The organism is Actinoplanes sp. NPDC089786, assembly GCF_040684855.1.
Classification (GTDB): Bacteria; Actinomycetota; Actinomycetes; order Mycobacteriales; family Micromonosporaceae; genus Actinoplanes.
The window spans coordinates 61,381-118,392 of the sequence record NZ_JBFBGU010000021.1 but is presented as its reverse complement, the minus strand read 5'-3'; the positions used below and the strand labels follow the sequence as shown (position 1 = coordinate 118,392).

The window sequence follows — 57,012 nt, the reverse complement described above, 5'->3', positions numbered from 1 at the left end:
CTCGACATCACCGAGGAAGAGGTGCTCGAGGGCCTGGAGGGTGCTCGTGCCTACTCCGCGACCAGCCTCAACGCCCCGATCGCGGGCGGGGACGGCACGGTCTCGCTGGGCGACACGCTGGGTGAGACCGAGCACGAGTACGAGCTGACCGAGCTCCGGATGACCCTGGGCCGCGCGATGACCCACCTGAACGAGCGCGAGCAGCGCATCCTGGCGCTCCGGTTCTACGGCAACATGACCCAGTCGGAGATCGCCGCCAAGGTCGGTCTGTCGCAGATGCACGTGTCCCGGCTGATCGCCCGCGCGCTGGAGAGGCTGCGCCGCGACTTGCGCAACTGATGAAAGAAGTCGGCAACTTCACGGAAATCATCGACTGTCCCTTGTGAAGCCGATCACAGGGTCGATACCGTGCGGCCATGCTCCCCTCAGCATTGGTCACCGTCCTGACCGCCGCCCTCGCCTCCGTCCCCGCCCCCACCACCACGCCGGTCACCCGGGCCGGTCTTGATCCGGCCCTGACCGCGGGCCGCGGCGCGACCGTGCCGTTCCTCGAGCAGGAGGCCGAGAACGCGCGCACCACCGGCGCCGTGATCGGGCCCGACCGCTCGCCGTACACGTTGCCCGCCGAGGCCTCCGGCCGGAAGGCGGTGAAGCTCTTACCCGGACAGTGGGTGGAGTTCACGCTGCCCCGGGCCGCGAACGCGATCACCGTCCGCTACAGCATCCCCGACGCCGCCACCGGCGGAGGGATCCGGGCGCCGCTCGACGTCACGGTCAACGGCAAGGACCGCAAGACCCTGACCATGACCTCCGAGTACGCCTACCTCCACAACCAATATCCGTTCACCAACGACCCCACGGCCGGCCTGCTGCACCCGGACTGGTGGATCGCCGAATGCTCGTGCGTGCCCGCCGCGACCACGCCGGCGCCGGTCATCACCAAGCCGTTCCGGCCGATGAAGTTCTACGACGAGCAGCGCCTGAAGCTGGCCCGCACCTATCGCACGGGCGACAAGATCCGGCTCACCGCAACAGCAGGGGCCGCCTGGACCGTCATCGACCTGCTCGACTCGGAGCAGGTCGCCCCGCCCCGCCTGGTCAAGAAGGCGGTGTGGCTGGTCGCCGACCCGACCGGCCGGCGGGACGCCGCGCCCGCCTTGGACCGGGCCATCGCGCTCGCCCGCAGGCTGCGGCTGCCGGTCTACCTGCCGCCGGGCACCTACCAGGTCAACCGGCACATCGTCGTCGACGACGTCACGATCACCGGCGCCGGCAACTGGCACACGATCATCAAGGGCCATCAGGTCACGCTGCCGGCACCGGCTCCGGACGGATCCGTGCACACCGGGGTCGGCTTCTACGGGAAACCGGCCGAGGAGGGCGGCAGCCGCAACGTCCACCTGAGCGGGTTCGCCATCGAGGGTGACGTGCGCGAGCGGATCGACACCGACCAGGTCAACGGCGTCGGTGGCGCGCTCAGCGACTCGACCGTCCGCGACCTGCACATCCGGCACACCAAGGTCGGGCTGTGGTTCGACGGGCCGATGCGTGGCACCACCATCAGCGACACCATGGTCGTCGACCAGATCGCCGACGCGCTCAACTTCCACACCGGCGTGACCGGTTCGGCCGTACGCAACAGCTTCATCCGCAACACCGGCGACGACGGCCTGGCCATGTGGTCGGAGAAGACCACGAACGCGGGCAACGTGTTCGAGCGCAACACCGTGCAGACGCCCACCCTGGCCAACGGCATCGCGATCTACGGCGGCCGGGACATCACGGTGCGGGGCAACCTGGTCGGCGACCCGTTGCGCGAGGGCAGCGGGCTGCACGCCGGGTCGCGGTTCGGCGCCGAGCCCTTCGCCGGCAAGCTCACCTTCGCCGGCAACACCACGGTGCGGGCCGGCACGCTCGACCTGAACTGGAACATCGGCCTCGGCGCGATCTGGTTCTACGCCCTCGACCGCTCCATCGCCGCCGACGTCACGGTGACCGGCGACCACTACCTCGACAGCACCTACAACGCGATCATGCTGGTCAGCGAGTTCGGCGTGAAGGATCTCTACTCGATCGAGGGTGTGACGTTCAAGGACGTCCGTGTCGACGGTACGGGCACCAGCGTGCTTTCCGCGCGTACCGCGGGATCGGCGTCCTTCGAGAATGTCGACGCGCGCAACGTGGGGGCGCAGGGGGTCAACAACTGTGGCTCCTTCCACTTCACCCCGGCCGGTTCCGAGTTCGGGCTGACCGACCTGGGCGGCAACGACGGCCGGTGGCTCCAGCCGTACCTGCCGAACGTGATCAGCTGCCAGGACCGCCCGGCCGTGGTCCCGCCGCCCGCACCCTCGCCGTGGAGGGGTTTTTGATGGATTCACCGCGCCGAAGATCAGCTTCGCGCTGACATAGTCGAGCGTATGGAGACCTTCGGCGTGGCGGTGGCCGGCTTCGGCTGGATGGGACGGGTGCACACCCAGGCGTACCTGCGGGTGCCCCACCACTATCCGGCGCTGAGCCTGCGCCCGGTCCTCGTCGCGGTGGCCGACGAGGTGCCGGGCCGGGCCGCCGAGGCGGCCGCGCGGTACGGCTTCGCCTCGTCGACCGAGGACTGGCGAACGCTGGCTCTGGACCCCCGGGTTCAGGCGGTCAGCATCACCGCGCCCAACTTCCTCCATCGCGAGATGGGCGTCGAGCTGGCCCGGGCCGGCAAGCACATCTGGATCGAGAAGCCGGTCGGCCTCACCTCGGACGACGCGATCGCGGTGGCCGGCGCGGTCCGAGACGCCGGCGTGCACGGCGCGGTCGGCTTCAACTACCGCAACGCTCCCGCGGTCGAAGCGGCCCGCGACCTGATCGCCGCCGGCGAGATCGGCCCGGTCACGCATGCTCGGTGCCGGTTCTTCAGCGACTACGCGGCCCACCCCGAGGGCGCGCTGAGCTGGCGGTTCGAGCGGGCCCGAGGCGGCAGCGGGGTGCTCGGCGACCTGGCCGCGCATGCCGCCGACCTGATCCGCTTCCTGCTCGGCGAGATCGAGTCGCTGGTCGCCGACACGGCCATCTTCGTCCCGTCGCGCGCCCGGCCGACCGGCGCCACCGCGGGCCATGTGCGGGCGACGGGCGGCGAGATGGGTCCCGTGGAGAACGAGGACTACGTCTCGGCCCAGCTGCGGATGGCGTCCGGGGCGCGGGCGATCCTGGAGGCGAGCCGGGTCGCGGTCGGCGAGCAGAACGCCTACGGCTTCGAGGTGCACGGCACCAAGGGCGCGGTGTTCTGGGACTTCCGCCGGATGGGCGACCTGGCCGTGAGCACCGGCACGGCCTACCAGGACCAGGCGGTGAGCACCATCCAGATCGGACCGTCCCATGGCGACTACGCCGCCTTCCAGCCCGGCTCGGCCAACGGCATGGGCCTCGACGACCTCAAGGTGATCGAGGCACACCGGTTCATCCGCTCGATATCCGACGGAAAACCGCACGGAACAACCCTGGACGACGCCGTCGCCAGCGCCCGCATCCTCGACGCCCTGTCCGAGTCGGCACAGCGCCGGACATGGGTTGACCTAGATATTTACATGTAGCAACGTGTCGGCATGACACGGAAAGTTGCGCTCATCACAGCGCTGATCGCCGCGGTGGTGGGTGCGTCGGCGACACCGGCGAACGCCGCGGCGCCCGCTCCGACGTTCACCCATCTGACGCCCGGCGGCCGGCCCAAGCTGACCGAGACGGTGCCGGTGAACATCGTGTTCCTGGGGTACGACACGAACGACGTCGACCAGGCCGAGTTCCGGTCCGGCCTGGCGAAGACATACGAGCCCGAGGTGCGCTCCCGGCAGTGGTACGGCGAGCAGGAGAAGCTCGGCATCACCTACACCTACGACTACAAGGTCCAGTACGCCGACCAGGCGTACCAGGACAAGTTCTTCAAGCGGCTCAAGCAGCTGTCCACACCGGCGCCGCTGACCGTGTACCAGGAGGAGTACAACGCCCAGACGAAGAATGTTCTGGACGTCACCTCGAACAACTACATCGACGCGCCGACGGTCGAGAAGTGGCTGGCCTACAACCCGCCGCGCGGGGTCGACACCGAGCGCAACACGATCTTCCTGATCAACTGGCACGGCCGGGCCGACTTCAAGTTCCACGTCTACACCAAGACCGGTGAGGCCGACCCGGACACCGGCTACGACTTCGGCAAGGAGCGCGACAGCCGCAAGATGATGGCGTGGGGCGGCACCACCCGGGACGACGAGGAGACCGGTCTGGGCAGCACCCGTCGCGTCTGGTTCGCCGACCTGTCCGCCGGCCCCGAGGCGAACATGGCCAACTACATCGTCGACGAGCTGGATGTGGACGGCGACGGGCAGCCGGACTACCGGATGCCGAACACCTGGGAGTACACCGACGGCGGGTTCCGCTCGCCGGACGCGCTCTCCGGCGACCTCGCCAAGATTGTCCGGTACGTGGGTCTCGACCTGCTGATGACCACGTCCCCGCTCTACCCGGTGGAGCTGCCCACCGGCACCGGCCTGCCCAAGTCGATCAACCTCGACAGCAACACGTACGAGGACTGGCCGGGCGTGGACGCCTCCGCGGCGTACATCAAACCCGATCTTGTCGTTGAGGAACTGGCCGACCTGCGCTGGCGCAACCGGCTCGACTTCGACAACCAGGACTTCGCGGTCGACGCCAAGAACCGCGCCTGCTTCGAGGGCTGGTACATCACCTACGAGCCCTGCTACGACGGCCAGGAGCTGCCGCCGGACGCCAACCTGTTCCTCTACAACGACGAGAACATCGCCCGGACCAAGGACGACGACGGCCGGGTGGACTACGAGCTGCCGCTGATCAACTACGCGACCGGCGGCGACTTCACGACGCCGCTGGGCTACGCCGACGACAACTGGGTCGACGGCACGCAGAGCTACGTCTTCTCGTTCATCTCGCCCGGGATCATCGAGCGGGGGTACGGCCTGAGCACCACCCAGATCCACGAGGCCGGCCACCACCTGGGCATGTCGCACCCGCACGACGGCTGGGACAGCGAGGCCGGCGCCGACATCGGGGCGAGCGGCGACTTCTACTTCTCGTGGCTCGGCGACGAGAACAACTCGATGATGTCGTACATCGACCTGAACTGGGACTTCAGCCAGTTCGACCGGGACAACAGTGATCGGTTCCTGACCGCCGCGTACTTCGAGGCGGCCAACAAGCTGGCCGCGAACGTGCTGGCGGCCAAGGACGCCGGCCGGGTCACCGCCAACCTGCGGTCGGCCGACACCGTCCTCGGCCAGGCCAAGCGGGCCTTCGCCAAGCACGAGTACCGCACCGCGTACGCGCTGGCCGAGAAGGCGTACAACATCGTGGCCCGCGCGGCCGACCGGGTCGGCGCCGACCCGGCCGCCGCCGCCAAGGCCCTGCACGCCCGGGCCGAGCAGGCCCGCGTCTCCGGCAAGGTGCACGACCCGCACGAGTTCATCGACACCCTGGAGCCGGGCCACAGCCCGCGTTCCCTCCCATAACCACCCGTTTGGTCGGGGCCAGGGCTTTCATGCCCTGGCCCCGACTTTTTTGTAACGCGATTCAGGTCGGCGTGCGTCTTAGTGGCGTGGATGACAGAGAGACGGAGTTCCGAGCTTTCGTCGGCGCGCAGATGGAGCCGCTGCGCGGCCTGGCCTACCTCACGTGCGGTGACTGGCAGGTCGCCGAGGACGCGGTGCTGACCGTGCTCGCGCGGCTCTACGCCCGCTGGCCCAAGGTCGAGACGCCCGCTGCCTACGCCCGCGCGGCGGTCGTCCGCGCGGCCATCGACGAGACGCGCCGGCCGTGGTGGCGGCGGGAGAAGTCACACAGCCACGCCATGCCGGAACCGGCGACGCCGGACCGCACCGGTGCGGTCGACGACCGGATCCAGGTGCGTCAGGCGCTGCGGCACCTGTCGCCGAAGCTGCGCGCCGTCCTGGTGCTGCGGTTCCTCGAGGGACGCAGCGTGCAGGAGACGGCCGAGGCGCTGGGCTGGCCCGAAGGCACGGTCAAGTCGTACACCTCACGCGCCCTTGATCGGCTGCGCGAGGTCCTGACCAGGGAGGGACATCATGCGGGAGCTTTCTGAGATGTTGGAGGACGCCAAGGCGAACCCGCCGGCGCCGCGTTACACCGTCGACGACGTGGTGGTCGCCGGTCGCCGCCTGCGCGCCCGCCGGCGGGCGACGTGGAGCGGGTTGGCCGCGGCCGCGGCCGCGGCGGTGGTCGCGGTGGCGGGGGTGATCACGGTCCCGCGGCTGGTCGGGGCCACGCCGTCGGCCGGGCCGCCCGAGGTGACGGCCGCGGCGCCGGTCACCGCCGGAAAGACCGATCCGCTGCGCTATCCGAAGAGCCCCTGGGAGTACGCGTTCCGCGGCTACCGGGCCGGCGAGTTCACGGTCAACGACCCCTATCTGGTGACCGCGGACTTTCAGCAGGCGACGGTCCGGATCGGCGACGACGTCGACGAGATCTACACCGACGACACGAAGAAGACCGTCGCCCGCAGCGAGCCGGCCCGGAACCTGCTGCTGACCGTCTACCGCCCCGGCCGCTACGACCCGAAGCAGTTCGCCGGCGGCGAGCCGGTCAGCGTCGGCGGCAAGCCCGGCCTGTTCCAGGCGGACACCCAGATCGAGGGCGACCGGTCCCCGATCGGCGGCCACCGGGGCCTCGCCTGGCAGTACGCCACCAACGGCTGGGCGGTGCTGAACACCCTCATCCCGGACGAGGCGGGCCGGGCCGGCAAGGCGAACCTGGTGGCCGTGGCGGCCGGGCTGAGCGGCTCGGCGGCCTATCCGGCGACCGTCGCGATGAAGCTGCGGGAGGTTCCGCCCGGCTACCGGCTGGACGCCGGCGGCCGGGGCCCCGACCCCTGGAACGGTGGCAACGCCGAGGGGTACAGGTCGAGCATCCGCCTGGTCAAGGGTGCGGCGAGCGCGGGCCGGCTGATCAGCTCGATGACCGACAAGGACGACGGCTACGTCAAGGACATCAGGATCAACCTTTCGACGTACGAGCCGAAGCGGCTGCCGCCGGACGGCGCCGATCCGGCCGCGCCGTACTGCAACACCGGCAACGCCGCGCTGTGCTACCGCAACCTCCCCGGCGGCAAGTACACGGTCGAGATCATCGGCAGCGGCGACACCTCGCCGGAGGAGTTGACACAGATCCTGGCCGCCATCCAGGTCGCCGACGTCGACAAGCCGGCGACCTGGTTCCCGCTGGCGACCGCGACACCCTGAGCGCCGGCCGCGGGTCAGGCGGGCACCGGCTGGTCGAACTGGGTTCGATACAGCTCGGCGTACCGCCCGCCCGCGGCCAGCAGGTCGGGGTGCCGGCCGCGCTCGACGATCCGGCCGTTCTCGAGGACCAGGATCTGGTCGGCCGAGCGGATCGTGGACAGGCGGTGCGCGATCACCACGCTGGTCCGCCCGGCCAGCGCCTCGCCCAGCGCGGCCTGCACCGCCGCCTCCGAGGTCGAGTCGAGGTGGGCGGTCGCCTCGTCGAGGATCACCACCCGGGGGCGGGCCAGCAGCAGGCGGGCGATCGTCAGACGCTGGCGCTCGCCACCACTGAGCCGGTAGCCGCGCTCGCCGACCATCGTGTCCAGGCCGTCCGGCAGGGATTCGATCAGGTCGGCGATGCGGCCCCGGCGCAGCGCGTCCCAGAGTTCGTCCTCGGTCGCGCCGGGACGGGCGAAGAGCAGGTTGTTGCGGATCGTGTCGTGCAGCAGGTGCCCGTCCTGGGTGACCACGCCCAGCGCGCCGCGGATCGAGTCGGCGGTCAGGTCACGGACGTCGGTGCCGGCCAGGCGTACCGCGCCCTCGCCGACGTCGTAGAGCCGCGGCAGGAGCTGGGCGATGGTCGACTTGCCGGCCCCGGACGAGCCGACCAGCGCGACCAGTTGTCCGGGTTCGGCCCGGAACGACACCCCGTGCAGCACCGTCTCGCCGCCGCGGCTGTCGAGCTTGGCCACGTCCTCCAGCGAGGCGAGGGACACCTCGTCGGCCGCCGGGTAGCCGAACGTCACGTCGTCCACCTCGACCGCGACCGGTCCGTCGGGCAGCTCACGGGCGTCCGGCCGGTCGACGATCATCGGCTTCAGGTCGAGGATCTCGAAGACCCGGTCGAAGCTGACCAGCGCGCTCATGATCTCGACCCGGGCGCTGGCCAGCGAGGTGAGCGGGGCGTAGAGCCGGGAGAGCAGCAGCGCGAGCGCCACCACGGCGCCGGCGTCGAGCCGGCCGGTGACGGCGTAGAAGCCGCCCAGGCCGTACACCAGAGCCAGCGCGAGCGAACCGACCAGGGTGAGAGCGGTGATGAAGATCCACTGCAACATCGCGGTGCGTACGCCGATGTCGCGTACGCGCTGGGCCCGCGCCGCGAACTCGGCCGACTCCTCGGCCGGCCGCCCGTAGAGCTTGACCAGCGTGGCGCCGGGCGCGGAGAACTTTTCGGTCATCCGGGTGCTCATCGCCGCGTTGTGGTCGGCGGCCTCCCGCTCGAGGCGGGCCAGCCGGGTGCCCATCCGCCGGGCCGGCAACACGAAGATCGGCAGCAGGACCAGCGCCAGCAGGGTGATCTGCCACGAGAAGCTGAGCATCACGGCCAGCGTGAGCAGCAGGGTCACGCTGTTGGCGACGATCCCGGACAACGTGTCGCTGAACGCCTGCTGCGCCCCGACCACGTCGTTGTTGAGGCGTGAGACCAGAGCGCCGGTCCGGGTACGCATGAAGAACGCGACCGGCATCCGCTGGACATGGTCGAACACCGCCGTACGCATGTCGACGATCAGCCCCTCGCCGATCCGGGCCGACAGATAGCGGGTGATCAGCCCGAGCCCCGCCTCGGCGATCGCGATCGCCCCGATGGCCACGGCCAGGCCCACGATCAGGTCGGCCGGTCGCCGGTCGACGATGCCGTCCACCACCCGCCCGGCCAGCACCGGCGACGCCACCGTGAGGACCGCGGACAGCACGCTGCCGGCCAGGAACCACCCGAGCAGCCGGCGGTGCGGCCGCGCGAACCGGCCGATCCGCTTCAGCGTCCGCTTCGAGAACGGCCGTTGATCGCGCTGGTTCATCGCGTGGTGCAGGGACATCCAGGCGGTGACTTCCATGCTCATGGGCGGACTTTAGAACCTCGACCGAGATTGAGGTCAACGCATTTCCTCACCCGGGTGGCCGGTCGGAAGAGATGTCGCCTTGACAGCGCCGAAACATGCGCGCCGCAGGAGTGTCACCAAGAGCGCACAGCATGGGTCCGGTGACGCAGGGACCGGGAGACGAGGTCGGCGCGCTGGCCGGGTTCACCGTCGCGGTGACCGCCGAGCGGCGCCGCGACGAGATGGCCGCGCTGCTGACCCGGCGTGGCGCCCGGGTGGTCACCGCGTCCACGATCTCGATCGTCCCGCTGGCCGACGACGAGGCGTTGCGCGCGGCCACCGCCGCCTGCATCGGGCTCGCCCCCGACCTGGTCGTGGCCACCACCGGGTTCGGCTTCCGGGGCTGGCTGGAGACGGCCGAGGGCTGGGGGATGGGCGACGACCTGCGCGCGGCGCTGCGGCGGGCGCGGATCCTGGCCCGCGGGCCCAAGCCGTGCGGGGCGATCCGGGCGGCCGGGCTGACCGAGGAGTGGGCGGCCGCCACCGAGGGCTCCGAGGAGATCCTGGACCGGTTGCTCGCCGAAGGTGTCGCCGGGATGCGCATCGCGGTGCAGCAGCACGGCGAGCCGCAGGCCGCGTTCATCGGGGCGCTGCGTGCGGCCGGCGCGGCCGTGGTCGAGGTGCCGGTCTACCGCTGGACGCTGCCGCCCGACCTCACCCCGGTCCGCCGGCTGGTCGACCAGGTGCTCCAGGGCCAGGTCGACGCGGTCACGTTCACCAGCGCCCCGGCGGTGCGGGCGTTCCTCTCCATCGCCGGGCCGTCCGAGGAGCGGCTGCTCGAGCGGCTGCGCACCGACGTGATGGCCGCCTGCGTGGGGCCGGTGACCGCGGCGCCGCTGATCGAGCGGGACGTGCCGGTGGTGTCGCCGCAGCGGTTCCGCCTCGGCGCCCTGATCAAGACGATCACCGACGAGTTGCCGCGACGAGCCCTGACCCTCCGGGTCGCCGGGTCCGACCTCGAACTACGCGGCCACGCCGTGCTGATCGACGGCCGATTGCACGCGCTCGCCCCCGCCTCGATGACGATCCTGTCGGCGCTGGCCGCCCGCCCCGGCGCGGTCGTCTCCAAGGACCGGCTGGCGGCGACGCTGCCCCGGGCCAGCGATGGCCACGCGGTCGACGTGGCGGTGGCCCGGCTCCGTACCGCGCTGGGCTCGGGCCGGCACATCGAGACGGTGATCAAACGCGGCTACCGGCTCCGGATCGACGAGGCGGCATGAACCCGCTGATCGCCGTGGCCCACGGCACCCGGTCGGCGGTCGGGCAGGCCCAGATCCGGGCGCTGGTCGACGCGGTCGCGATGTGCCGCCCCGAGCTCGATGTCCGGCTGGCCTACGTCGACGTCCAGCACCCCCGGATCGGCGAGGTGTTGCCTTTACGCGCTCAGAGCGGTGGGGTGTTGCCTTTACGCGCTCAGAGCGGTGGGGTGTTGCCTTTACGCGCTCAGAGCGGTGACATGTTGCCTATACGCGCTCAGAGCAAAGGGGCGGCGCCGGTCATCGTGCCGCTGCTGTTGAGCACGGGCCACCACGTGCGCGTGGACATCGCCGAGGCGGCCGGCGACTGTGTCGTCACCCCGCCACTGGGACCCGATCCGCTGCTGACCGAGATCCTGGCCGGGAGCGCCGGCCGCGACCACGACGCCCTGGTGCTCGCGGCGGCCGGCTCGTCCGACCCGGGCTGGCTGGCCGAGATCGCCGGCGTGGCGGCCGACCTGAACGCCCACGTCGCCTACGCGAGCCGGGACGAGACCAAGGACGTCGTCGCCGGCCTGCGGGAACAGGGCGCCGAGCGGATCACCGTGGCGGCCTACCTGCTGGCCGAGGGCCTCTTCTACCGCTCACTGCACCGGGCCGGCGCCGACCACGTGACACCCCCGCTGTGCCACGACCCGAGGGTGGCCGGCCTCGTCGCACGCCGATATGACCAGGCCACAGTTCCTGTACGAGCGTGAACGGGCCAGCCCGGACGGGTTCAGGCCGCACCGGCGGAAGGCGCCGAACGGACGTCGGCCAGTTGCGCGTCAAGCGTCTTCCATGACGCTTCGCCGCTCTCCGCCTCGACTTCGACGTCAGTGATGATCGTTTCACCGCGCAGATTGCTGTTCCACTCGCGCACGGCCCCGAAGGCTTCGCCGGCGATCCCCTTGGCCGCGAACTCGCCGTATCCCTCCTCAGCCAGGCGAGCCAACTCGTTCACCAGCGGTGCCGACGCCTTCAGCCCTTCGGCGGCTCGCAGCTCGACGGTCGCGAGGTCGGACCCCGACTCGGCGATCGAGGCGACGAGCCCGCTCTCCGTTGTTCCTGGACCTGGCCTGGTCAAACGAAGACGTACTCGGGTCACCAGATCGATGTGGTCGCGCCACTCGGTGAAGGACACTTCGCCGGTGAGCGGTGTGACACGCCACCCGGTCTCCCCGGTCTCCCCGGTCTGAGTGCGGATCATCGCTTGCAGAGCCCCGATGAAGGAGTCGATCCGGAGGTCGGGCTTGGGTTGAAAGACGACGGTGAGGTCGGAGAGCCGGATCATGAACGGCGCGGCGGCGCCGTTGGGTACGGAGGCCTTGGTGAAGTCCTGTTTGGTCAGATCCCACAGGGTGGCGTTCTTCTCGCGCTCGTACCCGAGGTGTCCGCGGAGGCAACCATCTACCTCGTGGGTCTGGCCGAACCGCCACAGGCGCCGATAACGCTCCAGCGGAACGCCTGCGTTGAGGGCTGATCGCAACCTGTCCGCCGGCTCGATGGCGAGGTTCGCCGACCCGTCAGGCCGGCCGAAGAGCGGTGGCCCCGGTGGCTCGGCGATGCCGGCACGAGCGACACGGCCCACCGATGCAATCGACATTCTTCGAGATTAGGAATGTCAGAGAGGTGTCTCAACACTTGGAGTGACATCTTAAACACTCTGTGTTTTCTGGCCTCTGTCGGCGGCTCAACCTCACATCAGCCGCGCACCGGATGTAAGACCTTCTGTACGCCCGCGTGACCAAGGGGCCACCAAGAAGGTAACGGGCGGCCGGAAGCATCGGCCCATGACCGCGACCCACTGCCCCTACTGCGCTCTGCAGTGCGGCATCACGCTGACGCCCGAGCGTCGCGGGCTGCGGCTGGAGCCGTCCGACTTCCCGGTCAACCAGGGCGGGCTCTGCGCCAAGGGCTGGACCGCCGCGGAACTGCTCGATCACCCGGACCGCCTGCTCACGCCGCTGGTGCGCAAGACGCCGGGGGACCGGCGCAGCCCGCTGCGGGAGGCCGGCTGGGACGAGGCGCTCGACCTGATCAGCGGGCAGATCAAGACCGCGCAGCAGCGGTACGGACGGGACAGCGTCGGCGCCTTCGGCGGCGGTGGCCTGACCAACGAGAAGGCGTACACGCTCGGCAAGTTCGTGCGGGTGGCGCTGGGCTCGTCGGCGATCGACTACAACGGAAGGTTCTGCATGTCGTCGGCGGCCACCGCGGCCAACCGGGCGCTGGGTGTCGACCGCGGGCTGCCGTTCCCGGTGGCCGACATCGCCCGGGCCCGGACCGTGCTGCTGGTCGGCGCGAACCCGGCCGACGCGATGCCGCCGGCCATGCAGTACCTCGACGCCGGGCGGGCCACCGGTGCCCGGCACATCGTGGTGGACCCGCGGCGGACGGCGACGGCGGCCGGCTCGTACCGCCACCTGCAACCCCTGCCCGGCACGGACCTGGCGCTGGCCAACGGTCTGCTGCACATCGCGGTCCGGGAGGGTCTGCTCGACGATGAGTTCATCCGCGAGCGGACCACCGGGTTCGACGGGGTGCGCGCGGCCACCGCGTCCTACTGGCCGGACCGGGTCGAGCGGATGACCGGGGTGTCCGCCGCCGACCTGCGGGAGACCGTGCGGATGCTGGCGACCGAGCGGCCGGCGATGATCCTGACGGCCAGGGGCGCCGAGCAGCACAGCAACGGCACCGACACCGCGCAGGCCTGGCTCAACCTGGCGCTGGCGCTCGGGCTGGTCGGCCGGGACGCGTCCGGCTACGGGACGATCACCGGACAGGGCAACGGGCAGGGCGGCCGCGAGCACGGGCAGAAGGCCGACCAGCTGCCCGGATACCGCAAACTCACCGACCCCGCGGCCCGGGCCCATGTCGCCGCGGTGTGGGGGATCGACCCCGCTGAGCTGCCCCAACCCGGGCTTTCCGCGTACGAGATGCTGGATCGCCTCGGCACCGACGGCGGTGTCCGGGTGCTGCTGGTGCTGGCCTCGAACATGGTGGTCTCGGCGCCGAACGCCAACCACGTGACGAACCGCCTGAACGCCCTGGACCTGCTGGTCGTCTCGGACATCTTCCTCTCCGAGACCGCGGCCCTCGCCGACGTCGTGCTGCCCACGACGCAATGGGCCGAGGAGGACGGCACGATGACCAACCTGGAGGGTCGCGTGCTGCGCCGCCGCCGTGCGGTCGAGGCGCCGCCTGAGGTGCGCACCGATCTCCAGGTGTTGAAGGCGCTGGCCGACCGCCTGGGCCGCGGCCGGTTCTTCAGCGACGAGCCGCGCGCGGTCTTCGACGAGCTGCGACGGGCCTCGGCCGGCGGCATCGCCGACTACGCGGGCATCAGCTATGAGCGCATCGAACAGGAGGACGGCGTGTTCTGGCCGTGCCCGGCCGACGACCATCCGGGCACCCCGCGGCTGTTCGCCGACGGTTTCCCGACGCCGGACGGCCGGGCGAGCTTCATCCGGGTCGAGCACCGCGACCCGGCCGAGATGCCCGACCGTGACTACCCGTACGTGCTGACCACCGGCCGCAACATGCAGCAGTACCAGAGCGGCAACCAGACCCGGAGGGTGCCCGCGCTGACCATGGCCGTGCCCGAGCCGCGCGCCGAACTGCACCCGGACCTGGCCCGCCGGCACGGCATCGCCGACAGCGACCTGGTCGAACTGCGCAGCCGCCGCGGCCGGGCGGTCTTCCGGGCCCGGCTCAACCCGGGCATCCGCCCGGACACGATCTTCGCGCCCTTCCACTGGGTGGGCGCCAACCTGCTGACCGATCCCACGCTGGATCCGCACTCCCGGATGCCGGCGTTCAAGGCCTGCGCGGTGGCCATCGCGCCCGTACCGGAAGGAACCACCTGATGCACTCCACCCCACGATTTCTGCAGGGGGTCTTCGGGTTCGAGGGCAAGGGCCTCGACCAGCCGGCCCCGATCGACGGACTGCACGGCTACGTGGTGCCGGACGGGGTGGTCGCCCAGGCGGTCTACTTCCGCGGCGGCAACGCGGCGGACGAGCTGATCTGCGTCGTGCTGATGCGCGACGGGCGCCCGATGCGCTACTTCCCGATCGCCGCCAAGGGTGACGTGCACGTGCCGCTGCGGGTGGTCGAGGACCTGGTCGGCGGGTCGGCGGTCGAGCTGCGGGTGGCCGCGCCGGCCGGGCTGTCCGGCACGGTCGTCCTCGACCTGGGGCTGGTGGAGGTCTGATGCCCCAGCGTCTGGTGGTGGTCGGCAACGGCATGGCCGGCGCCCGGACGGTCGAGGAGATCCTGGCCCGCGGCGGGGACTTCACGATCACCATGTTCGGCGACGAGCCGTACGGCAACTACAACCGGATCATGCTGTCCAACCTGCTGGCCGGGGTGGAGGACGAGGCCGGGATCTTCCTCAACGACCTCGGCTGGTACGCGGACAACGGCATCACCCTGCATTCCGGGCAGCGGATCGTCCGCGTCGACCGCTTCTCCCGGCACGTCTACACCGAGGACGGCACGGCCACCCCGTACGACAAGCTGATCATCGCTACCGGCAGCCGGGCCCACGTGCCGCCGATCCCCGGCCTGCACCGCCCCGGCCGCGGCTACCACCAGGGCGTCTTCGCCTTCCGCACGCTCGACGACACCCGCAACATGATCCGGTACGCCCGCGACCACGAGCGTGCGGTGGTGATCGGCGGCGGCCTGCTCGGCCTGGAAGCGGCTCGCGGCCTGCAGAGCCACCTCTCCCACGTCACGCTGGTGCACTCCGCCGGGCACCTGATGAACGCGCAGCTGCCCGCCGCGGCCGGCCAGATCCTCCAGGCCAGCGTCGAGCAGCTGGGCATCGAGGTGGTGACCGGCGCCCGCACCACCGAGATCCTCGGCAAGAACGCGGTGACCGGGGTGAAGCTGGCCGACGGGCGGACCATCCCCTGTGACGTGGTGGTGGTCGCGGCCGGCATCCGGGCCAACAGCGAGGTCGCCGAGACCAGCGGGCTGGTGGTCGAGCGCGGCATCGTGGTGGACGACCAGATGCGGGCCCAGGACGAGCCGGACATCTACGCCGTCGGCGAGTGCGTGCAACACCGCGGTGAGACGTATGGCCTGGTCGCGCCGCTGTGGGAGCAGGCGTCGGTGCTGGCCGACCACATCACCGGCCGGAACCCGGACGCCGCCTACCACGGGTCCCGGGTGGCCACCAAGCTCAAGGTGGCCGGGGTCGACGTCGCGGCCATGGGCATCACCGAGCCGCAACGCGACGACGACGAGGTGCTGACCTTCACCGAGCCGCGCAAGGGCGTCTTCAAGAGCGTGGTCATCCGGGACGGCCGGCTGGTCGGCGCCACGCTGGTCGGCGACGTACGCAAGGTCGCGTTCCTGATGCAGGCCTTCGACCGCGGCCTGGCCCTGCCCGAGGAGCGGGCCGAGCTGATGTTCGACCTGGGCGGTCCGCCGGCCGAGGTCAGCCCGGCCGAGATGGCCGACGACGAGCAGGTCTGCAACTGCAACGGCGTCACCAAGGGCACGATCGCGGCCTGCGTCCAGGGCGGCTGCAAAACGGTCAACGGCGTGATGGACAAGACCAAGGCCGGCAAGGGCTGCGGTACGTGCAAGGGGCTCGTCGCGCAGATCGTCGAGTGGGCCGCCGGTGGCGAGGTCGAGGAGGACCCGGCCGCCTCCTGGTACGTGCCCGGCGTCCCGATGCCCAAGCCGGAGCTGATGCGGGCGATCCGCGAGCACCGGCTCACCTCGGTGTCGCAGGTCTTCGCCAAGCTCACCCCCGGCGGCGACGAGGACGCCAAGAGCAAGATGGGCCTGGCCTCGCTGCTCAAGATGATGTGGGGCGCCGAGTACGACGACGAGCGCGACGCCCGCTTCATCAACGACCGGGTGCACGCCAACATCCAACGCGACGGCACGTTCTCGGTGGTGCCCCAGATGAAGGGTGGCGTCACCACACCGGCCCAGCTCAAGCGCATCGCCGAGGTGGCCGAACGCCATCAGGTGCCGATGGTCAAGCTCACCGGCGGCCAGCGCATCGACCTGCTCGGCGTGCCCAAGGACCGGCTGCCGCAGATCTGGGCCGACCTCGACATGCCGTCCGGCTGGGCGTACGGGAAGAGTTTCCGGACCGTCAAGACCTGCGTCGGGTCGGAGTTCTGCCGGTTCGGGGTCGGCGACTCCACCGCGCTGGGCATCGCGATCGAGGAGCGGTACCAGGGCATCGAGGGGCCGGGGAAGATGAAGCTCGCGGTCACCGGGTGCCCGCGCAACTGCGCCGAGGCGTACGTGAAGGACCTCGGCGTGGTGGCCATCGACGGCGGGAAGTGGGAGATCTACGTCGGCGGCGCGGCCGGCGCCCACGTCCGCAAGGGCGACCTGCTGGCCACCGTCGGCTCGGCCGACGAGGTGCTCACGCTCACCGGCCGGTTCCTGCAGTACTACCGCGAGAACGCCAACTGGCTGGAGCGCACGTACGCGTTCGTGCCCCGGATCGGCATCGACCGGGTCCGGGCCGTCGTCGTCGAGGACAGCGACGGCATCGCGGCCGACCTGGACGCCGCGATCGCCGCCTCGGTGGCGGCCTACGTCGATCCCTGGCAGGAACGGAAGGTTCCGGCCACGCCCGGCCAGTTCCGCACCTCGCTCCCGCTGACGGTGCTGTCGTGATCCGGCTCGGCGACCTCTCGGACATCCCTCTCGGTGAGGGCCGCGCCTACGCGGTCGGTGACCAGCAGATCGCCGTCTTCCATCTGCGTGACGGTTCGGTCCGAGCCCTCAGTGCCGTCTGCCCGCATCGTGGCGGGCCCTTGGCGGACGGGCAGATCGACCTCCGGGTGGTCGTCTGCCCGCTGCACCTGACCGCCTTCGACCTCTCCACCGGCTGTTCGACCGGTGACGTGCCACCCCTCACGGTCTACGCGGTGCGCGTGGACGACGACCAGCTCATCCTGGAGGACCTGCCATGACCGCTGTCGCGGAACGGCCCGCTGCCACGATCAAAGGCCACTGGATCGACGACTGGCGGCCGGAGGACCCGGCCTTCTGGGCGTCGACCGGCGCCCCGATCGCCCGTCGCAACCTGATCTTCTCGATCTTCTCCGAGCACATCGGCTTCTCGGTCTGGACCATGTGGTCGGTGCTGGTGCTCTTCCTCGGCCCCCAGTACGGCATCGACCCGGCCGGGAAGTTCCTGCTCACCGCCCTGCCCGCGCTGATCGGAGCGGTGCTGCGCATTCCGTACACCTTCGCCGTGGCGCGCTTCGGCGGCCGGAACTGGACGATCGTCAGCGCGACGCTGCTGCTCGTGCCGACCATCCTGGCCGCGTTCCTGATCGAGCCCGGCGTCTCCTACTCGACGCTGCTGATCCTGGCCGCGGTGGCCGGCGTCGGCGGCGGCAACTTCGCCTCCTCGATGGCCAACATCAACGCCTACTACCCGGACCGGCTCAAGGGCTGGGCGCTGGGCATCAACGCGGGCGGCGGCAACCTCGGCGTGGCCGCCGTGCAACTGGTCGGCCTGCTGGTGCTGGCCACCGTCGGCGCCGGGAACCCCGGGCTGGTGGCGGGCATCTACATCCCGCTGATCGTGCTGGCCGCGCTCGGCTCGGCGCTGTTCATGGACAACCTGAGCCAGGCCCGCAACGAGAAGCACGGGATGCGGGACGCGGCCCGGGACCCGCACACCTGGATCATGTCGCTGCTCTACATCGGGACGTTCGGCTCGTTCATCGGCTTCGGCTTCGCCTTCGGGCAGGTGCTCCAGGTGCAGTTCGCCGCCGACTTCAGCACGCCGGTCCAGGCCGCGTACCTGACCTTCCTCGGGCCGCTGCTGGGCTCGCTGATCCGGCCGGTCGGCGGGGCGCTGGCCGATCGGCTCGGCGGCGCCCGGGTCACGTTCTGGAACTTCGTCGCGATGGCGGCCGGCGCGAGCGTGGTGTTGCTTGCCTCACAGTTGCGGTCGCTGCCGCTGTACCTGGTCGGGTTCGTCGCGCTCTTCGTGTTCAGCGGCGTCGGCAACGGGTCGACGTACAAGATGATCCCGGCGATCTTCCGGGCCCGTCACCCCGAGTCCGAGCACGAGGCGCGCCGCCTCTCCGGCGCGGTCATCGGCATCGCCGGCGCCATCGGCGCGTTCGGAGGTGTGCTGGTCAACCTGGCCTTCCGGCAGTCTTTCCTGGAGTACAAGACGGCCGACGCCGCCTACCTGACGTTCATCGCCTTCTATGCCGTCTGCGTCGGAGTCACCTGGGCGGTATATCGACGCCCGTCAGCGCGGAAACTGATCGCCGTGTGAATCGACACTTCATGCAGGTTGAGTGCACTTGAAACCTGACAAGGGGGAGTTGCCGGAGTCTGAGAAAGATCGCCCTGAGGTGTCACGCCACAGTTCGCCGCTGGACCTATGTAGACGGAGGTTCATCGGCGAACGGAGGCTTATCGGTGGTCGGCGGGGACGACAGCTCGGGCGGATCCATACCGGACCCGCCACCCGCAGCCGAGATCGAACAGTTCTTCCGGGCGCACTGGGAGAGTCTGGTGCGCGGCCTGCTGGCCGAGGGCGCCAAGGTCTGGGAAGCACAGGACGCGGTCGCCGAGGCGATCCGTGAGGCGCTGCGCCGGTGGCCCACGCTGACCAACCCGGCCGCCTGGGTCCGGGTCGCGGCCCGCTCACACTGGCTCAAGCAGCGCTCCCGGGTCGCCCATGCGGACGGCGAGGTGCTGGTCCCCGACGTGGAGCCGTACGACGAGAGCCGCACCACCGACCCCGCGCTCACCGAGCTGGAGCTCGAGGAGTGGTTCACCCAGGTGCTCGACAAGCTGCCCCCGGCCCGGCGGGAGGCGCTCCGGCTGTCCGCCCAGGGCCTGACCCCGGCCGAGATCGCCGACGTGGTCGGCAAGACCCCCGAGGCGGTACGCACGGCGCTGAAGCTCGGCCGGCGTCAGGCCGTGGAACTGTGGCAGCGGCCGCCGCGGGAGGGTGGCGACGAGAGATGACCCCCGAGCCGGTCGAGGACGACCAGGTCACCCCGGGAATGATGATCGCCGCGCTGAACCAGATCCTGGGCGAGTGCGGCTACCAGCCGGTTCCCGGTGAGCTGCCGGACCGGCTGATCGAAGACGCGCGGTCCCGCGCGGACGGGATCGTGGCGGCGGCCCGCCAGACCGCCGAGCACTACACCGACGCCGCCCTGGCCCAGGCCGCGCGTACGGTGATCAGCGCCCGGGAGGCCGCCGCCACGACACCGCCGCCCCGAGAGCCCGCCCGCCCGGTAACCACCACCAGCGACTGCGTCGGCACCGTGTGGTACGCCGCCGTGGTCGCGGCCGGAGTCTTCCTTCCGCTGCCCCCCGAGGCCGCTCGTCGCCGCCTGCACGACCTCGCGGAGCGTCTGCGGCTCGCCGCCACCGGAGACCCGGCCGACCTGGAAGGTGCGCACCGGGCGGGCGCCGAAGCGGTCGAACTGGGACTCGGCCACCCGGCCGTGCTGCCCGGCACGATCAAGACCCTGACCGCGCACGTCGGCCCCGGCGACGCGCTGGCCAGCTTCCTCGCCGGGCACGCCGCCGCCATGCAGGAGCGGATCCTCGGCCAGCAGGAGGCGCTCCACCGGGCCACGCTGCGGGCGGCCCGCGAGTTCGAACGGGCCCTGGAGGACAGCGAGGCCCGGTACCGCCGCCTCGCCTACTACGACCCGCTCACCGGCCTGGCCAACCGCGCCCGGCTGGTGCAACGGCTCGAGCAGGCGTCCCGCACCGGCGACCGCGGCCGGCACATCGGCGTCTGCCTGATCGACCTCGGCGGCTTCCCGGCGATCCGCGAGCAGAACGGCCCCGACGCCGGCGACACCCTCCTGATCGACGTGGTCCGGCGGCTGCGCGCGGTCACCCGCAACCCCGACCACCTGCTGGTCCGGCACGGCGGCCGGTCGTTCACCCTGCTCATCCAGGACACCGGTGGCGTGGCCCACCTGGTCGAGGTGGCCGAACGGATCCTCGGACTGCTCGCCGCCCCGGTCACCCTGCCGGACGACGGCCCGGTGGTGCCGCTGGAGGCCGCGGTCGGTGTGGTCGACGTGCGCGCGGCCGACCTCGACGTCAGCCAGCTGCTGGTGGACGCCGAGATCGCGGTGCGGCAGGCGCGCTCCGGGCGGACCGGCTGGGCCGTGCACGACCGGCGCGGCGGCGACCCCGGCGTGCCCGGCACGATTACCGGCCTGGTCACGGCGCCGCCCACCTACCAGCCGGTCCTCGACCCGGCCGGGCAGCGGATGCTCGGGCTGCACGTCCGGGCGCTCTGGCGGCACCCCCAACTCGGCTCGCTCGATCTCGGCCGCATCGGCGAGCTTACCGGCGACCGGGTGGCCACCACCCGGCTGGCCGGGCAGGTGCTGCGCCAGGTGTGCCGGCAGGCGATGCTGTGGAGCGGCGCGGCGGACGGGCCGTACGTGGGCATCGACCTGCCGGTCCGGCGGATCGGCTACCCCGAGGTGGTCGACCTGGTGCGCGAGGCGGTCACCGGCGCCGGCCTGACGCCCGGCCGGCTGCATGTGCAACTGTCCGGGCTCGACGCGGTGCCGGCCGGGGCGCACAGCCACACCGTGCTGGCGGCGCTCGGCGCGCTGGGCGTACGCGTGGTGCTCGACGACTTCGGCGCCGGCTACACCAGCGTCGCGTACCTGCGAGAGCTGCCGATCCACGGCCTGCGCAGCCCGTTGCCGCAGCTCACCGGCGGGGTCGCCGGCGAGCCCGCGGACCGGTCCCTGGTCGCCGGCCTGGCCACCATCGCGCACGCCCTCGGCCTGACCCTGACCGTGCACGGCGTGGACGACGAGCGGCTCGCCGACGGTCTCGACGCGAGCGGCTGCGACGCCGTCCAGGGCCTCCACTACGCCGCGCCGGCCACCTCACAACGGGTCGCCGCCTGGGTCCGTCAACCGACCACAGTGGTCGGTCGAGGCTGATAGCGTGCGCGCCATGTCCGAGGACTTCATGCGGCGTCCGAGCAGCGCCCGCATCTACGACGCGCTGCTGGGCGGCAGCCACAACTTCGCCGCCGACCGCGAGGCGGCCCAGAAACTGCTGGCCGCGCTGCCGTACGCGGCGGAGATGTGCCGGATCAACCGGGCCTTCCTCGGCCGCGCCGTGCAACACATGGCCGGCGCCGGCATCCGCCAGTTCCTCGACGTCGGCAGCGGCATCCCCACGGTCGGCAACGTGCACGAGGTCGCCCAGGCCCTGTCTCCCGAAGCCCGCGTCGTCTACGTCGACATCGACCCGGTGGCCGTCGAGCACAGCCGCGAGATCCTCGCCGAGAACCCGGTCGCCACGGTCATCCAGGCCGACGTGCGGTTCGCCGACGACCTGCTGGCCCGGCCCGAGCTGCGGTCGTTCCTCGATTTCACCCAGCCGATCGGCCTGCTGATGCTGTCGATGCTGCATTTCGTGCCGGACGACGACGCGTTCGCCGCGGTCGACACCCTGCGCGGGGCGCTGGCGCCGGGCTCGTTCCTGGCCATCTCGCACGGCGTGAGCGACACCCCCGCCGACGCCTCAGCGCCGAAGGTCGCCTCGATCTACACCCGCAGCGACGTTCCCCAGGCCGAGGGGCGGCCGCGGTCCGGCATCCAGCGCTTCTTCGGCGACGCCACGCTGGAGCCGCCCGGCCTGGTCTGGCTGCACGAGTGGCCGGTTCCGCCGGCCGACAGCGAGCGCCCCGAACACATGGCCGTCCTGGCCGGTGTGGCCCGCGTCTAATTAGACACCTTTCGTGGTGGGGGTCTCTTTCGGGTCCGCTGTGAGGCTTTTGGGTGATCGACGGTGGTGGGTGTTTGCGGGTCTGCTGGTGTGATGCGGTATGGCGATGGTGGTGGTGTTGATCAGGGCGAACGTGTCCGGCGTGAGCAGGTCCGGTTGCAGGCGGCGGAGTTGTTCGATGCCGGGGTGGCGCCGGTCGAGGTCGCGCAGCGACTCGAGGTGTCGACGAAGTCGGCGTATCAATGGCGGCGGGCCTGGGTCGCCGGTGGGCGAGAGGCGTTGGCGTCGAAGGGTGCTGCCGGCCCGGATCCGAAGTTGTCCGATGAGCAGTTGGCCCGGTTGAAGACGCGGCTGGAGTTGGGCCCGGCAGCGGCCGGTTATGCCGATGACCAGCGGTGGACGCTGCTGCGGGTGGTGGCGTTGATAGCGACCATGTTCCATCTGCGGGTGGGTGTTACCACGGCGTGGCAGGCGATGCGCCGTCTCGGCTATACCGCTCAGTTGCCGATCCACCGGGCGGCTGAGCGTGACGAGCAGGCGATCGCGGCGTGGCGCCGGTATCAGTGGCCGGCGCTAAAAGAGTCGCAGTGCGCAGGGGTGCGTGGATCGTCTTTGCCGACGAGTGCGGCCAGACGTTAAGAGCGCACAAGGCCACCACCTGGGCGCCCAGGGGTGCGACGCCGGTGGTGAAGGTGACCGCGAAGGGCACGGTGCGGGTGTCGGTGGCCGGGCTGTGCTGCTACCGGCCGGGTGAACGCAGCAGGTTGATTTACCGCACCTTGCTCTACCGCGGCCATAAAGGGGAGCCGAAAGGGTTCCGTGAACCCGACTTCATCGCTCTGCTGGATGCCGCCCACCAGCAGTTGCAGGCACCGATCGTGCTGGTCTGGGATCGGCTGTCGACGCACAGATCGCCGCCGATCCGCAAAGCGATCGCCGCCCGGCCCTGGCTACGCGTCTACCTGCTGCCGTCCTACGCCCAAGAACTGAACCCCGTCGAGAAGGTCTGGTCGACGATGAAACGCAGCCTGTCCAACCACTGCGTCAGCACCGCCACCGACCTCACCGCCGCCGTAAAGAACCGGCTCAACCGCATGCAGTGCCGCTCCGGCCTCATCGACGCCTTCTTCACCGGAACCGGCCTGTCCCCACCGACACCGGCCAGACCCTAACCCCGAAAGGTGTTCTAGCGGGCGAGTTCGTCCTCGACGAACGCGGGCCTGGCGAGCGTGATCGCCGGGACCGTGGCCACGAGGGCGAAGGCGAGCCGAAACAGCAGCGGCAGGGTCCACCCGCCGCTCATGTGCAGCAGCCCGGCGAGCAGCGGACCGAGCGCGCCGCGGAGGGGACCTTGGGCGACCTAGGCTACTGTGGATGCGACAGCACAAGCCGGTCCTCTGTGGAGGTTTTGGTGGCGCATCTGCTGGAGTTCAGTGTCGGCGAGGGTGTTGACGCCGTGGTGACGTTCGAGGTCGATCCGGATGAGCTGCCCGACGAGCTGGTGCTGGCCTCCAACGCCGACTCCCCGGTGGCTGGGCGCGTGCGGATCACCTTCGAGGAGGCGCTCCACCAGCTGAAACCGTCGCTGCAGAAAGTCGCCACGCTGGTCCGCGAGCTGGCACCGACCGAGGCGTCGGTTGAGTTCGGGCTGAAGATGGGCGGCCAGACCGGGGTGATCGTCGCCAAGGGCAACGCCGAGGCCAACTTCAAGCTCGCGCTGGTGTGGAAGTAGGCCCGAGCACGCGCAGGCGCCGCTACGTGGAGCGGGCCGGCTTCCTCGTCCGGATCCTCGCCCTCGACTCGCAGCGGCCGGTGGGCACGGGCTTCGTGGTCGACGACTTCCACCTGCTGACCTGCGCGCACGTCATCAACGCCGCGTTGGGGCGGGACAGCCGCCGGCAGGACGACCCGGGGCCGGACGTGCGGGTGCCGGTCGACTTCCCGATCCTGGGCGACGCGGACGGCGCTCCGGTGCGGCTCTGCCGGGTGGTGCGCTGGCGGCCGCCGCCGCTGTCCGGCACGTCGGGCGATGACATCGCGGGGCTCGCCGTGGTGGGCGAGGAACTGCCGGTGCTGGCCGGACCTGCCCGGCTGCCCGAGGATTCCCGGCCGCAGCCGGGCGGCGAGGTCTACGTCTTCGGCCACCCCAGCACACCGCCGCGCCGGTCCGGTTCCTGGGTGCTGGCCGCGGTGCTCGGCCGGGTCGGCGACGGCATGCTGCAGGTCGACTCCAGCCCCTCATCGGCGGTGCGGCTGCAGCCCGGCTACAGCGGCTCACCGCTGGTGCGCGCGGGCAGTTACGGCGACAGCGTGATCGGCATGCTCGCAGTGGCCAGCAGCCGCGACGAGCATCGCGACGCCTACGGGGTGCCGATCGACCGGCTGGTTCGCGCCTGGCCCGAGGTCCTGGCCGGCATCCCTCCGTCGCCTTATCGGGGTCTCCAGCCGTTCGGCCCGCTCGACGAGGCCGTGTTCGTGGGGCGCGAGGAGGACACCGACCACCTCCTCGGCGTGCTCGGCGACCACACCCTCGCGCTGGTCGTCGGCCCATCCGGCATCGGCAAGTCGTCGCTGATCAACGCGGGTGTGGTGCCGCAGTGGCGGGCCGCGGGCGGGGTTGCCGTGGCGGTGCGCCCGGGCCCGGGTTCGGCGCGGCCCCTCGAGCGCTTCCTGTCCGACATCGACCTGGCCCTGCGCTCGGCCACCGGGATCGACGAGTGGAACCTGCCGGCCGATGCCCCCGCCGCCGGGCTCAACCCGGTCGTCTCCCGGCGCGCTGAGGCCGCCGGCAAGCAGGTGCTGGTCCACCTCGACCAGTTCGAGGAGCTGCTGGGCGGCACCTCGCCGGAGGACCGACGCAAGCTGGTCGACGTGCTGCTCCCCGGTCCGCATGACGCGTCCCCGGCGGCCCGCGTGGTGGTGACCATCCGGGCCGACTTCCTGCCCATGCTGCTCGAACTGCCCGGGCAGGGTGCCCGCCTCCGGGACCGGATGATCGCGCTGTCACCGATGGGTGTCGCGGCTCTGCGGCGGGCGGTGAGCGAGCCGGCCCGCGCCCGCGGCGTCGCCTACGAGACTGGGCTCGCCGAGCAGATCGCCGCCGACGCCAGTGGCGGGCCGGGCAGCCTGCCGCTGATGGAGTTCACCCTGGCCCAGCTGTGGCAGTCGCAGCGCGGGCGGCGGCTGACCTTCGCCGACTACCGCGGCTTCGGCGGGGTGACCGGCGCAGTCAACCGGCACGCCGAACGTTGCTATCAGCGCTTCCGGGCAGAAGGCCGGGCCGCGCAGGTCAAGGCGGTGATGCTGGCCCTGGTGCGCACGCACGGCGGCGCAGCCGAGGCGATCGGCCGGGCCGCGCCCCGGCGCCGGTTCGAGGCGACCGGCCTGCTGATCGAGGAGTTGAACCGCTACCGGCTGCTCGTGGTGGAGCCGGCGCTGCCCGGCCAGGAGGACGACGAGCCGCTGGTCCGGCTCGCGCACGAGTCCCTGATCCGTAGCTGGGAACGCCTGGCCGGGTGGGTCGACGAGGACTCCGAGTTCCAGCGGTGGCTGGCAACCATGGAAGAGCGGATCGCTGACGACGAACTACTCGGCGACACCCGCATCGGCGCGGCCGAGCACTGGCTCGCCGAACGCCGGGCCGACATCCCCGACGAGGTCGTCCGGCTGGTCGAGCGGAGCCGGTCGGCCTGGCAGCGGCGGATTGCCGAGCTGGAAGCGGCCCGAGCCGCGGCGGTGGAGGCGGCCGATCGGGCGCAGCGGGCCGCGGCCGAGGCGGACGCCCGGCGGCTCGCGGCGGCCTCCGAACTGGCGACGGCGACCTCGATCCGGGGCGGACCGTTGCCGCTGGCGCTGGCCATCGAGTCGCTCGCGACCGCCTGGACCTTCGAGGGCGACAGTGCCCTGCGGCACGCCATGCGCACCGCGCCGTGCCCGGTCGCCCGGCTCGAGGACAACGGAGAAAAGTATGCGCGCATCCGGTTGAGCAGCACCGGGGACCACCTGATCCGCACGGTGCGCGACGGCAGTTCCGACCGGTTCCCGCAGGGGCTCACCGAGGTCTTCCACGTCGGCTTCGACGATCCCGGTTGTCACCTGGTGCACCGGGAGGAGATGTTCTTCGCGCCGGCCGGCGACGCCGCCGTGGGGCTGCACAACGATGGCCACCGGGCCGTCGTCGTCGACCTGCGCACGGGCAGACGGCTGACCGCGGACGACGGGCGGATGCCCATCGTCTCGGCGGCCATGAGCGACGACGGCAAGCACCTGGCCGTGGTCCGCGTTCGCCAGGGCACCCTCACCGACCGGCTGGTCCGCGACGCCGTCGTCCGGGTCACCGACGTCGGCACCGGCCGGGTGCTCCACACCCGCCCGATCGGCGACGCCGGCGAGCAGGTGACCTTCAACGCCGACTTCTCGATGGTGGCTCTCACCGCCGGGAGGTACGACGACAAACAGCATCACAGGTGGATTAGCCGCACGATGGTCGTCGACCTGACCAGCGCCCGGTCGAAGCCGATCGTCCTGGAGCACGACGGCAGCGCCGGCCTTTCACTGGCCTTCAGCCCCGACAACTCCTTGGTGGCGGCCGGCACCAACGCGGTGGACAGCTGCGGCGACGCCCACGGCGGCGCCGTAGAGATCTTCGACCTGCGCCGCCGGGGTGAGCTGCGGCACCGCTTCCCGAGCCATCTGCCGGTCACGGCGGTGGCGTTCGCTCCGAAGGGTGACCACCTGGCCGTGGCGCTGGGCGACACGCGGCGCGCGCGGCCGGGGGCCGGGCAGCTCATCGACGTCCGCCACGGCCGTGAGACGCACCGCTGGGACCACGACGGCCCGTGCACGTCCGTCCTGTTCAACGCCGATGGCTCCGGGGTGGCTATCGCCGGGACGTTCGCCGCCCGCGTCTTCGACGTCTCCTGGGGCATCGAGTACGCGCGGGCCGACCACGAACACGACATCATCGGCATGGCGTTCCACTCTGACGGCCGGCGGCTGCGCACGGTCGCCGCGGCGGTGACCGGCCCGGTCGAGGTCTTCGCGACGCACGGCACCGAGGTGTCCCGGATCGATGACCCCAGACGGCTCGAGGAGCCCCTGATCAGCGCGGCGGGCACTGTCGTGTTCCTCACCGAACTGGTGGGCCCGTTCACATCGTTTGCCGAGGAGCGCGTCCAGCGCGTGCACGCGGTCGACACGATGACCATGGCCCGGCGGCTCGTGGTCACACACGCCGGGAGCACGAAGTCGCTGGCGACGAGTGCCGACGGCACCTACCTGGTCACCGCCTCAGCCGGCACGGCGTTCGTACACGAGACGACGGCGCCGTTCACGCCGCACCCGGACCGCGCGGAGCCGCTCGTCGTGGATCACCCCGGCTGCAAGGAGGTGCTGTACGCCGGCGTCACCGCCGACGCGCGCCGGCTGGTCACCATCGCCGGTGCGCCGCACGGCCTGCCACCGGCCGGGGAGATCGACGACCGCGTGCACCTGTCGCCCTACAGCGGCCGCGCCAGGACCTTGCGGGTCACCGACCTGCGGACCGGCGCCGCGGTCGCCACCATCGGGGTGGCGGGCAAGGTCATGGCGGTCAGCCCGGACGGCGCCCTGGCGGCCATGCTGGTGGCGGACGAGGATGCCCATCTGTCATTCAGCGACAACTCGGGCACACATCAAGGCACCGTCGTCGTGCTGTCCACAAGTGACGGCGCCGAGCGTCTACGGCTGCGCGCCCGCACCAATCACAGCGCCGTAGCGATCGGCGGTCGCCCCACCGGCGACCATCTGGAAAGCGGCCCGCACGGCTGGATCGCGCTGCTGCGGGACCGGTCTCTGGATTTCCACGCGAGTACGGGCGGGCCACGGTTGCGGGGCACCGAGCTGCCGTTCGTCCCCCACACCATCACGGCCGGCCCAGGCGGCGCCCGGGTCGCCGTGCGGGGCTTCGACGAGCTGCGCGGAAACGTGGTCGCGGTGGTCGACACGGAACGCGCATCGGTGCTCGCCACCTTCGAGACCGACCACTGGGGCACCCCGCCCGCCTTCTCGCCCGACGGCCGACGCCTCGCCATTTTGCGCGACCGGGCGGCACACGTGATGGACATCGCCACCGGCACCCGGCTCTGCGCGATCGAGCACGGCGGCGACGACCCGGTCTTCCACGCTGTCTTCGTCGGCGACGACGGCCGCTACCTGCTGACCAGAGACCGGCGCGGTCTGCGGGTCTCGCTGGTCGAAACCGACGATCTTCTTCGCTCGGCTCGCGCCTTGCTGACCCGCAACCTCACCGTCGCCGAGCGGCAACGCCACCTCGTCGGTACCGGGCCCGTCGCACCGTAGGATAATAAGCAGCATCCCGGCAAACCGTCCCGAACGACAGGCTCCGCACGGCCGAAGGAAGCTTCCAGCCAGCAGGGCGGCTCTACCGGTAGCGGACCGGTCGCACACCTTCCCCGGCCGCTTCCGCTGGAAGAGTGCGGCGACCTAATGACCCGCCCCCTGCAATGGCGAGCTCCGTCTAGTCTAGCGCCCTTCGCCTTCGCTCCGGCGGACCCTCTTGGCGTGGCCTTCGTTTTGGCGTGGCTCGAGGGCGGCCGCAATGATGGCGGGTGTCAGCGCCGTCCCGCCAATGTGGATGGCCGGGCGTTCACGCTGGATGCCTTGAGGGCGACCACGCACGCAGAATGAAGGGTGCGCGGCTCTGTTCTGGACGCGCCAGCGGCCAAGAGCCGCGTGGCCGGCCTCGGCGGGAGCTGCGGTCTGCACCACCCACCGAGATACGACATGAAGCCCTTGATCTTGATTTGGGGTGGGAGGAAGCGGGCCTGCTTGATCTTGATGTTGGGGAACGCTACGCATCTGGTTTGGAGGACGTCGAGCTTTCGCGGATTCGGAGTTCGGCGGGGAAGACGACCCGCCAATGTGGGGCGAGGGTGCGGTTGACCAGGGCGCGGGTGGCCGCCGCGGCCATCTCCTCGACCGGCTGATGGACCGACGTCAGCGCCGGCGTGAGGCTGCTGGCGATGATGCAGTTGTCGAAGCCCACCACCGCGACGTCGTGGGGGACCCGGCGGCCCAGGTGGGACAGGGCGCGAACCACCCCGGTGGCCATCAGGTCGCAGCCGGCCACGATGGCGTCGATGGTGGGCTCCTCGGCGAGCAGGCGCTGGGTCAGCTCGTAACCGGCCTCGGGACGGAACTTGCCGATGGCCGAGATGTCGGGGAGGCCGAGGTCGCGGACGGCGCGGCCGTAGCCCTCTCGCCTGGCGTCGGCGCACGGGTTGCCCTCCTGGCCGTGGACCGCGGCGATCCGGCGGCGGCCGGTCTCGTGCAGGTGGCGGACCGCCTGTTCCAGGCCGGCGGCGTTCTCCATGTCGACATAGGGCACCCGCGGCGCGGACGGGCCCATCGTCACCACCCGGTCGCAGCGGGCGTAGAAGTCGGCGGCGAGCTTGGGGGAGACGTTCAGCAGCAGCACGCCCAGGCTGACCGTGTCGGCGATGGTCGCGAGCAGGGACGGCGCGCCGGCCTCGTCGATCACGTGCACTCGGAGCTGGGCGTTGCCGCCGGCCAGCTCGAGCAGGACGCCGGCCGTCACCCGGCCGTAGTACGGGTTGCTGCCGAAGCAGGAGGCGTCGTCGACCACGACCAGCTCGATCACGTCGCCGTGGCCGGAGGCGAGCGCGCGGGCGACCGGGTCGGGCCGCCAGCCCAGCCGTTCGATCACCCGGCGGACGTGCTCGCGGGTCTCGGGCGCCACCCCGGGCGCGTCGTTGACCACCCGGGAGACCGCCGCCTTGGACACACCCGCGGCCGCCGCGACATCGGCCAGCGTCGACCTCTTCGTCGGCATCCGGCCACTATAGGGACACCGTCTCCCGCTCGCGCTCCCTTTTGTTAGCCGCCAGGCTGGTCGCGGTGACGGTGGCCAAGGTCACCACGATCACGCCCAGGGAGAGTGGGGTCGGGATGTCCGGGACCCACGACCAGACCGTGTGGGCCCAGTGCAGCACCAGCTTGATGCCGATGAAGGCGAGGATCACGCCGAGGCCGTAGTTCAGGTGGCGCAGCTTCTCCAGGACATTGCGGAGTACGAAGTAGAGCGCCCGCAGGCCGAGCAGCGCGAACGCGTTGGTGGCGAAGACCAGGTACGGGTCGTCGGTCACGCCGTACACGGCCGGCACCGAGTCGACCGCGAACACGATGTCGGTCATGAAGACGGCCACCACGACCAGGGCCATCGGGGTCAGGGCCCGCTTGCCGTGCTCGACGATCGTGAGCCGGGCGCCGTGGAACCGGGTGGTCACCGGCATCATCCGGCGCAGCAGCTTCACGCTGCGCATCGAGTCGATGTCGACCTCCTGCTGGTGGCCGGACATCGCGTCCCGGATCACCCGGATCGCGGTCACCAGCAGCACCCCGCCGAACAGCAGGAACGCCCACGTGCCGGAGCTGATCACGGCGGCGCCGAGCGCAATGAAGACGGCCCGCAGCACCAAGGCGCCGGCGATGCCGTAGAGCAGCACCCGCTGGGCGAGCTGCTTCGGCACGGCGAACGCGGTGAGCAGCAGCATGAAGACGAACAGGTTGTCGACCGACAGGGATTTCTCCACCACCCAGCCGGTGCCGAACTCGAGCGCCGCGTCGCCGCCGTACAGCGGCCACAACAGCAGCGCGAACAGCACCGGCAGGGCGAGGTAGAAGACGGTCCAGCCGACCGCCTCGCGCATCGGCACGTCGTGTGGGCGACGCGTGATGACGAAGTCGAAGATCAACAGGGCCAGCAGTACGGCGATGGTGATCGCCCAGAGCACGGGGGAGCCGATGGAATCCGGCACGGGAACAAGCCTCCTCAGACATGTGTCATCGTCTGAGGTCTCCCTCACCCGGCCCTGTGTGAGCCGAGCGACCGCCCGAGGCTCCCGCCCGAGGACCCGTACTGACCGGGACGATCTGTCGAGGTACTCCCCTCGGGCCGAACGCTATGTCACCTGCCTGGACGGAACCTGAGAAGGTTTTGCCGCGGTGTACAGCCAGGTAGTGAAGAGGCCGTCGAGTTGCCGCCCGGAGATCTTCTCGGCGTGGGCGATGAACATCGCGGTGGTGACGTTGCCGCCGCGGTTCTGCTGAGCCCAGGTGCGGAGGATGCGGAAGAACTTGGCGTCGCCGACGGCCAGCCGCAGGGCGTGCAGGGTCATCGCGCCACGGTCGTAGACGGCGCCGCTGAAGATGTTCGGCGCACCGGGGTCGGCCACCTTGATCTTCCAGAACGAGCTGGTGGCGGCCCGCGAGTAGGACTGGTCGAAGTTCTCCTGCGCGGTGCCGAGGCCCTCGTGCTCACTCCACAGCCATTCGGCGTACGACGCGAAGCCCTCGTTCAGCCAGATGTCGCTCCAGCGGGCGAGCGCGACGCTGTCGCCGTACCACTGGTGGGCCAGCTCGTGGACCACCACGCTGTCGCCGCCCTCCCGGTCGCCGAAGTCGCCGGGTGTGTAGATCGGCCGGCCCTGGGTCTCCAGCGCGTAACCCCACTCGCCCTGGGAGTCGACCAGGCCACCGGCGGCCTTGAACGGGTACGGCCCGAAGACGCCGGCCATGAACCGGAGGAACTCGGGCTCGCGGGCGAAGCTGGCCCGTGCGTTGGCCGCGAGCTCCGGGTCGAGCTTCGGGTCGATGGCGTCCAGGAAGAAGATCCCGTTCTTCCGGTACGTCGTCAGCCCGAACTCGCCGATCGAGGCGGTGGCCAGGTACGACGCCATCGGTTCGGGCTGCTCCCAGATCCACGTGGTCCAACCGGAGCGGGTGCTGCGCCCGGCGAGCGTGCCGTTCGAGATGGCCTCCAGGCCCTTCGGGGCGGTCACCTTGATCGTGTACGAGGCCTTGTCCAGCGGGTGGTCGTTGGACGGGAACCAGGCGGCGGCCACGTCCGGCTCGCCGAGGATCACCACGCCGTCGTCGGTGGTGAAGGCGCCGCCGTCGCCGAGATCGGGGTCGACGATCTTCTTCGGGATGCCGTCGTAGGTGACCTTGGTGATGAACGCGGTGTTCCTGCGCAGCGAGCGGCGCGGGGTGACGGTCAGCTCCTGGCCGGCCCGGGACCACCGGGCCGGGTGGCCGTCGACCGTGACGGCCCGGATGGTCATCCCGTCGAAGTCGAGGTTGAACGAGGTCAGGCTCTCGGTGGCCCGGGCGCGGATGGTCGTGACGCCGGTCAGGACGTCGGTCTCCGGCGCGTACCGGACGTCGAGGTCGTAGTGCTTGGCGTCGTAGCCGCCGTTGCCGTCGAGCGGGAAGTAGGGATCGCCGAGGCCGGCGGCGCCGGGGTGTGCGGCCGGCGCGGCCGAGACCGGGGTCGCCGCCAACGTCACCGACAGGAGGACCGAGGTGAGGACCGCCGCTCTGCGCATCATCTCGGCAACCTAGCAGGCCCGGGCGGCTAGGCGGGGAGGCTTCTCCGCATGAGGATGGGCAGCTCGCGGGTCTGGTCGGGCAGGGCGGCCCGGGCCTCGTCGGCCGGTGGCGCGGCCGCCGTGACCTCGGCGCGCAGGGAGCGGACGGCGGCGGTCGCCACGTCGGCCGCGCGCCACGCGTCGGCCTCGGCGTCGAGCGCCACACGATGTTGTTCCCAGCGGTGCTGGACGGCGGCCTTGGCGATGACCAGCTCTTGTTCGACCGGGTGCAGCTCGGGGTTCCAGCCCTGGCGGTGGAGCAGGGCGTCGAGCAGCTGCTCGTCGGAGAGGTCGCCACGCCGGTGGGCCGCCTGGACCGCGCGCCGCAGCGCCTTGGCCCGTTCCGGGTGGGAGACCGAGTCGAGAGAGGAGTACGCGGCCGCGCGTCGAGCCCGGGTCAGCGCCAGGTCAGCGTCCTGATAGGCCTGCCAGGTCTCGGCCACCCGCTCCTGCGCCTGCTGGCACTCGGCGCGACGCCGCTCGGCCGTGCCGACCGCGCCGCCGGCCGCCACCGCGACCTCTTCGGCCCACCGGATCTTCTCGGCCGCCTCGGCGGCCCGGCGATTCTCGGCCGCGCGCCGCTGTTCGGCCCGGATGGTCAGCCAGACGGTGAGCTGGCGGGGCCGCCGGACATGCTTCGGCAGGGCCAGCCCGGCCAGCGCGACGGCGCCGGCGAGCGACAACAGAATTCCGATGGTGATGACGGACTGCACGCACAGATCCCTTGTCCTCGATGGTCAGGGGCAGCCCCCAACCTATCGACGCGGGCCGGGATCGGCGACTTCTAGGTCACCTTGAGGTCGCGCATGCGGCGGATCTCACTGGTCTGCTCGACCGCCATCTCGTTGGCGATCTCGTTCACCCGCTGATCGGAACCGCCCTTGAGTACGTCGCCGGCCATCACCCGGGCGCCCTCGTGGTGTGCGGTCATCATGGTCACGAACCGCTTGTCGAAATCGGCGCCCCTGGCCGCGGTGAGCGCGGCGATCGCGGCATCGGTCTGCATGCCGGGCATGGTCGCGTGGTTGTGGGCCGGGTTGTTCTCGGGCAGGCGGCGTTCCTCGAGCCAGGCCTCGAGCACGTTGATCTCGATCTTCTGGGCGATGCTCATCCGCTCGGCCAGGTTGCGCACCTGCGCATTGCCGGCCCGCTGGGGCGCCAGGTCGGCCATCGCGATGGCCTGCCGGTGGTGGGCAATCATCATCTGCACGAACGCCGTATCCACCGCGTTGTAGGTGGAAGCGTCCAGCGGCGCGACCTGATCGCTGTCGGTGACCTTGGCCGACTCGCCCGGTTTCCCGGGAACGATGACCGTGGCCGGCGGCCCGCTGTGACTCGCTTGTGGACGCGCTGTGCTGGCGGAACGCTCCCCACCGGAACGGGCCAGGGCAATGGCGCCGGTCGTGACCAGGAGCGCCACGACAACCCCGCCCAGGGTCAGCCAACGGCGTCTGTCCATCTGCACCCCTCGTAACGAAAAGCGTCTATAGAAAAAGTCGATCGAGCACTATCGTAGCGACGAAGGTGAGTGATACCGGCGTCACGTTCCGCGAGAAGTGGGCGCCGCCGGTTCACTTCTCGAAGCCGGAAGGATGCCCATGACCCACTCTGCCCCACGAGGGCGGCAGCTCAGAAGGCTGGCAGCCCTGAGCACGGCAACCGTCGTGCTGAGCCTGCTGGTCGCGCCGTTCAGCGCTGCCGCGGCCGAGTCGGACACCCCTGGGGTGGACGAGATCCGCAGCAGCCCCAACCTCACGCAGGCCGCGAACATCCCGAAGCAGGCCCCGTTCAACACCACCAGCGCGCTCAACAGCGACTGGGCCTTCCAGGGGAAGTACGCCTACGGCGGTAACTACAACGGATTCACCGTGTACGACATCAGCCGGCCGAAGCAGCCGACGGTCGCGGCCGTCGTGGTCTGCCCCGGCTCGCAGAACGACATCTCGGTCCAGGGGAAGCTGCTCTTCCTCGGCACCGACTCGCAGCGGTCGGACAACTCCTGCAACAGCACGTCGGTCCCGGCGGACGCCCCGGCCGACGCGCGGTGGGAGGGTGTCAAGATCTTCGACATCACCAACCCGGTCAGCCCGCAGTACGTGGCCGCGGTGAAGACCGACTGCGGCTCGCACACGCAGACGCTGATCCCGGGCAAGGCCGGCGACCCCAACGTCTACATCTACGTGCAGTCGTACAACCTGTCGCGGGCCAGCGTGGCGAACTGCGCGCTGCCGCACGACAAGATCTCGGTCATCAAGGTGCCGAAGAACAACCCGGCCGGCGCACGTGTCGTGTCGACGCCGATCCTGTTCCCGGAGGGTGGCAACCCGGCCGGCAACGCCACGTCGGAGACGACCGGTTGCCACGACATCACCGCGTACCCCGAGAAGGACATCGCGGCCGGCGCCTGCATGGGTGACGGCGTCCTGATCGACATCGCCGACCGGGCCAACCCGAAGGTGATCACCGCGGTCCGTGACACCGAGAACTTCGCCTTCTGGCACTCGGCCACCTTCAACAACGACGCCACCAAGGTCGTCTTCACCGACGAGCTGGGCGGCGGCGGTGGCGCCGAGTGCACCGAGGCGGTCAGCTCGGACCACGGCGCCGACGCGATCTACGACATCGTGGGCAGCGGGGCGAACCGCAAGCTCAAGTTCCGCAGCTACTTCAAGATCCCGCGGATCAACACGGCCACCGAGAACTGCGTGGCGCACAACGGCTCGCTCATCCCGGTCCCCGGCCGCGACATCATGGTCCAGGCCTGGTACCAGGGCGGCATCTCGGTGTGGGACTTCACCAACTCCCGCAACCCCAAGGAGATCGCCTACTGGGAGCGTGGTCCGCTGAGCGACACCGCGCTGCAGATCGGCGGCTCCTGGTCGGCGTACTGGTACAACGGCTACATCTACTCCAGCGACATCCAGAAGGGCCTGGACGTCCTGGACCTGGTGGACCCGAAGACCGACCCGGCCAAGAACGCGCGTACGAACCGGTTCAACGCGCAGAGCCAGACGAGCTTCTCCTCCTGGTGAGGTTCGCCTGACCGCGATGTGATCTAAAAAGAAGGCCCGGAGTCCGCTCCGGGCCTTCTTCGCGGATTTGTAAGGGTAGCCTTACCGGATCCTCTGTTAGGAAGTGGTGTTGATGCCGAACAGGCCTTCCCGACCGGCCACCACCGGTGTGGTCACCCGGGTGGATCAGCTCACCCCGCACATGATCCGGGTCGTGATCGGCGGCGACGGGCTGGCCGGCGTGGCCGCGGGCGAGTTCACCGACCACTACGTCAAGATCTTCTTCCCACAGGCCGGCGTGAGCTATCCCGAGCCGTTCGACATGGGCGAGATCCGCGAGACGATGCCGCGGGAGGCCTGGCCCGTCGTGCGGACGTACACGATCCGCAAATGGGTTCCCGAGCTGCCCGAGATCTGGATCGACTTCGTGGTGCACGGCGACGCCGGCATCGCGGGACCGTGGGCGGCCCAGGCCAAGCCCGGCGACGTGGTGCGGTTCATGGGCCCCGGCGGGGGCTACGCGCCCGATCCGGAGGCCGGCTGGCACCTGCTGGCCGGGGACGAGAGCGCCCTGCCCGCGATCGGCGCCGCCCTGGAGGGCATGCCCGCGGGCGCCAAGGCGCACGTCTTCGTCGAAGTCACCGACGAGGCCGAGGAGCAGAAGCTGGACACGGCGGCCGACGCCGAGATCACCTGGCTGCACCGCGGCGACCGGCCGCCCGGCAGCGAGCTGGTCCCCGCCGTGCGCGCGCTGCCGTTCCCGGAGGGCACGCTGCACGCGTTCGTGCACGGCGAGGCCGGCTTCGTCAAGGACCTGCGCGCCTACCTGCGGGTGGAGCGCCAGATCCCGATGGCCAAGCTGTCCATCTCCGGCTACTGGCGCAACGGCCTGAACGAGGACGGCTGGCAGTCGAGCAAGCGCGAATGGAACCAGCAGGTCGAGCAGGAGCAGGAGCAGACTCAGCAGTAGCCCAGGGTCACGGTCGCGCCGGCCTCGCCAGCCCGTGCCCCGCCTCACGAGCGATCGCCGCCACCCACCGGGGAATGGTGGTCATGACACGGCTTCGGGTGTGCCGGGGCCGGTGACCCAGATCTGGTAGAGGGAACGGGCGGCGGCGGCGCAGGCCTCGGTGTGTTCGTCGTCGGTGATCAAGGGGCGGACCAGGGGGCGCAGGACGTTGGAGACGAAGTAGCGGGGGTGGTTGGTCTCCGGGTCGGTGCCCTCTTCGAGGAGACCCAGTTCGGCGGCGCGTTTGATGTGGCGGGTGGCGTCGGGGTGGTCGTGGATGACGGTGACGGTCTCGGCCGGGATGGGCAGCTCGACGACGTTGACCTTGGCCAGCATCTTCCGCAGGTCGGGGGACTGGGAGCTGAGGAGGTTCTTGGCCAGGATGGTTTCCCGGCGGAACCGGTCGGCCTCGTTCTCGATGGCGGTGATCAGGCCGTCGATGTCGAGGGCGACGTCGGCGACGATCAGGTCGAGCCAGTCCAGCAGGCGGGGGTTGCCGGCCGCCACGTCGACGGAGCGTTGGCGGATGTCGGTGTCGAGGGGCGAACCGGGGCGCAGGTTGCGCAGGTTGGCGAGCTTCTTGGCCTGCTCGATGTCGGTGAGGGTCTCCAGCGACTCGACGACGACGCCGGTCCCGGCCGGGGTGGGGAACCGGTAGCGGCTGGTGATGATGACCCGGCTCGGACTGCCGGTCTCGCGGATGGCCTGGAGCAGCGCCGGCAGGATGCCGGACATCTCGGCCGAGAGAACGTACCCGCCGTCGCGCTCTTCGAGGTTGCCTTCCTCGAAGTCGTCGAACACGAACAGGCAGGGCGTCTGACCGAGCGGCCCGTCGACGTCGAGCAGGTGGCGCAGCCGGATGAGCAGCGGCGCCTGTTCGTTGTCGAGCAGCTTGGTCGCCTCGATCTGCAGGTCCATCGTGGGGAACGCGATCTTGGTGGTGAGTTCCCGGAACTTGGTCATGTCGACCCGTCCGTACCAGACGGCGCGCTTGTGGGTTGGCATCCGCTCGAGCAGCCGGGAGGCGAGGCTGCTCTTGCCGAGACCGCCCATGCCCTGCAGGACCAGGGCCTCGGCGCCGTCGGGCTGCTTGAGGGTGCGCAGGCAGCGTTGGATGACGCGGCGCCGGCCGACGAAGGTGGCACGGGAGGCGACCCGGGAGAGGCGGGTCTGCGGGTCGAGGAATTCCTGGTCGGCCGGGCGGACCTGCAGCCGCGCCCGCCCCCTGGTGTTCAGGGGCGTGACCATGGGGGCCAGCGGCGACCGGTCGGCGTACACGCGCAGCAGGTGCCAGTTGCCGCGCTTGCGGGCGAAGAGGTGGTGGCGGGCCTCGACGATCGCCCGGTCCAGGCGCTCCCCGTCGGCCAGCGCCCGGTAGAGCTCGGCGGCGAAGTCGGTCGCGGAGATGTCGCCGACCGGCAACGCCCAGCCCAGCACGGCCGGGGCGCCGGCCCGGATCAGGCTCTCGCTCATCGAGGGGAACGTGCCGCCGTCCGGAGCGTTGCCGGTGAGGCAGCCGGAGACGAAGATCAGCCGGGGCCAGTGCCCGGCCATGGCCTGCGCGATCTGGTCGGCGGTGGCGAAGGAGAGCCCGCCGACCTCGTTCTCCACCAGGAAGGTGGGCCGGCCGTCCTCGCCGATGGTGGCGTGGCCGCTCAGATGCAGGACGTCGAAGTAGCCCTCGCCGTAGTCGCGGTTGAGGAAGCGGAGCCCCTCGAGCGTGCCGCTCTCCTCGACGACCAGATCGGTGCCCGTACGAGTGGTGGCGGCCAGGATCGCGGCCTCTTCCCCTTCGTAGTTGAGCACCGGCTGGACACCCTCGGGCGAGGTGGCCATGAACAACACCCGCAGCGGCCGGTTACCCGGGCTGACCAGTCCGGAGAGCGCGGCGTTGGTGCCGATCGCCCGCACCGGCAGCAGCGGCGACGGCCCGGCCGTGGTCAGGTAGGCGCCATCCTTGGCCAGCAGTTCCCAGGGCAGGTGCCGGAGCCGTTCCGCCGCGGTGATCCGCAGGGTGCTGCCGGGCGGGGCGCCCAGGATCGAGGCCAGCCACCGCTCGTCGCCGTCGAGGAAGCCGTACAGCTTCGAACCGAGCTCCACCAGCTGCGGCGAGCCGAACATCCGCTGCGCGACGGCGTGCTCGCTGTAGTCACGGTCCACCATCGCGACCAGCTCGTCGATGGCCGCCTTGTCCAGGCCCCGCGTCCGCGGCGGTCCTTCCGCGCTGGACAGGCGCAGCTCGCAGTAGCTCGAGGTCTGTTCGAAGATCTCCAGCTCGTACGTCTTCATCTCGCTCACCACGGTTCGTCTCCGCCTTCAGCGTTGCCGCGACCCGACGGTTTCTGACGGACGGCAGTCAGTGGATCAGGGCCGGCAGCACGAACAGCATCGTCGATGACCAGGTGATGTGGGTCAGGATCGGGCCGAGGACGCCGCCCGAGGCGCGTCGCTGCAGGCCCAGCACGAGGCCGAGCAGCGCGGCCGCGAAGACCAGCATCGGGTTCAGGGTCACGACCGTCGCGGCGGCGTAGATCACGGTCGAGACGAGTACGGCGTGCCGGCGGCCGATCGCCGCGAACAGCGCGCCCCGGAAGAACAGCTCCTCCGCCACCCCGTTCAGCACGGTGACCAGCAGGACCGGGATGAGGGCGCCTTCGCGGGCATGCGCCAGCACGTCGTTGACCGAGTCGCGCAGCGACGGCAGCTCACGCACGACCAGGGCTCCGACCACGAAGACGCCGGCCGCGATCAGCCCGGTCGCGATGGGTACGAGGATCGGGCGGCGCAGCCGGTTCCGGAACGGGATGCGACCCAGGTGCAGTGGGCCGGAGAGCAGCGCCCCGGCGGTCCACGTCGCCGCCACGGCGAGGGTCAACGGGTAGAAGCTCGCGTCGCCGGGCCGGATCGACAGCGAGACGCCCAGGAGGACCGCGCCGACGATGAGCGTCACGGCGGCCACCACGCGACGGCGGAGGAACGCGCGGTCGGTCTGGGCGTGGTCGCGCTCGACGCGGTCGATCAGCAACGGCGAGACCACGCGGCTCATCCAGCTCACGACCAGCAGATACCCACGATGGTGACGGTTATCCGAGCTGCCCGAACACCGGCCAGAAAGGCGCGGCGTACGCCGAAAGGCCTCCCGGAACGATCCGGGAGGCCTTTTCGACAAGCCTGGAATCAGGCCCAGAAAACGTAGATCGCGCCGTACTTGACCGCCTTGGTGGCGCCGTCCGTGCAGGCGCCGGCGGGGGCCGTGCCGCCGGTGGTGCGGAGGCGCTGGATGTAGTTGGCCTTGGTGAGGATGCCGGTGTTGCCGCTGTGACCGTTCACCTGGAGCAGGAGCTGCGGGATGGCGCCGGTCACCGCGGACTCGCCGATCTTGGCGGCGGTGATGATCGAGCCGTCGCGCTTCTGCTCCCAGGTCGGGCCCTTGTAGTGGTGGATCTGGCCGACCGACCCGGACAGCTGGGCCTCGGGCACCGACGCGCCGGTGAAGACGCCGCCCGTGCAGGTATAGGTCTGGGTGCCGCTGGTCACGGCGGCGTAGCCGATGAACCGGGAACCGGCCGGCGGCCGGATGGCGGCGGGAATGCCGCGCGAGCGGAACTCGGCGCCGGCGGCTGATGCGCCGGCGGCTGATGCGCCGGCGGCGGAGGCGTCGGCGGAGTTCTCTGCGGCCGAGGCGTTGAAGGTGACGGCGCCGAGGCCGGCGACGACGGCTGCGGCGGCGGCGATGGTCACGAGGCGGAGACGGGTGCGCGTACGGGACATGAAACTGGGCTCCTCCGTTTTGATGCCCATCAACCAATGGCGTTGATGGACGTGTATGCCCCCCTGGATACGAACCGGTTCGGGAAAAGGTTCAAGGAAATGGTGAACGGCAGCCCAACTACTCCTTAGTAGTTTCTTCCATGAACAGATCCCTTTACTATTCCCGGAATACGCGGCCGTGCCGGAACCGTCGGCGACCACGCCGGCCGCGCGCGGTGACCATCAGGAAGACCGCCACGACCGCGACGAGTGACGCGCCGATCACCAGGGGCAGGCTCAGCCCGTACGGCAGTTCGTCGGCGGCCGGACGCAGCGCCGCCTTCGGGTGGGCCGGGGGCCGGGGCGCCGCAGCCTTCGCCACGGCCGGCGCACGCGAGGGGGCCACCACGGGCACGGGCCCGTCCCGGCCGATGATCCCGAGGATCCAGGTGGCCACGGTGTCGATGCGCCCGCTCCGGTCGGCCCCGGTGTGCGGGCACGTCGGCCCGCCGCTGACCACCCCGACCACCATGGCCGCGCCGGTCTTGTCCTTGACGAAGTAGGGACCGCCGGAATCGTGCGGGCACGGGCTCGTGTCGGAACGCGGCGCCTTGCCCGACATGCCGAGGACGTACTTGTCCACCGACGTGATCGTGAACTGGCCGGTCTGCAGGTGTTCCGTGGTGTCCGATTCGTCGCCGTCGATCAGGCCGAATCCGATCAGGCGTACGCGAGTGCCGTTCCGGGGCTTGCTCCGGTTGAGCCGCAGCGGCGTGATGTCGCGGATGTCCCGGTCGAGCTTGGCCAGGGCGACATCGGCGACCTTCGACTGACGTACGGCGATCACCTTGGCCTCCTGGCCCGCCGAGCCGGTGAGGTCGGCGCGGCCGATCGTGGCGACCGTACGCTTCGCGACCGGCTTGGCGACCCGGCGACCGCGCGCGTCCTTGAAGCAGTGACCGGCGGTGAGCACCCAGCGTGCGTTGATGAGGCCGCCCGAGCAGGAGGAATCGCGGGTCCCGCCACCCGCCTGAGGGAGGTCGACCATGGTCAGTTTGACCGAGAAGGGATAGTCGCCGTCGCCGGCGTCCTCACCGTTGGCAATGGCGTACGCGGGAGTGGCGCCGCCCAAGCCGGCAGCGCCAATCACGCTGAGTATGCCAACCGTCGACACGAGTGACAGTCGTTTTCTCCATCGCACGGGCAGATCATGCAACACGTAGGCAATCCATTCAGGACATCGACCGCCGTGCCCAATTGGTGTTGACTGGAGCCCGCGTAATCAATTCGGCACGGTGAGTGAGGTGGGCACGGCGATGGACACGATGGCCGATGCGTTACGGGCGGCCGCCGGACCGGAACTGTTCCATCGGAACGCGTTCCGGATCACCGGTCTGCCCACCACCGCCGATCGCATCGCGGTCCACCGGCGGCACGAGCAGGCGTCGGTCGCCGGGCACCCGGCCGACGTCGATCCGGCCGACGTACGCGACGCCTGCGAACGCCTCCTGGAAGACCCGCGGCGCCGGCTGATCGACGAGCTCTTCTGGCTCTGGGAAGTCCCCGGCGGCGGGTGCGAATGCGCCACGTCACTTCACGAGCAGCACGACCGGGCAGTGATCATGTACGGCCGCGCCCTGGATCGTGAACTTCGTGACGACTCCGACGACGCCGCCCAGGAGCACCTGTGGTCCGACGCCTCCCGGCGCTGGGACGCGCTGCTGCGCGACGAGGGTCTCTACGAGCATCTGCTGCACCGGGTGCGCGCGCTCGACAACGCGCGGCTGCCCGAGACCGTGGTCGACGAGATCCGGGCCGGCCTGCCCGCCACGCTGCTCCAGCCGCTGGTCATGGTGGCCGTCGCCGCCAAGGATCCGGCGCGCGCCGCCCGTTTCGCCAGGAACTGGCCGGGCCGGCCCGAGCTCGCCGAAGACCTGCTCGCGCGTACCGCTGATCCGCTCTACGGCGAGGTCGAAGCGGTGGCCGTCCGGGTCCGCGCGCTGCTCGAGGCCGGTGTGGTCGATTCCGCGATCGATGAGGCCAAGACCGCGATGGGTACGCTGACGCGCCTGCGCGTCCTCCTGCCGGCGACCGAGCACCGCCGCACCGCACACACCTCCGAGCTGATCGCGGTCGCGTTCAACAACTGTGCCAGCCGGCTCTACGAGCAGTCCGGGCCGCTGGCCGACCGGTTCGCCGAGCTGTTCCCGGTCGCCGCCGAGCTCGCCGTCACGACGCACACCCGCCAGACCATCAGCGAGAACCGGCAGATCATCGGGGCGGCGGCCGATCAGCTGACCATGGGCGTACGCCTGGTCCGTCAGTTCGCCGATGCCGGCCAGCCGGTCGTGGCCGGCGAGGAGGCCGACCGCCTCCGCCGCGAGCTGGCCGAGATCCCCGGCGCGGTCGCCGAGATCGACCGTACCCTCGATGAGCTGCGGGAACGCCGCCGCCTGCCGGAGACCGCGGGCTCCAAGCTGGGCAGCTGGCTGATGGCCGCGGTGCTCATCACGGTCGTGCTGGCGGTCATCATGGTGCTGTACTTCCCGATCGGATGAGGTCCTCATGCGGGTGATGCCGCGCGGCTACTCGCACGACGTCCGCGGTGACGGGACGACCGTGGTCAAGCGCTACGGCGGCCCGCTCGCGTCGCGTCGCGCGGCTACCGAACGCGACACGCTGCTCCGGCTCGCCGACAGCGGGCTGCCGGTGCCGCGCGTGCTCGACTCGTCACCCCTCGTCCTGATCACGGCGCACCTGCCCGGCGTACACGGCCAAGAAATGATCGAAAACGGCCATGCCGCCGACGTTCTCCGTTCCTGCGGCGAGACCTCCGACGCATTCCACCGCCCCTGGTGCACGGCGACTACGGTCCCAACAACACCCTTTACGACCCTTCCACGTACGCGGTGACGGCCGTTCTGGACTGGGAGTTCGCGCATGAGGGCGACCAGGCGGAAGACCTCGCGTGGGCGGAGTGGATCATCCGCACGCACCACACCGACGAGGTGCCGGCCCTGGCCGCCCTGTTCGACGGTTACGGACATCGCCCGCCGTGGCCGGTCCGCCACGAGCACATGCTCGCCAAGTGCCGGCAGATGCTCGCCCTGCCCCGATTGCACCAATCCGGCCGGGATCGCTGGCGTCGCAACATCACCGTGACGGCGAGCTGGACGGAACTCTGACCGGCGCGTCGTGCCGGTCGCCGAGCCGTTGCACCTTGATCGCGTCGGCGCTGGCGGCGACCTTCCCCGGCGGCGTGCCGGCCGACATCACGATGGCCGCCGCCGACCCCGCCTCGGCCGCCGCCCGTTTCCTCGTCGTCACGCAGCGAAATCTCGAACGTCGCCCCGCGAATCTTGAACGACCCGGTCGGCTGAAGGCACTCCGCTTTCAGCAGCACCCGCCGCAGAACGTGCGGCGCGATCACGTCCCGAACGGCGCGGATGTCCCTCACGAGCCGGTCGGCGGCTGCCAGTAGGTGGGGCGCGGCCGCCCGCCCGCGCGCAGGGCCGACGTGTCGGTCTGCGGAACCATCGGATAGAGGCTGGAGTACGCCTGCCAGGACGGCTGCGCCGGCGGTTCGGGCGGGGCGAGCGACCGGGACAGCGACAGCAGCACGTCCTGCGCGGCCTGGTGGAACTGCTGATCGGCGACCAGCCCGTGAGCATCGGCGGCGTTCGGGCCGAGCGGAATCCGGATGCACGCCGACCGCAACACCCGGGCGCCCCCGTGATGGAGCACGGCCTCCAGCGCCGCCCGGGCGCCGTCGTCCTGCCCCGGGGCGGCCACCGACAGCCAGGCGACCGGCTTCCCGGTCAGATGCGGCCCGTCGACCAGCCAGTCGAGCAGATTCTTCAGGCTGCCCGGCAGCGACCCGCCGTACTCCGGCGTGCAGAAAAGCAGCCCGTCCGCGGCCTCAACCTGCTCCCGAACCAGCGCAACCGACCCCGGAATCCGCCGTTCCAGCGGCACAAACGCCGGCAACACCCGCAACGCGTCATAGAGCACCGCCGTCACCCCAGGCGGCGCAACCCGAGCCGCCGTCCGAAGAGCCGCCGTCTGCAGCGAGTCCTCACGGGTGCTCCCAGAAATCAACAAGATGCGCGCCATGGCGCAGACGATAGGCGGCAAGCCGCCACCTGGCGAGACGGTGCCCCCGGTAGGAATCGAACCTACGACACACGGTTTAGGAAACCGATGCTCTATCCCCTGAGCTACGAGGGCCTGCGGCCCACATCGTACCTACCAGCGGATACTCATTTGTCCCTGGGCGTCCCAACGGGGGCAATGCAGTGCCTCCGGGTGTCGAGGGTGGGTCTTGGCGCTGGTGGAGGACGCGCGGAGCTGTCCAAGCGGACGCGCCCCGCGCTGCCAGACCGTTCTGCTTGTGCCTCGTATGCCGCTGGAACCCAGGGCGTCTCCGAGCAGCCGCGGAGCGATGCGGGGGCGGGTGGCGTCGCCGGGGCGTTGTCGCGGGGAGCCGTCGCGCTGTGGCGGCGGGGAGTATGAAGAGCACATGCCGTTGCGTACGCGGAAGAGCTGGTTCGGGGTGACCTTGGATGCGCCGGATGGGGCTGCGCTGGGGCGGTTCTATGCGGAGTTGCTCGGGTGGGAGTTCTTTCCGGGGGACGGGGGTGGGGGCTCGGTCGCGCCTTCCGCGGATGCCGGGTACAACCTGGGGTTTCAGACTGAGGAGCACTACGTGCGGCCGGTCTGGCCCGCTGCGCCGGGGGAGCCGCAGATGTCCGTACATCTGGAATTCGAGGTTGATGATCTGGCGGAGGCGGTCGCGTTCGCGCTCGGGGTGGGCGCGGAGCAGGCCGCCTTCCAGCCTCAGGACAATGTTCGGGTGATGCTCGACCCGGCGGGGCATCCATTTTGCCTGTACGTGGACGGCTAGTACTCCCAGCTCGCGTACTCGGGATTGCCGGTCTTCATCTCCTCGAACATCAGCACCATCCGGTCGAGGAACCAGATCTTGGCGATCTGGATCACCAGCAGGCCCGAGACGGCGGCCACCACGTCGAGTTGGACCAGGCCGTAGATCATCACGATCAGGCCGACCGTCTGGGCGGTGTACTGGACGGCCGGCGCGCGGGAGGCCCGGTACTTCGCGGGGAGGTCGATGTCGTTGCGGTCGGCCCAGACGCGTTCGCCGAAGACGGCCTTGGACGCCCAGTTGCGGGTGGATTTCGGCGGGCTGAAGAGCAGCGGGTTGATCATCATGAAGATCAACGACAGGGCGATGGGTACGAGGGACCACCAGCCGATCCAGTCCCGGCTCCACACGGCCACCCCGATCAGGGGCAGGACGGCGAACCGGGTCCAGACACTGACCGCGTTCGCGTGGCGCATCCAGTTGTCGCCGGTGAGTCCGAAGGCCCGGGCGACGCGCTTCTCCGAAGTTTGATTCGTCATGCCGCCGATGGTGCGCGGCCGCGGTTGACGACGACTTGGCGCCGCGCGTCAAGTCACGGTCAACCACCGGGCCGCACGCTGGCCGCCATGGTCACCGACATCGTCTACCGCCGCCTGAGCAGTCCGCATGAGACGCGCCGCCTGAGCAGTCCGCATGAGACGCGCGGCCTGAGCAGTCCGCATGAGACGCGCGGCCTGAGCAGTCCGCATGAGACGCGCGGCCCGAGCACTCCGGACGAGGCGGACGGGAAGGACGAGGCGCGCCGCCTGCTCAGCGAGGCGGCCGGCTACCGCTCGCCGAGAAGAACCGGCGACGAGGTCTGGTCGGGCCTGTGGAATCTCACCGCCGCCGCCGGGAACGCGCTGGTGGCGGTCGCGGCGACGGCCCGGCTGTCGCCGCGGGTGGTCGAGCTGCGTGCGATCGCCGCGGCCCACCCCGACGGGTACGCGAGGCTGCTGCGCGAACTGGCCGACGACGGCCGGGCGACCGGCGCCGAGTGGCTGGTCGCCGCCGACGCCGCGGGCGCCACCTGGTTACGCCGCGCGGGCTACGACCCCTGGTTGGCCCTGCCGATCTGCTGAAAGGCACCGCTCAAACCGGGCGAACGGCGACGCTCTGCGCACCTATACGCAACACCACGGGGCTAGCGCCACGAGTCGCGGAGGCGGGTCAGCTCGTCGACGTACATCCGTTCGCCGGTCTCCTCGACCAGCGCGAACGCCTCGTCGAGCAGCTCGCGGGCCGCCGCGACCCGGCCGTCCAGCGCGTAGGCCTCGGCCAGCAGCCCCAGCACCCAGCCGACCAGGTGACGCGCCCCCCGCGCCCGGATCTGGTCGAGGCTGGCGAGCACCGCCGCCGCGCCCCCGGCCGGGTCGCCTTCGAGCGCCCGCACCCACCCCGCCACCGCCGCCGCATAGCTGAACCACGCCGGCAGCGGCCCGGCCAGCGACAGTGCACGCCGCGCATACGAACCCGCGGCCGCCACGTCGCGGCGCATCGCCACGATCAGCGCCGCCGACGTGAAGACCCCGGCCCGGACCAGGGGCGGCGCCGAGGCGGTGCGGCTGATGGCCAGGTCGAGCTGTGACGACGGGTCGGCGAGGACGGCGGCCAGCTGGAGGCGGATGGTCACGTCGACCGGCATGGCCTCGTGGGGTGCCGCGTCGGCCAGCGTCAAGGCCCGGGACAGGTGGTCGCGCGCCGCGTCGGAACGGCCCAGGCACCACAGGGTTCGGCCCATGGCCAGGTGGGCCAGGGACTGTTCGCCCGGCGTACCCGCGATTTCGATCATCTTCTCGGCCATGGACCGCGCGGAGGCGTGCTCGCCACGGGCCACCGCCACCTCGTAGAGCGTGCGGTAGGCGGCCAGCGTGGCCGGCCCGTCGCCCAGTTCCTCGGCCAGCGACCGGGCCCGGGTCACGGCGGCCTGCCCGATCGCCGACTGGGCGCCGTCGAGCTGGGCGTGCAGCGTGCCGAGCCGCAGCTGAACGTCCAGTTCGAAGCGTGTCCACGACAGGTCCCGAGGGCCTCCGGCGAGCAGATCCAGCGCGTGGTGCAGGTGGTCGCCGGCCTCCTCGTGGGCGAGGGCGGCCAGCGCGCGGTCGGCCGCGGCGAGCAGGTGCGGCAGAGCTGAAGGTACGCCCACCACCGGCGCCGCCAGCCACCAGTGCGCGCCGCCGCGGTCGCCCAGCCGAGCGGCGATGCGCGCGTGCAGGCGGGCCCGGCGCAGGCGGCTCACCGAGTCGTAGATCGCGTCCCGGATCAGCGCGTGGGTGAAGCGGAACCGGCCGACCGGCGACCCCTCGACCACCAGGCCGGACAGCAGCGCCGCCTCCACCGCGGTCAGGGCGGTGTCGTCGTCCAGCCCGGACACGTCGCGGACCACGTCGAGGTCGAACTCGTGACCGGCCACCGCGGCCACGAGCAGGATCGCCTGGGTCTGCTCGGGCAGGCCGGTGAGGCGGCGGCGCAGCACGTCGCGTACCCCGTCGGGAATGTCGGCCAGGCCCCGCAGCCGCACCAGTTCCACGACGAAGAACGGGTTCCCGCCACTGCGGTCGTGCACGATCCCGGCCAGCTCAGCATCCGGTTCGGTGCCCAGCCGCGCGGTCATCAGCCGCCGTACCTCGTCCTGGTCGAGGCCGGGCAGCGGCATCCGGGTGACCGTCGGCAGCCGCGCCAGCTCGGCCAGCGTGCCGGTCAGCGCGGCCTGCTCGGTCGAGCGGTAGGTGACGATGACCAGGAGCGGCGTGGTCGCCAGGGCGGCGGCGAGCACGGGCAGGACGCGCAGCGAGCCGGCGTCGGCCCACTGCATGTCGTCGAGGACCAGCACCGTGGGCTGCGGTAACGCGCACAGCAGGCCGGTGATCTCGCGGCACAGCCGGAACCGGACGGCCTCCACGTCGACCACCGGAGGACCATCCGACATGACCGACATGTCACGGCCGAGCGACCGAAGGATCTGCAGCCACGGCCAGAACGGCGGCGCCCCCTGCTCCTCGTCGCACCGTCCCCACACCGCCGGCAGCTCACCGGCGAGCCGGGTCTTGCCCACGCCCGGCTCGCCGCTGATCAGGACCATGCGTCCCGACCCGGCCGCCCGCCTCAGTTCGCCAAGCTCCCGGTCGCGCCCGATGAGCAGGTCCGGGTCGGGCATCGAGGAGACCACGGAGGACGGTCGCGCGGGCGGGTCGAGCGAGACCGCCTGCCCCAGGATCTGCCGGTGCAGCCGCTCCAGCTCCGGCCCCGGGTCGATGCCCAGCTCGTCGCCGAGCAGGCGGCGCACGTCCTGATACGTACGCAACGCCTCGGCCTGCCGCCCCGACCGGTAGAGCGCGAGCATCCGCAGCCCGCGCAGGCTCTCCCGGTAGGGCTGGCCGGCGATCAGCCGGTCCAGCTCGGCGACCACCGCGGCGGGCCGGCCGAGCGCCAGGTCGGCGGCGATGCGATCTTCCAGCGCGGCCAGGCGAAGTTCTTCCAGCCGGGTACGTTCGGAGCGCGCCGCCTCGAGCCCGGCGAGGACGTCACCCCGCCACAACGCGAGCGCCCGCCCCAGCGTCTCGGCCGCCGGCCCCGCCTCGCCCGCGTCCAGCAACCGGCGCCCCTCGGCGGCCAGCTTCTCGAACCGCGCCGCGTCCAGCTCGTCGTCGGTGACCGCGAGCAGATAACCCGGCGGACGACTGACCAGCACCCGGGCCGCCGTGCGGGCGGCCCGTCCGGGTTCCAGCAGACGGCGCAGATGCGACACGTACGCCTGGAGCGAAGCGATTGCTTGGGCCGGCGGTTCCTCGCCCCACAGCTCGTCGACCAGGTGCTCGAGCGACACGACGGTGTTCGCCCGCACCAGCAGGAGCCCCAGCACGGCACGCTGCTTGGGGCGGCCCAGGTCGAGCAGCCGCCCGTCCGCCAGCACCTCGAGCGGCCCGAGGATGCGGAACTCCACGACGCGAGCTTAGGGCCTGTCCTGAGTGTTCCGACCTGGACTTGAACCAGGGACCTCCGCCGTGTCGGGGCGGCGCTCTGCCGACTGAGCCACCGGAACGTGGACGCGGGAGTGCGAGCACGCCGAATTGCTCCATCCCGCAGTACGCCGTGCAGGGCTCGAACCTGCGACCCGCTGATTAAGAGTCAGCTGCTCTACCAACTGAGCTAACGGCGCCTTATTCAGATGTTCTTACGCACGGGCAGCAGGACTCGAACCTGCAACCGTCGGTTTTGGAGGCCGGTGCTCTGCCAATTGAGCTACGCCCGTAAGGCCAGTGCACAAACGGCCGCGATGGTCGTCGACGCCCTGGTAGGAACCAGTCTGCGCGACGACCATCGCGGCCGCGAGCGAATTAGGGCCGTCAGTCGAGAATCGGCAGGGTCGACGGGCCGTTGTCGACGAACGAGAACGTGGTCGTCAGCGGGGAATCGCCCAGTTCCTCGGCGATCAGGCCGCTCCTGCGCTCCTGCAGGAAGGCGCCTTCATTGCTGATCGCGTACGTGGGGTCGCCCTCGGAATCCTTCTTCTTCTGCTCGGTGATGGTGAACAGCTGGCCGCCGCGGGACGCGTCGCAGGCCGTGGCCACCACGGTGAGCGAGGCGGTGCCGTTGGTCCTGATGCCCATGCAGTCGGGCTCGCCGCCATTGGTCGCCTTGGCCGTCTTGATCTGGTACTTGCCGCCGACCGGGATGAACACGAACAGCGCGTGCTCGGCCTCGCCGTCGATCAGGCTGAGCCGGCCCTTGGCGTCGACCGCGACGATCGACTCGAAGCTCGGATTCGGCTTGATCACGACCTGGCGCTTGCCGGCGAGGATGGCCGATCGGCCGGCTTTGCTGCCGCCGCCGGCCGAGCCCGCGTCTCTCGTCGACTTGACGGAGGACGACGCGGAAGGCGACGGGGACGACGGAGCAGGAGCCGGAGCCGAGTCGGACGGCGCGGCCGCGGACGGGGCGGCGACCGGCTGCGAGGCGGGAGTGCAAGCCTGCTGGGTGAGCGCCAGACCGGCGGCCAGGACACCGACGAGGATCGTCGAGCGGCGAGTCTTCACGGGTTTCCTCCAGACGTGGCGAACTTCCGACCTCGCTCATGCTGGTCGATCCCACCCTGCCCGTGACGCGATCCCGGCAAACCGTGGCACAAACCCGGTAGAACCCGGCCGATCGATATGGACATCCTGCGCTGATAGCGTGTCGACCGTGAGCGGACCCGATCCTGAACTCGCGTCCAAACTGCAGGTGGATGTGCCCCACGCGGCGCGCATCTGGAACTACTGGATGGGCGGCAAGGACAACTTCGCCGCCGACCGGGCCGCCGGTGACGCGGTCGTCACGGTCTACCCCGAGATCGCCGTGATGGCGCGTACGTCGCGCGGCTTCCTGATCCGGGCGGTGCGCTACCTGGCCGCCGAGGCGGGCATCCGGCAGTTCCTCGACATCGGCACCGGTCTGCCGACGATGCAGAACACCCACCAGGTCGCCCAGGGGATCGCGCCCGAGTCACGGATCGTCTACGTCGACAACGACCGATAGTTGTCGGGTAGTATGCACACGTGAGGTTCTCCTGAAGGGAGCTACGCGTGGCACTCGGGGCAGGGTTCGTACGGGTCAGCACTGGTAGTCAGGACGAGGCGTCTCAGGTCAAGGTGATCGAGGCTGACGCTGCTGAGCGTGGTATCGCGATCGTGAAGTGGTTCCGGCTGCATGGCTACTCGGCGAGCCATGGGACGCAGGAACCGGCGTTGCGTGAGGTGATCGCGGACATCGCGCATGGCGACTACTCGACGTTGATGGTCACCGAGTCGTCTCGGCTTGACCGGCGGGAGGATTTGGACGCGCAGGCGGAGATCCTGCTGGCTATCCGGTCCGCTGGTGGCGACATCATCTCTGTCGGCGAGCCGCAGTTCGGGCGGACCGATTTCGCGGGTCGCATCGTCACGCTCGTAGCGCAGCACGCGAACGCCGAGAAGTCGAAGACGGTCAAGCGTGAGACGTATCGCGGCATCATGATGATCCGTGACAATCGGGCGCATCATGGGCCGCTGCCCGCGTTTTGGGCGACGGAGGGTGTCCGGTACGCCAAGCGGGCGTGGTGTCAAGACCCTGCCGCTGTGGTGGACATGTACGAGCGTGTCGCTAGCGGGGAGTCCCTTTCCAGTGTGGGGCGTGCCTACGACCGTTACCCGCAGTCGGTCAAGAACGTCATCCGTTTCGACGCGAACCACACGGGCGTTATCGAGTGTTCCTATACGCACGAGGGTCAAACGGAGACGTGGGCGCACGAGGTTGAGCCTGTTGTCGAGTCCGCGTTGTGGTGGCGTGCGAACAAGGTGTTGGACGCGAACTTGACCGAGAGCCGCGCGAACAAGGGTGGTCGGCCGGTCGCCTGGCCCGCCAACTGGATTTCCGGCATTCTCGACTGCCCCGAATGTGCGGGGAAGCTGTTCCTTCAGGCTGGCCTGACACCGGCAAGGGACGCGCGCACGGGCAAGCCACGCGTACCGAGACCGCGTACGCCCAAGCTGCGCTGTGGTGGTCACGCCAAGCAGCGCCTAGCGTGCGGCGAATTCAAGGGAATCGACGCGCAACCCATCATCGACGTCCTTACCGGCATGTTCGCCAGCGACACGACAGACATCCTCGCGTTTCAGCGAGTCGCGGGAAACGCGCACGAGTTGGACGAGCTACACGCCCAGCTCCGCAAGATACAAGCCCGGCTGTCCGCCACCGAGGATGACGAAGAACTGGACACGCTGGTGGCAGAGCGCAAGGCGATCAAGGCCCGCATCGAGGGACACGTGATCGTTCCCGACCGCTTCGACTACGCACCCACGGGGCAGACGGTGGCCCAGATGTGGTACGCCGGTGATGACACCGTCAAACGCGGAATGGCCCGCGCGGTCAAGGCGTCCTGGGGAATGGTTCTCGCCGAGGATGACGGGCAGTGGGGAATCGCCGTCGGGACGGCAAGTCACAACGGCCCGGCGGAGGCGAGGGGGATCGTCGACCTTGGCAACGGCTTGTGTTTCCGGCGTTAGCGTGCGAACCCGGCAGAGGCACGGCAGAGGCACGGCAGAGGCTCACCCGGCATCGCACCGGGTGAGCCTCTTTCGTTGCCGCTCGGCGGCTAGTCACCGCCGTTGTGCTGCGGCATGACGAGCACAATTTTTCCGGCCTCGATGTGCCTGAGCACGTCGGGGAGCCTGAAGTCGCGGGGTTGGACGATCACGGTCAACGTCGGTGCGTCGTCCGCCGTCTGTTGGGTGCGCGCGTTGTTGGTTGTCCGCCGGTCCCCGGTGGTCCGGCGTCGCCGGGGCGGGCTGGGCGGGGTGGTGGGATCGTTGGGCGGGTGGGCCATCGGTGGCGTCTCCCGCGCGTCCTGATGGCCGGTGTCGTGCTGGTTGGTGCCGGGGGTGGGGTCGGTGCCGGGCGGGGTGGCCGCTGCGGTGGCCGACCGGTCGCCTACAGACGGGCGACGGCGCGAGGTGTTCGGGGTCTGGCTTGTGGCCATGTTCCTCCACGGTGGATGTTCGCCGGTCGTGTGGTAGTCGCATGCATTCGCGGTTCGCCTCCTTCTTGGGCTCGACGTTGACAATCGGGTATTGCCGGGACCGTTACTGGCAGAGGCCAGCAGCGGCAGCGCCGACCGGTAGCGGCACCGTCCGGCACGAGCCGGAACACAGTTGCCGCCACGGTTGGCACGTTCATGCCGGCCCGTCCAGAGCCGGGAAATGGGAGCGCTCCGGGCGCCGGAACGGGCCGCTACGGGTTAACGGCAGCGCAACCGGTAACGCCCTGTCCGCGCTGCTACCAGAGGGCGTTATCACGCCGCTACCAGCCGCCCGGGGCGCCGGGCGGGTCACTTCCGCTTCCGGCAGGACGGGGCCGGGCGGAAAGAAGCGGAACAGGAAGCGGAAGCCCGGCCGTTCCGCCCTGTTCCGCCGTGCCGAGCGGAACAGTTCCCCGGGCGTTCCGGAACGGTCGCCGGGTGCGCGGACCGTTCCGCCGGAACGCGCGGAACAGCCGCCCGGAACGGCCCGCCGTTACGGACAACTGGCCCGGAACGGGCACAACAGGCCGGCCGTTGCGCCGCCCCCAGCAGCGGCTCGGGCACGGGTCGGCATCCTCGACGGCAACCGTCTCGGCAACGACTGTGCTTTGGCCTGCGCGCCGCTGGAGGACGAGTGCAGGCGTGGGGCGTGACACGGCAGAATGCGGAGCATGGGTGCTGACAGGCTCAACCGACGTCAAGGGTTGTCACCACAACTGCGAACCGCATCGTGACCACGGCGACCGGCGGGGTTCTCCTCGTCGATCTGGAAAACATGGTGGGCCAGATGGCCAAGCCCAGGATCGTTGCCGCACGCATGCAGCGCTGATCCGGTGTGCCGGACCCGGAGTCACGGTCGTCGCGGCCTGCGCCCGAGCCCGGATCACCCCGGCCGGCGCGAAGGTTCTCCAGGAACACGACGTTGCGCTGCTCACCGTGGACGGGTCGAAGGACGCGGCCGACGAAGCGCTACTCGCCGAGGCGCAGCGTCTGGCCGACGACGGATGCCGAAGGTTCGTGGTCGCCTCCAACGACGGCAGGTTCGCCCGCCTCGCCGACCTCGGCGACCTGGAGATCGTGATCTGGGCACCGCAGAAACCCCGCAAGAACTACACCGCTCAGTCCACGGCGGGTCAGGGTGACGGATTATGTTCGCCAGGGCATAGCGGCTTCAGGTCGTGCCGGCGTTGTTGGCCTGGCGGGTGGTCTTGCTGTGGTGGACGCCAAGGGCGGCGGCGATGACGGGTGCCGGTGCTTGGAGGACGAGTTGTCGCAGGGCGGAGATGCGGGCCTGCCCGACGGCGAAGTCGAAGTTGCGTAGCTTGAAGACCAGGGTGCGGTGCGTGATCGGCTGTCCCGAGTTTCCGCCAGGGAACAGCCAGCCGTGCTGCGGCGGCGCGGCACCCGTACCGGAGGTAGGCAGCGGCAGGCAGGGCCGGCAGGCCGGCGCCAGCCCGCTACTTCCGCGCACCGCCAAAAACTCCAGATACGCATCCAGCAGCGCCACCCCGAACCGCACGACCAGACCACCAGCCGCATCCCGGGACCGCACCAACCGCAAACCACTCCACGACGCTCTGGGGAAGCCTGTGATCGGGTCAGTCCTTTGAGCAGTGGCGCAGGCCTTCGAATCCTGAGCAGTGCGACTCGCCGACCGCCTGTGGCGGGCGTAGGAACAGCCGATCAAAGCGGCGGTTACGCTGGGTCAACAGCAACCCGAGGAGGTGGCCTGTAGATGATCAATGTGCAGGAGTTCGCCCGGCGGCTCAGCACCCTCGGAGCCGATGCGTTCACCAGCGACGATGTCGTGGACCTGGCGACCGCCGCCGATATTCGTATCAGCGCTGACCTCGAGATTGACGCCGATCTGGCGCAGCGCCTGCTTGACCGCATCTCGCCCGCGCTTCCCGTCACCGGAGCGCAGATCGCAGCGTCGCAGTGGCCGCCACCGATGTCCTCCCGGTCTACAGCGCCTCCGATGACGTTCTCCAGTCCCGGTGCCGTCGATGGCCCGACTGATCAGCCGACTCGACCCCGCAGTTCTAGGCCTGCGCATAGCGGCCGGCGACCCGGCTCTCGACGACCTGGCAAGTGAATCGGCTGGCTTACCCCTCCCGAATGCCGCGGCGCCCGCACGAACCACTATGTGGCGATCGCCAACATCGCTGATCTGCACCTGAGCGTCGGCGAGGTGGCCGAGAGCTTGGAAGGCGGCCGTGCCTTCCGCCCCGGATTCGCGGACGCATTGTTCTCGGCATGACAATGCGTCGGGGCGACGTGCTGTTGTAGTTGCCGGCGCTCTGCGTCGAGGCGGCGCTGTCAGTCGGGCTCGGGGCGGTGCTCGCGGATCCAGCGGTCGACGTCGTCGGTGCTCCATACCTTGCCCTGTGCGAGATCGGCTACGGGTTGGGGGAAGTCGGCGCGGCTGGTGATCTGGTAGACGCGCTGCCGGCTAACTCCGCCCAGGCGGATGCGGATCTCATGGGCGCCGACGAGACGGATCCGAGTCGTAGTCATGCCTCCACCGTAGGCGTGCGACAACTAGCGTTGCAACTAGAGGGAATTGTTTTGAGCATACGAACTGCTGTCCCCGCTCGACCCGACTGCGCACCGGCGCGTCATGGCCTGGTTGTCGGCGGCGCTCGCGGACAATAACGGCGCTCCCACGGCGGTGGACGAGCCGGCCGCACCGGTGACGCCCGTCGCAGAGGTGCCGGCGAAGACCGCACCCGAGGACAACGTCTCGGAGGTTGTGGCCGAATACGCGGCGGCCGTGCCCGAAGTGGAGACCGCGGTCCCGGCGGCGCCCGCCGTCGAGCCGGTAGCCGAGGCTGCGCCGGACCCGCGGCCCAAGCGCGGCCGGTCCGCGAAGGCGACCGGGCGGCGCGCCGCCAAAGCGGCCAGATCCGCTGCCGCCGCGACGCCGGCGCAGGCAGCCCCGGGCCGCCGGGGCGACCGGCCGAGCGGTGAGGTGTTCCTCGCCGACCTCGCCGCCGCCGGCTCGTTCAAAGCACTTGCCGAGAAGTACGACAAGTCAATCGGCACGATCGGCAACTGGGCGCACCAGCTACGCGAGCAGGGGTTCAACATCCCGGTCGGCCGGCAGAAGAAGGCCTGAAGCACGAGCCGTAGGTGGGTGGGGGCGAAGCCCAGTTGGGACTAGTCCCCACCCACGCCTGCCTCTGCCATGGTCACCGCAGGTGACCGACCATACGGGCCAGCGCGCGGATCGCGGCATGACAGTGCACCGTGGTTCCCGCACGGTCGGCGGCAGACGCGGGTCCCTCCCAATCACATGACGACTCCCGCGCTCGAAGCCGCGCCAACGAGCCGGCGCGATGGTGTCAGTCTCGGCAGAGAGTGCCAAGGCCCGTCCGGCGCTGGGACGTCCCAATCAAAATGCGACCACGAATGCTGTTGCTACAGCCGGTGCGGCCGGGGGGAACACCACGCAAACCACAACCCCGGCTGCAACAGCGGCAACAGCAATTCCGAAAACCGCCCACGGGTGCTCACCCATCCATTGCGTGGCTGATCCTAGGGCACCTTCCAACCAGGATGCGACGGAGGTCGCGAACGACTCGGCGTAACATAGCTCCTTCTCCCACCAGCAAATGATAAATCTAACCGTCCGCCTGTCCTCGTTTTTGATTTTGTCGGCCCTCTTCATACATTCCGCGTACTGCCAGTCGCAGAATCCGACGCCGGTGGTCAGCGACAGCGGTTTGCTAGGCATGACGTGGATGTCGACACTCGGCGTCGCCGCGTCCGCGTCCTGAGTTTTGGACCGAATGCCGTTCTGAGCTTCAGCAAGGTTGAGCAACACTCCCCAAGGAGACCAATGGCCGTCCAGGAAGCCGATGCGGTTGATCTTTCCTTCAGGACCGGGTGCCACGACCTCCAGGTGCTCAGCTGCGGGCGCGTGGGCGGTAGGGTCGTCTGTCAGTTCGCCGCCGAGGGACTCCCAGTCGTGCCACTCGCCGTTGTACCACTTGTGCCACAGCGCCCCATCAGCACCGCGCACAAAAACGTCCAGCCGATCCGGGCCCCACGCCGCCACCGCCGGCGCCGACGTCAGTTCGCCGCCGAGGGACTCCCAGTCGTGCCACTCGCCGTTGTACCACTTGTGCCACAGCGCCCCATCAGCACCGCGCACAAAAACGTCCAGC

General features: G+C 70.4%; 49 protein-coding genes, 4 tRNA genes and 2 pseudogenes (1 of these 55 only partly in view). 31 read left to right on the top strand and 24 right to left on the bottom strand.

All coding sequences use genetic code 11. From position 1 onward, the window contains the following. The 6 genes from AB0O15_RS38230 to AB0O15_RS38205 all read left to right on the top strand — a co-directional run. A protein-coding gene (locus AB0O15_RS38230) for a SigB/SigF/SigG family RNA polymerase sigma factor (RefSeq protein WP_364329623.1) crosses the window boundary here: on the top strand, positions 1-339 show its 3' portion. Its footprint begins 429 nt before the window's first position; the window shows 339 of its 768 coding nt (coding positions 430-768); its start codon lies beyond the left edge, outside the window; the stop codon is at positions 337-339. 77 nt (positions 340-416) lie between these two features. Beyond that, on the top strand, positions 417-2,369 hold the full coding sequence (locus tag AB0O15_RS38225; RefSeq protein ID WP_364329621.1) for a glycosyl hydrolase family 28-related protein: 1,953 nt from the start codon (positions 417-419) through the stop codon (positions 2,367-2,369). 48 nt (positions 2,370-2,417) lie between these two features. After that, the gene (locus AB0O15_RS38220) at positions 2,418-3,578 is read left to right on the top strand and encodes a Gfo/Idh/MocA family oxidoreductase (protein ID WP_364329618.1); all 1,161 of its coding nucleotides are present in this window, start codon (positions 2,418-2,420) and stop codon (positions 3,576-3,578) included. A 12-nt stretch (positions 3,579-3,590) separates the two neighbouring features. Then, entirely contained in the window at positions 3,591-5,522 is a 1,932-nt protein-coding gene (locus AB0O15_RS38215; protein ID WP_364329615.1) for a hypothetical protein, read from the top strand. An 86-nt stretch (positions 5,523-5,608) separates the two neighbouring features. Continuing rightward, positions 5,609-6,112 carry a sigma-70 family RNA polymerase sigma factor gene (locus tag AB0O15_RS38210; RefSeq protein ID WP_364329612.1) on the top strand — a complete coding sequence of 168 codons (504 nt, stop codon included), beginning with the start codon at positions 5,609-5,611 and terminating at the stop codon, positions 6,110-6,112. Beyond that, a complete protein-coding gene (locus AB0O15_RS38205; RefSeq protein ID WP_364329610.1) occupies positions 6,096-7,268 on the top strand; it encodes a hypothetical protein in 1,173 nt (390 codons plus the stop codon). The genes AB0O15_RS38210 and AB0O15_RS38205 overlap by 17 nt, the downstream gene beginning before the upstream one ends. 14 nt (positions 7,269-7,282) lie before the next feature. Here AB0O15_RS38205 and AB0O15_RS38200 read toward each other — a convergent pair whose 3' ends face one another. After that, positions 7,283-9,109 (bottom strand): ABC transporter ATP-binding protein, encoded by a 1,827-nt coding sequence (locus tag AB0O15_RS38200; protein WP_364329771.1) that lies wholly within the window; start codon positions 9,107-9,109, stop codon positions 7,283-7,285. 182 nt (positions 9,110-9,291) lie between these two features. Here AB0O15_RS38200 and AB0O15_RS38195 point away from each other — a divergent pair, with 182 nt between their 5' ends. Then, positions 9,292-10,410, top strand: coding sequence for a uroporphyrinogen-III synthase (locus tag AB0O15_RS38195; protein ID WP_364329607.1), 1,119 nt, complete (start codon positions 9,292-9,294; stop codon positions 10,408-10,410). After that, positions 10,407-11,144 (top strand): CbiX/SirB N-terminal domain-containing protein, encoded by a 738-nt coding sequence (locus tag AB0O15_RS38190; protein WP_364329605.1) that lies wholly within the window; start codon positions 10,407-10,409, stop codon positions 11,142-11,144. The genes AB0O15_RS38195 and AB0O15_RS38190 overlap by 4 nt, the downstream gene beginning before the upstream one ends. Before the next feature lie 20 nt (positions 11,145-11,164). Here the strand turns inward: AB0O15_RS38190 and AB0O15_RS38185 are convergent, their stop codons facing one another. Beyond that, entirely contained in the window at positions 11,165-11,719 is a 555-nt protein-coding gene (locus AB0O15_RS38185) for a hypothetical protein (RefSeq protein ID WP_364329602.1), read from the bottom strand. Between the two features lie 499 nt (positions 11,720-12,218). Between AB0O15_RS38185 and AB0O15_RS38180 the strand changes: the two genes are divergently transcribed. The 12 genes from AB0O15_RS38180 to AB0O15_RS38125 all read left to right on the top strand — a co-directional run bounded on the left by AB0O15_RS38180 (position 12,219) and on the right by AB0O15_RS38125 (position 28,509). Further along, positions 12,219-14,294, top strand: coding sequence for a molybdopterin oxidoreductase family protein (locus AB0O15_RS38180; RefSeq protein WP_364329599.1), 2,076 nt, complete (start codon positions 12,219-12,221; stop codon positions 14,292-14,294). Then, positions 14,294-14,641: a molybdopterin oxidoreductase gene (locus AB0O15_RS38175; protein ID WP_364329597.1), complete on the top strand. Its 348-nt coding sequence runs from the start codon at positions 14,294-14,296 to the stop codon at positions 14,639-14,641. Before AB0O15_RS38180 ends, AB0O15_RS38175 begins: the two co-directional genes overlap by 1 nt. Continuing rightward, positions 14,641-17,082, top strand: a complete 2,442-nt coding sequence (nirB, locus tag AB0O15_RS38170; protein ID WP_364329594.1) for a nitrite reductase large subunit NirB — start codon at positions 14,641-14,643, stop codon at positions 17,080-17,082. Before AB0O15_RS38175 ends, nirB begins: the two co-directional genes overlap by 1 nt. Continuing rightward, positions 17,079-17,381, top strand: coding sequence for a Rieske 2Fe-2S domain-containing protein (locus AB0O15_RS38165; protein WP_364329591.1), 303 nt, complete (start codon positions 17,079-17,081; stop codon positions 17,379-17,381). The genes nirB and AB0O15_RS38165 overlap by 4 nt, the downstream gene beginning before the upstream one ends. Continuing rightward, the gene (locus AB0O15_RS38160; RefSeq protein WP_364329588.1) at positions 17,378-18,709 is read left to right on the top strand and encodes a nitrate/nitrite transporter; all 1,332 of its coding nucleotides are present in this window, start codon (positions 17,378-17,380) and stop codon (positions 18,707-18,709) included. The genes AB0O15_RS38165 and AB0O15_RS38160 overlap by 4 nt, the downstream gene beginning before the upstream one ends. Positions 18,710-18,855: 146 nt before the next feature. Continuing rightward, positions 18,856-19,410, top strand: a complete 555-nt coding sequence (locus tag AB0O15_RS38155) for a sigma-70 family RNA polymerase sigma factor (RefSeq protein WP_364329585.1) — start codon at positions 18,856-18,858, stop codon at positions 19,408-19,410. Further along, positions 19,407-21,377: an EAL domain-containing protein gene (locus AB0O15_RS38150; RefSeq protein ID WP_364329582.1), complete on the top strand. Its 1,971-nt coding sequence runs from the start codon at positions 19,407-19,409 to the stop codon at positions 21,375-21,377. Before AB0O15_RS38155 ends, AB0O15_RS38150 begins: the two co-directional genes overlap by 4 nt. Before the next feature lie 13 nt (positions 21,378-21,390). Beyond that, positions 21,391-22,170: an SAM-dependent methyltransferase gene (locus AB0O15_RS38145; RefSeq protein WP_364329580.1), complete on the top strand. Its 780-nt coding sequence runs from the start codon at positions 21,391-21,393 to the stop codon at positions 22,168-22,170. A 93-nt stretch (positions 22,171-22,263) separates the two neighbouring features. Further along, a complete protein-coding gene (locus AB0O15_RS38140; RefSeq protein ID WP_364329577.1) occupies positions 22,264-22,809 on the top strand; it encodes a winged helix-turn-helix domain-containing protein in 546 nt (181 codons plus the stop codon). Further along, entirely contained in the window at positions 22,719-23,342 is a 624-nt protein-coding gene (locus AB0O15_RS38135) for a transposase (RefSeq protein ID WP_364329574.1), read from the top strand. Before AB0O15_RS38140 ends, AB0O15_RS38135 begins: the two co-directional genes overlap by 91 nt. A 239-nt stretch (positions 23,343-23,581) precedes the next feature. Continuing rightward, complete coding sequence (locus AB0O15_RS38130; protein ID WP_364329571.1) at positions 23,582-23,902, top strand: CU044_2847 family protein; 321 nt, start codon at positions 23,582-23,584, stop codon at positions 23,900-23,902. Next, on the top strand, positions 23,893-28,509 hold the full coding sequence (locus AB0O15_RS38125; RefSeq protein WP_364329570.1) for a trypsin-like peptidase domain-containing protein: 4,617 nt from the start codon (positions 23,893-23,895) through the stop codon (positions 28,507-28,509). The genes AB0O15_RS38130 and AB0O15_RS38125 overlap by 10 nt, the downstream gene beginning before the upstream one ends. Before the next feature lie 511 nt (positions 28,510-29,020). Here AB0O15_RS38125 and AB0O15_RS38120 read toward each other — a convergent pair. From AB0O15_RS38120 to AB0O15_RS38100, 5 genes are all read right to left on the bottom strand, one after another. Then, a complete protein-coding gene (locus AB0O15_RS38120; protein WP_364329567.1) occupies positions 29,021-30,022 on the bottom strand; it encodes a LacI family DNA-binding transcriptional regulator in 1,002 nt (333 codons plus the stop codon). A 7-nt stretch (positions 30,023-30,029) separates the two neighbouring features. Then, the gene (locus AB0O15_RS38115) at positions 30,030-31,007 is read right to left on the bottom strand and encodes a TerC/Alx family metal homeostasis membrane protein (protein WP_364329565.1); all 978 of its coding nucleotides are present in this window, start codon (positions 31,005-31,007) and stop codon (positions 30,030-30,032) included. Between the two features lie 144 nt (positions 31,008-31,151). After that, the gene (locus AB0O15_RS38110; RefSeq protein ID WP_364329768.1) at positions 31,152-32,576 is read right to left on the bottom strand and encodes a M1 family metallopeptidase; all 1,425 of its coding nucleotides are present in this window, start codon (positions 32,574-32,576) and stop codon (positions 31,152-31,154) included. A gap of 29 nt (positions 32,577-32,605) precedes the next feature. Continuing rightward, positions 32,606-33,331 (bottom strand): hypothetical protein, encoded by a 726-nt coding sequence (locus AB0O15_RS38105; RefSeq protein WP_364329562.1) that lies wholly within the window; start codon positions 33,329-33,331, stop codon positions 32,606-32,608. A gap of 71 nt (positions 33,332-33,402) precedes the next feature. Next, complete coding sequence (locus AB0O15_RS38100) at positions 33,403-34,077, bottom strand: DUF305 domain-containing protein (protein WP_364329560.1); 675 nt, start codon at positions 34,075-34,077, stop codon at positions 33,403-33,405. A gap of 139 nt (positions 34,078-34,216) precedes the next feature. Here AB0O15_RS38100 and AB0O15_RS38095 point away from each other — a divergent pair, with 139 nt between their 5' ends. Both AB0O15_RS38095 and AB0O15_RS38090 read left to right on the top strand, forming a co-directional pair. Continuing rightward, positions 34,217-35,650: a hypothetical protein gene (locus AB0O15_RS38095; RefSeq protein ID WP_364329558.1), complete on the top strand. Its 1,434-nt coding sequence runs from the start codon at positions 34,217-34,219 to the stop codon at positions 35,648-35,650. Between the two features lie 112 nt (positions 35,651-35,762). Beyond that, positions 35,763-36,599, top strand: a complete 837-nt coding sequence (locus AB0O15_RS38090; protein WP_364329556.1) for a siderophore-interacting protein — start codon at positions 35,763-35,765, stop codon at positions 36,597-36,599. 81 nt (positions 36,600-36,680) lie between these two features. On the opposite strand, the gene AB0O15_RS38085 is transcribed toward AB0O15_RS38090, so the two are convergent. The 4 genes from AB0O15_RS38085 to AB0O15_RS38070 form a co-directional block, all read right to left on the bottom strand. Then, complete coding sequence (locus AB0O15_RS38085) at positions 36,681-38,927, bottom strand: CHAT domain-containing protein (protein ID WP_364329555.1); 2,247 nt, start codon at positions 38,925-38,927, stop codon at positions 36,681-36,683. A gap of 67 nt (positions 38,928-38,994) precedes the next feature. Continuing rightward, on the bottom strand, positions 38,995-39,684 hold the full coding sequence (locus tag AB0O15_RS38080) for a CPBP family intramembrane glutamic endopeptidase (protein ID WP_364329553.1): 690 nt from the start codon (positions 39,682-39,684) through the stop codon (positions 38,995-38,997). 131 nt (positions 39,685-39,815) lie between these two features. Next, positions 39,816-40,409 carry a DUF3455 domain-containing protein gene (locus AB0O15_RS38075; RefSeq protein WP_364329550.1) on the bottom strand — a complete coding sequence of 198 codons (594 nt, stop codon included), beginning with the start codon at positions 40,407-40,409 and terminating at the stop codon, positions 39,816-39,818. A 157-nt stretch (positions 40,410-40,566) separates the two neighbouring features. Continuing rightward, complete coding sequence (locus AB0O15_RS38070; protein ID WP_364329548.1) at positions 40,567-41,538, bottom strand: trypsin-like serine protease; 972 nt, start codon at positions 41,536-41,538, stop codon at positions 40,567-40,569. A gap of 145 nt (positions 41,539-41,683) precedes the next feature. On the opposite strand from AB0O15_RS38070, the gene AB0O15_RS38065 reads away from it, so the two are divergent. The 3 genes from AB0O15_RS38065 to AB0O15_RS38055 are packed head-to-tail and all read left to right on the top strand — an operon-like array spanning position 41,684 to position 43,573. After that, entirely contained in the window at positions 41,684-42,946 is a 1,263-nt protein-coding gene (locus AB0O15_RS38065; protein WP_364329546.1) for a hypothetical protein, read from the top strand. A gap of 7 nt (positions 42,947-42,953) precedes the next feature. After that, positions 42,954-43,301 (top strand): phosphotransferase, encoded by a 348-nt coding sequence (locus AB0O15_RS38060; protein WP_364329543.1) that lies wholly within the window; start codon positions 42,954-42,956, stop codon positions 43,299-43,301. Then, positions 43,298-43,573: a hypothetical protein gene (locus AB0O15_RS38055; RefSeq protein WP_364329540.1), complete on the top strand. Its 276-nt coding sequence runs from the start codon at positions 43,298-43,300 to the stop codon at positions 43,571-43,573. Before AB0O15_RS38060 ends, AB0O15_RS38055 begins: the two co-directional genes overlap by 4 nt. Here the strand turns inward: AB0O15_RS38055 and AB0O15_RS38050 are convergent. From AB0O15_RS38050 to AB0O15_RS38040, 3 genes are all read right to left on the bottom strand, one after another. Beyond that, a complete protein-coding gene (locus AB0O15_RS38050; RefSeq protein ID WP_364329537.1) occupies positions 43,542-43,715 on the bottom strand; it encodes a hypothetical protein in 174 nt (57 codons plus the stop codon). The two genes, AB0O15_RS38055 and AB0O15_RS38050, sit on opposite strands and share 32 nt — an antisense overlap. A 126-nt stretch (positions 43,716-43,841) precedes the next feature. After that, on the bottom strand, positions 43,842-44,501 hold the full coding sequence (locus tag AB0O15_RS38045) for an NAD(P)H-dependent oxidoreductase (RefSeq protein WP_364329534.1): 660 nt from the start codon (positions 44,499-44,501) through the stop codon (positions 43,842-43,844). Between the two features lie 41 nt (positions 44,502-44,542). Next, a tRNA-Arg gene (locus AB0O15_RS38040) sits at positions 44,543-44,615 on the bottom strand. Between the two features lie 292 nt (positions 44,616-44,907). Between AB0O15_RS38040 and AB0O15_RS38035 the strand changes: the two genes are divergently transcribed. Continuing rightward, positions 44,908-45,291 carry a VOC family protein gene (locus AB0O15_RS38035; protein WP_364329531.1) on the top strand — a complete coding sequence of 128 codons (384 nt, stop codon included), beginning with the start codon at positions 44,908-44,910 and terminating at the stop codon, positions 45,289-45,291. Here the strand turns inward: AB0O15_RS38035 and AB0O15_RS38030 are convergent. Continuing rightward, positions 45,288-45,809: a DUF6653 family protein gene (locus AB0O15_RS38030; RefSeq protein ID WP_364329528.1), complete on the bottom strand. Its 522-nt coding sequence runs from the start codon at positions 45,807-45,809 to the stop codon at positions 45,288-45,290. The genes AB0O15_RS38035 and AB0O15_RS38030 overlap by 4 nt on opposite strands. An 87-nt stretch (positions 45,810-45,896) precedes the next feature. On the opposite strand from AB0O15_RS38030, the gene AB0O15_RS38025 reads away from it, so the two are divergent. Beyond that, complete coding sequence (locus AB0O15_RS38025; RefSeq protein ID WP_364329526.1) at positions 45,897-46,391, top strand: hypothetical protein; 495 nt, start codon at positions 45,897-45,899, stop codon at positions 46,389-46,391. 62 nt (positions 46,392-46,453) lie between these two features. On the opposite strand, the gene AB0O15_RS38020 is transcribed toward AB0O15_RS38025, so the two are convergent. From AB0O15_RS38020 to AB0O15_RS38000, 5 genes are all read right to left on the bottom strand, one after another. Then, complete coding sequence (locus tag AB0O15_RS38020) at positions 46,454-49,252, bottom strand: BTAD domain-containing putative transcriptional regulator (RefSeq protein ID WP_364329523.1); 2,799 nt, start codon at positions 49,250-49,252, stop codon at positions 46,454-46,456. Positions 49,253-49,278: 26 nt separating this feature from the next. Continuing rightward, positions 49,279-49,351: transfer RNA gene (locus AB0O15_RS38015), tRNA-Val, on the bottom strand. Positions 49,352-49,395: 44 nt separating this feature from the next. Next, a tRNA-Lys gene (locus tag AB0O15_RS38010) sits at positions 49,396-49,468 on the bottom strand. 20 nt (positions 49,469-49,488) lie between these two features. Next, positions 49,489-49,561, bottom strand: a tRNA-Trp gene (locus AB0O15_RS38005). Positions 49,562-49,655: 94 nt separating this feature from the next. Next, on the bottom strand, positions 49,656-50,345 hold the full coding sequence (locus AB0O15_RS38000) for a hypothetical protein (RefSeq protein ID WP_364329520.1): 690 nt from the start codon (positions 50,343-50,345) through the stop codon (positions 49,656-49,658). A 148-nt stretch (positions 50,346-50,493) separates the two neighbouring features. Here AB0O15_RS38000 and AB0O15_RS37995 point away from each other — a divergent pair. Together AB0O15_RS37995 and AB0O15_RS37990 are read left to right on the top strand one after the other, a co-directional pair. Beyond that, positions 50,494-50,820 (top strand): annotated as a pseudogene (locus tag AB0O15_RS37995) (SAM-dependent methyltransferase); the annotation flags it as partial. Positions 50,821-50,873: 53 nt separating this feature from the next. Beyond that, a complete protein-coding gene (locus AB0O15_RS37990; protein WP_364329517.1) occupies positions 50,874-52,331 on the top strand; it encodes a recombinase family protein in 1,458 nt (485 codons plus the stop codon). Positions 52,332-52,420: 89 nt separating this feature from the next. Here AB0O15_RS37990 and AB0O15_RS37985 read toward each other — a convergent pair whose 3' ends face one another. Then, entirely contained in the window at positions 52,421-52,804 is a 384-nt protein-coding gene (locus AB0O15_RS37985) for a hypothetical protein (protein ID WP_364329514.1), read from the bottom strand. A gap of 1,210 nt (positions 52,805-54,014) precedes the next feature. Next, on the bottom strand, positions 54,015-54,362 hold the full coding sequence (locus AB0O15_RS37980; RefSeq protein ID WP_364329511.1) for a hypothetical protein: 348 nt from the start codon (positions 54,360-54,362) through the stop codon (positions 54,015-54,017). Positions 54,363-54,578: 216 nt separating this feature from the next. Here AB0O15_RS37980 and AB0O15_RS37975 point away from each other — a divergent pair, with 216 nt between their 5' ends. Further along, a complete protein-coding gene (locus AB0O15_RS37975) occupies positions 54,579-54,938 on the top strand; it encodes a hypothetical protein (RefSeq protein WP_364329509.1) in 360 nt (119 codons plus the stop codon). Between the two features lie 224 nt (positions 54,939-55,162). On the opposite strand, the gene AB0O15_RS37970 is transcribed toward AB0O15_RS37975, so the two are convergent. Further along, on the bottom strand, positions 55,163-55,360 hold the full coding sequence (locus AB0O15_RS37970) for a DNA-binding protein (RefSeq protein WP_364329507.1): 198 nt from the start codon (positions 55,358-55,360) through the stop codon (positions 55,163-55,165). Between the two features lie 103 nt (positions 55,361-55,463). Here AB0O15_RS37970 and AB0O15_RS37965 point away from each other — a divergent pair, with 103 nt between their 5' ends. Next, positions 55,464-55,961 carry a hypothetical protein gene (locus AB0O15_RS37965; protein WP_364329504.1) on the top strand — a complete coding sequence of 166 codons (498 nt, stop codon included), beginning with the start codon at positions 55,464-55,466 and terminating at the stop codon, positions 55,959-55,961. Positions 55,962-56,237: 276 nt separating this feature from the next. Here the strand turns inward: AB0O15_RS37965 and AB0O15_RS37960 are convergent. Then, positions 56,238-57,012 (bottom strand): annotated as a pseudogene (locus tag AB0O15_RS37960) (hypothetical protein); the annotation flags it as partial.

Coding starts and splice junctions, on each gene's coding strand:
- AB0O15_RS38225 (WP_364329621.1), top strand. CDS start 417: ATGCTCCCCTCAGCATTGGTCACCGTCCTGACCGCCGCCCTCGCCTCC.
- AB0O15_RS38220 (WP_364329618.1), top strand. CDS start 2,418: ATGGAGACCTTCGGCGTGGCGGTGGCCGGCTTCGGCTGGATGGGACGG.
- AB0O15_RS38215 (WP_364329615.1), top strand. CDS start 3,591: ATGACACGGAAAGTTGCGCTCATCACAGCGCTGATCGCCGCGGTGGTG.
- AB0O15_RS38205 (WP_364329610.1), top strand. CDS start 6,096: ATGCGGGAGCTTTCTGAGATGTTGGAGGACGCCAAGGCGAACCCGCCG.
- AB0O15_RS38200 (WP_364329771.1), bottom strand. CDS start 9,109: ATGAACCAGCGCGATCAACGGCCGTTCTCGAAGCGGACGCTGAAGCGG.
- AB0O15_RS38190 (WP_364329605.1), top strand. CDS start 10,407: ATGAACCCGCTGATCGCCGTGGCCCACGGCACCCGGTCGGCGGTCGGG.
- AB0O15_RS38185 (WP_364329602.1), bottom strand. CDS start 11,719: ATGATCCGGCTCTCCGACCTCACCGTCGTCTTTCAACCCAAGCCCGAC.
- AB0O15_RS38180 (WP_364329599.1), top strand. CDS start 12,219: ATGACCGCGACCCACTGCCCCTACTGCGCTCTGCAGTGCGGCATCACG.
- AB0O15_RS38175 (WP_364329597.1), top strand. CDS start 14,294: ATGCACTCCACCCCACGATTTCTGCAGGGGGTCTTCGGGTTCGAGGGC.
- nirB (WP_364329594.1), top strand. CDS start 14,641: ATGCCCCAGCGTCTGGTGGTGGTCGGCAACGGCATGGCCGGCGCCCGG.
- AB0O15_RS38160 (WP_364329588.1), top strand. CDS start 17,378: ATGACCGCTGTCGCGGAACGGCCCGCTGCCACGATCAAAGGCCACTGG.
- AB0O15_RS38150 (WP_364329582.1), top strand. CDS start 19,407: ATGACCCCCGAGCCGGTCGAGGACGACCAGGTCACCCCGGGAATGATG.
- AB0O15_RS38145 (WP_364329580.1), top strand. CDS start 21,391: ATGTCCGAGGACTTCATGCGGCGTCCGAGCAGCGCCCGCATCTACGAC.
- AB0O15_RS38140 (WP_364329577.1), top strand. CDS start 22,264: ATGCGGTATGGCGATGGTGGTGGTGTTGATCAGGGCGAACGTGTCCGG.
- AB0O15_RS38120 (WP_364329567.1), bottom strand. CDS start 30,022: ATGCCGACGAAGAGGTCGACGCTGGCCGATGTCGCGGCGGCCGCGGGT.
- AB0O15_RS38110 (WP_364329768.1), bottom strand. CDS start 32,576: ATGCGCAGAGCGGCGGTCCTCACCTCGGTCCTCCTGTCGGTGACGTTG.
- AB0O15_RS38100 (WP_364329560.1), bottom strand. CDS start 34,077: ATGGACAGACGCCGTTGGCTGACCCTGGGCGGGGTTGTCGTGGCGCTC.
- AB0O15_RS38095 (WP_364329558.1), top strand. CDS start 34,217: ATGACCCACTCTGCCCCACGAGGGCGGCAGCTCAGAAGGCTGGCAGCC.
- AB0O15_RS38090 (WP_364329556.1), top strand. CDS start 35,763: ATGCCGAACAGGCCTTCCCGACCGGCCACCACCGGTGTGGTCACCCGG.
- AB0O15_RS38085 (WP_364329555.1), bottom strand. CDS start 38,927: ATGAAGACGTACGAGCTGGAGATCTTCGAACAGACCTCGAGCTACTGC.
- AB0O15_RS38080 (WP_364329553.1), bottom strand. CDS start 39,684: ATGAGCCGCGTGGTCTCGCCGTTGCTGATCGACCGCGTCGAGCGCGAC.
- AB0O15_RS38075 (WP_364329550.1), bottom strand. CDS start 40,409: ATGTCCCGTACGCGCACCCGTCTCCGCCTCGTGACCATCGCCGCCGCC.
- AB0O15_RS38060 (WP_364329543.1), top strand. CDS start 42,954: ATGCGGGTGATGCCGCGCGGCTACTCGCACGACGTCCGCGGTGACGGG.
- AB0O15_RS38045 (WP_364329534.1), bottom strand. CDS start 44,501: ATGGCGCGCATCTTGTTGATTTCTGGGAGCACCCGTGAGGACTCGCTG.
- AB0O15_RS38035 (WP_364329531.1), top strand. CDS start 44,908: ATGCCGTTGCGTACGCGGAAGAGCTGGTTCGGGGTGACCTTGGATGCG.
- AB0O15_RS38030 (WP_364329528.1), bottom strand. CDS start 45,809: ATGACGAATCAAACTTCGGAGAAGCGCGTCGCCCGGGCCTTCGGACTC.
- AB0O15_RS38025 (WP_364329526.1), top strand. CDS start 45,897: ATGGTCACCGACATCGTCTACCGCCGCCTGAGCAGTCCGCATGAGACG.
- AB0O15_RS37985 (WP_364329514.1), bottom strand. CDS start 52,804: ATGGCCACAAGCCAGACCCCGAACACCTCGCGCCGTCGCCCGTCTGTA.
- AB0O15_RS37975 (WP_364329509.1), top strand. CDS start 54,579: ATGATCAATGTGCAGGAGTTCGCCCGGCGGCTCAGCACCCTCGGAGCC.
- AB0O15_RS37970 (WP_364329507.1), bottom strand. CDS start 55,360: ATGACTACGACTCGGATCCGTCTCGTCGGCGCCCATGAGATCCGCATC.
- AB0O15_RS37965 (WP_364329504.1), top strand. CDS start 55,464: ATGGCCTGGTTGTCGGCGGCGCTCGCGGACAATAACGGCGCTCCCACG.